The 54,557-nt window shown below is 67.4% G+C and carries 58 protein-coding genes and 1 pseudogene (2 of these 59 only partly in view); 37 read left to right on the top strand and 22 right to left on the bottom strand.

Annotated features, from left to right (window positions below; genetic code table 11):
- From AABF56_RS20675 to AABF56_RS20660, 4 genes and pseudogenes are all read left to right on the top strand, one after another.
- A protein-coding gene (locus AABF56_RS20675; RefSeq protein WP_272807374.1) for a GNAT family N-acetyltransferase crosses the window boundary here: on the top strand, nt 1-25 show its end. 863 nt of this gene lie to the left of the window's left edge; 25 of the gene's 888 nt are visible here — the last part of the coding sequence; the start codon falls outside the window, past its left edge; its stop codon occupies nt 23-25.
- A gap of 332 nt (nt 26-357) precedes the next feature.
- Complete coding sequence (locus tag AABF56_RS20670) at nt 358-975, top strand: LysE family translocator (RefSeq protein ID WP_272807373.1); 618 nt, start codon at nt 358-360, stop codon at nt 973-975.
- Between the two features lie 230 nt (nt 976-1,205).
- A complete protein-coding gene (gene cysK, locus AABF56_RS20665) occupies nt 1,206-2,174 on the top strand; it encodes a cysteine synthase A (protein WP_244767213.1) in 969 nt (322 codons plus the stop codon).
- Between the two features lie 82 nt (nt 2,175-2,256).
- A pseudogene (locus AABF56_RS20660) lies at nt 2,257-2,636 on the top strand (VOC family protein).
- A gap of 114 nt (nt 2,637-2,750) precedes the next feature.
- On the opposite strand, the gene AABF56_RS20655 reads toward AABF56_RS20660, so the two are convergent.
- The 9 genes from AABF56_RS20655 to rsmI form a co-directional block, all read right to left on the bottom strand.
- Complete coding sequence (locus AABF56_RS20655; RefSeq protein ID WP_272807372.1) at nt 2,751-4,283, bottom strand: YifB family Mg chelatase-like AAA ATPase; 1,533 nt, start codon at nt 4,281-4,283, stop codon at nt 2,751-2,753.
- A gap of 265 nt (nt 4,284-4,548) precedes the next feature.
- Entirely contained in the window at nt 4,549-5,493 is a 945-nt protein-coding gene (gene gshB, locus AABF56_RS20650) for a glutathione synthase (RefSeq protein WP_272807371.1), read from the bottom strand.
- Nucleotides 5,494-5,565: 72 nt separating this feature from the next.
- On the bottom strand, nt 5,566-6,558 hold the full coding sequence (locus tag AABF56_RS20645) for an endonuclease/exonuclease/phosphatase family protein (RefSeq protein ID WP_272807370.1): 993 nt from the start codon (nt 6,556-6,558) through the stop codon (nt 5,566-5,568).
- Nucleotides 6,555-7,673 (bottom strand): sn-glycerol-3-phosphate import ATP-binding protein UgpC, encoded by a 1,119-nt coding sequence (locus AABF56_RS20640; RefSeq protein WP_272807369.1) that lies wholly within the window; start codon nt 7,671-7,673, stop codon nt 6,555-6,557. Before AABF56_RS20640 ends, AABF56_RS20645 begins: the two co-directional genes overlap by 4 nt.
- 12 nt (nt 7,674-7,685) lie before the next feature.
- Complete coding sequence (ugpE, locus tag AABF56_RS20635) at nt 7,686-8,528, bottom strand: sn-glycerol-3-phosphate ABC transporter permease UgpE (protein ID WP_272807368.1); 843 nt, start codon at nt 8,526-8,528, stop codon at nt 7,686-7,688.
- A gap of 13 nt (nt 8,529-8,541) precedes the next feature.
- Nucleotides 8,542-9,423, bottom strand: coding sequence for an ABC transporter permease subunit (locus AABF56_RS20630; RefSeq protein ID WP_272807367.1), 882 nt, complete (start codon nt 9,421-9,423; stop codon nt 8,542-8,544).
- Nucleotides 9,424-9,584: 161 nt separating this feature from the next.
- Nucleotides 9,585-10,883, bottom strand: coding sequence for an extracellular solute-binding protein (locus tag AABF56_RS20625; protein WP_272807366.1), 1,299 nt, complete (start codon nt 10,881-10,883; stop codon nt 9,585-9,587).
- Nucleotides 10,884-10,985: 102 nt separating this feature from the next.
- Nucleotides 10,986-11,354, bottom strand: coding sequence for a YraN family protein (locus AABF56_RS20620; protein ID WP_272807365.1), 369 nt, complete (start codon nt 11,352-11,354; stop codon nt 10,986-10,988).
- Nucleotides 11,344-12,270 carry a 16S rRNA (cytidine(1402)-2'-O)-methyltransferase gene (rsmI, locus tag AABF56_RS20615; RefSeq protein ID WP_244767204.1) on the bottom strand — a complete coding sequence of 309 codons (927 nt, stop codon included), beginning with the start codon at nt 12,268-12,270 and terminating at the stop codon, nt 11,344-11,346. Before rsmI ends, AABF56_RS20620 begins: the two co-directional genes overlap by 11 nt.
- Before the next feature lie 234 nt (nt 12,271-12,504).
- Between rsmI and dnaN the strand changes: the two genes are divergently transcribed.
- The 6 genes from dnaN to AABF56_RS20585 all read left to right on the top strand — a co-directional run bounded on the left by dnaN (nt 12,505) and on the right by AABF56_RS20585 (nt 17,142).
- The gene (gene dnaN / locus AABF56_RS20610) at nt 12,505-13,623 is read left to right on the top strand and encodes a DNA polymerase III subunit beta (RefSeq protein ID WP_244767203.1); all 1,119 of its coding nucleotides are present in this window, start codon (nt 12,505-12,507) and stop codon (nt 13,621-13,623) included.
- 219 nt (nt 13,624-13,842) lie between these two features.
- Nucleotides 13,843-14,445, top strand: a complete 603-nt coding sequence (pmtA, locus tag AABF56_RS20605; protein WP_272807364.1) for a phospholipid N-methyltransferase PmtA — start codon at nt 13,843-13,845, stop codon at nt 14,443-14,445.
- A gap of 9 nt (nt 14,446-14,454) precedes the next feature.
- A complete protein-coding gene (locus tag AABF56_RS20600; RefSeq protein ID WP_272807363.1) occupies nt 14,455-15,036 on the top strand; it encodes a histidine phosphatase family protein in 582 nt (193 codons plus the stop codon).
- 2 nt (nt 15,037-15,038) lie between these two features.
- On the top strand, nt 15,039-15,737 hold the full coding sequence (gene pyrF, locus AABF56_RS20595) for an orotidine-5'-phosphate decarboxylase (protein WP_272807362.1): 699 nt from the start codon (nt 15,039-15,041) through the stop codon (nt 15,735-15,737).
- 16 nt (nt 15,738-15,753) lie between these two features.
- The gene (locus tag AABF56_RS20590; protein WP_244767199.1) at nt 15,754-16,041 is read left to right on the top strand and encodes a DUF1330 domain-containing protein; all 288 of its coding nucleotides are present in this window, start codon (nt 15,754-15,756) and stop codon (nt 16,039-16,041) included.
- Between the two features lie 120 nt (nt 16,042-16,161).
- Nucleotides 16,162-17,142, top strand: a complete 981-nt coding sequence (locus tag AABF56_RS20585) for a complex I NDUFA9 subunit family protein (protein WP_244767198.1) — start codon at nt 16,162-16,164, stop codon at nt 17,140-17,142.
- Nucleotides 17,143-17,265: 123 nt separating this feature from the next.
- Here the strand turns inward: AABF56_RS20585 and AABF56_RS20580 are convergent, their stop codons facing one another.
- Both AABF56_RS20580 and AABF56_RS20575 read right to left on the bottom strand, forming a co-directional pair.
- Nucleotides 17,266-17,439 (bottom strand): hypothetical protein, encoded by a 174-nt coding sequence (locus tag AABF56_RS20580; protein ID WP_272807548.1) that lies wholly within the window; start codon nt 17,437-17,439, stop codon nt 17,266-17,268.
- Nucleotides 17,440-17,575: 136 nt separating this feature from the next.
- Nucleotides 17,576-18,382: an undecaprenyl-diphosphate phosphatase gene (locus AABF56_RS20575; RefSeq protein WP_272807361.1), complete on the bottom strand. Its 807-nt coding sequence runs from the start codon at nt 18,380-18,382 to the stop codon at nt 17,576-17,578.
- 230 nt (nt 18,383-18,612) lie between these two features.
- Between AABF56_RS20575 and AABF56_RS20570 the strand changes: the two genes are divergently transcribed.
- The 15 genes from AABF56_RS20570 to AABF56_RS20500 all read left to right on the top strand — a co-directional run bounded on the left by AABF56_RS20570 (nt 18,613) and on the right by AABF56_RS20500 (nt 33,751).
- Nucleotides 18,613-19,305: a glutathione S-transferase family protein gene (locus AABF56_RS20570; RefSeq protein WP_272807360.1), complete on the top strand. Its 693-nt coding sequence runs from the start codon at nt 18,613-18,615 to the stop codon at nt 19,303-19,305.
- 10 nt (nt 19,306-19,315) lie between these two features.
- Nucleotides 19,316-20,461, top strand: a complete 1,146-nt coding sequence (gene queG / locus AABF56_RS20565) for a tRNA epoxyqueuosine(34) reductase QueG (RefSeq protein WP_272807359.1) — start codon at nt 19,316-19,318, stop codon at nt 20,459-20,461.
- Nucleotides 20,458-21,333, top strand: a complete 876-nt coding sequence (locus tag AABF56_RS20560) for an SDR family oxidoreductase (RefSeq protein ID WP_272807358.1) — start codon at nt 20,458-20,460, stop codon at nt 21,331-21,333. Before queG ends, AABF56_RS20560 begins: the two co-directional genes overlap by 4 nt.
- Before the next feature lie 361 nt (nt 21,334-21,694).
- Entirely contained in the window at nt 21,695-22,057 is a 363-nt protein-coding gene (locus AABF56_RS20555) for a septal ring lytic transglycosylase RlpA family protein (protein WP_432346464.1), read from the top strand.
- Nucleotides 22,058-22,132: 75 nt separating this feature from the next.
- A complete protein-coding gene (locus AABF56_RS20550) occupies nt 22,133-23,422 on the top strand; it encodes an RsmB/NOP family class I SAM-dependent RNA methyltransferase (protein ID WP_272807357.1) in 1,290 nt (429 codons plus the stop codon).
- A 211-nt stretch (nt 23,423-23,633) separates the two neighbouring features.
- A complete protein-coding gene (locus tag AABF56_RS20545) occupies nt 23,634-24,911 on the top strand; it encodes an imelysin family protein (protein ID WP_272807356.1) in 1,278 nt (425 codons plus the stop codon).
- A 43-nt stretch (nt 24,912-24,954) separates the two neighbouring features.
- Complete coding sequence (locus AABF56_RS20540; RefSeq protein ID WP_272807355.1) at nt 24,955-26,490, top strand: di-heme oxidoreductase family protein; 1,536 nt, start codon at nt 24,955-24,957, stop codon at nt 26,488-26,490.
- Between the two features lie 206 nt (nt 26,491-26,696).
- On the top strand, nt 26,697-27,833 hold the full coding sequence (locus AABF56_RS20535; protein WP_272807354.1) for an imelysin family protein: 1,137 nt from the start codon (nt 26,697-26,699) through the stop codon (nt 27,831-27,833).
- Nucleotides 27,833-28,936 (top strand): DUF1513 domain-containing protein, encoded by a 1,104-nt coding sequence (locus AABF56_RS20530; protein WP_272807353.1) that lies wholly within the window; start codon nt 27,833-27,835, stop codon nt 28,934-28,936. The genes AABF56_RS20535 and AABF56_RS20530 overlap by 1 nt, the downstream gene beginning before the upstream one ends.
- Before the next feature lie 43 nt (nt 28,937-28,979).
- Nucleotides 28,980-29,435, top strand: a complete 456-nt coding sequence (locus tag AABF56_RS20525) for a TspO/MBR family protein (protein ID WP_272807352.1) — start codon at nt 28,980-28,982, stop codon at nt 29,433-29,435.
- Nucleotides 29,436-29,521: 86 nt separating this feature from the next.
- Nucleotides 29,522-29,971, top strand: a complete 450-nt coding sequence (locus tag AABF56_RS20520) for a PaaI family thioesterase (RefSeq protein ID WP_064332323.1) — start codon at nt 29,522-29,524, stop codon at nt 29,969-29,971.
- Nucleotides 29,968-30,612, top strand: a complete 645-nt coding sequence (locus AABF56_RS20515; protein ID WP_272807351.1) for a 5'-methylthioadenosine/S-adenosylhomocysteine nucleosidase — start codon at nt 29,968-29,970, stop codon at nt 30,610-30,612. The genes AABF56_RS20520 and AABF56_RS20515 overlap by 4 nt, the downstream gene beginning before the upstream one ends.
- A gap of 53 nt (nt 30,613-30,665) precedes the next feature.
- Nucleotides 30,666-32,228: a glutamine-hydrolyzing GMP synthase gene (gene guaA, locus AABF56_RS20510; protein WP_272807350.1), complete on the top strand. Its 1,563-nt coding sequence runs from the start codon at nt 30,666-30,668 to the stop codon at nt 32,226-32,228.
- A 211-nt stretch (nt 32,229-32,439) separates the two neighbouring features.
- Entirely contained in the window at nt 32,440-32,901 is a 462-nt protein-coding gene (locus tag AABF56_RS20505) for a carboxymuconolactone decarboxylase family protein (RefSeq protein ID WP_272807349.1), read from the top strand.
- Complete coding sequence (locus tag AABF56_RS20500; protein WP_272807348.1) at nt 32,891-33,751, top strand: sigma-70 family RNA polymerase sigma factor; 861 nt, start codon at nt 32,891-32,893, stop codon at nt 33,749-33,751. The genes AABF56_RS20505 and AABF56_RS20500 overlap by 11 nt, the downstream gene beginning before the upstream one ends.
- Nucleotides 33,752-33,755: 4 nt before the next feature.
- On the opposite strand, the gene AABF56_RS20495 is transcribed toward AABF56_RS20500, so the two are convergent.
- Complete coding sequence (locus AABF56_RS20495; protein WP_272807347.1) at nt 33,756-34,316, bottom strand: methylated-DNA--[protein]-cysteine S-methyltransferase; 561 nt, start codon at nt 34,314-34,316, stop codon at nt 33,756-33,758.
- 138 nt (nt 34,317-34,454) lie between these two features.
- On the opposite strand from AABF56_RS20495, the gene AABF56_RS20490 reads away from it, so the two are divergent.
- Both AABF56_RS20490 and AABF56_RS20485 read left to right on the top strand, forming a co-directional pair.
- Nucleotides 34,455-35,513 (top strand): succinylglutamate desuccinylase/aspartoacylase domain-containing protein, encoded by a 1,059-nt coding sequence (locus tag AABF56_RS20490; RefSeq protein ID WP_272807346.1) that lies wholly within the window; start codon nt 34,455-34,457, stop codon nt 35,511-35,513.
- Nucleotides 35,514-35,684: 171 nt separating this feature from the next.
- On the top strand, nt 35,685-37,145 hold the full coding sequence (locus AABF56_RS20485; protein WP_272807345.1) for a phospholipase D-like domain-containing protein: 1,461 nt from the start codon (nt 35,685-35,687) through the stop codon (nt 37,143-37,145).
- Here AABF56_RS20485 and AABF56_RS20480 read toward each other — a convergent pair.
- Both AABF56_RS20480 and AABF56_RS20475 read right to left on the bottom strand, forming a co-directional pair.
- Nucleotides 37,117-37,938 (bottom strand): endonuclease/exonuclease/phosphatase family protein, encoded by an 822-nt coding sequence (locus AABF56_RS20480; RefSeq protein WP_272807544.1) that lies wholly within the window; start codon nt 37,936-37,938, stop codon nt 37,117-37,119. The genes AABF56_RS20485 and AABF56_RS20480 overlap by 29 nt on opposite strands.
- Before the next feature lie 113 nt (nt 37,939-38,051).
- Complete coding sequence (locus tag AABF56_RS20475; RefSeq protein ID WP_064332264.1) at nt 38,052-38,531, bottom strand: Lrp/AsnC family transcriptional regulator; 480 nt, start codon at nt 38,529-38,531, stop codon at nt 38,052-38,054.
- A gap of 149 nt (nt 38,532-38,680) precedes the next feature.
- Here AABF56_RS20475 and AABF56_RS20470 point away from each other — a divergent pair, with 149 nt between their 5' ends.
- From AABF56_RS20470 to AABF56_RS20460, 3 genes are all read left to right on the top strand, one after another.
- Nucleotides 38,681-39,850: an amino acid aminotransferase gene (locus AABF56_RS20470; RefSeq protein WP_272807344.1), complete on the top strand. Its 1,170-nt coding sequence runs from the start codon at nt 38,681-38,683 to the stop codon at nt 39,848-39,850.
- 7 nt (nt 39,851-39,857) lie between these two features.
- Nucleotides 39,858-40,478, top strand: a complete 621-nt coding sequence (locus AABF56_RS20465) for a YitT family protein (RefSeq protein ID WP_272807343.1) — start codon at nt 39,858-39,860, stop codon at nt 40,476-40,478.
- 78 nt (nt 40,479-40,556) lie between these two features.
- Nucleotides 40,557-40,901 carry an ArsC family reductase gene (locus tag AABF56_RS20460; protein WP_272807342.1) on the top strand — a complete coding sequence of 115 codons (345 nt, stop codon included), beginning with the start codon at nt 40,557-40,559 and terminating at the stop codon, nt 40,899-40,901.
- Nucleotides 40,902-41,005: 104 nt separating this feature from the next.
- Here AABF56_RS20460 and AABF56_RS20455 read toward each other — a convergent pair whose 3' ends face one another.
- Complete coding sequence (locus AABF56_RS20455) at nt 41,006-41,905, bottom strand: helix-turn-helix domain-containing protein (protein ID WP_272807341.1); 900 nt, start codon at nt 41,903-41,905, stop codon at nt 41,006-41,008.
- 181 nt (nt 41,906-42,086) lie between these two features.
- On the opposite strand from AABF56_RS20455, the gene AABF56_RS20450 reads away from it, so the two are divergent.
- The 7 genes from AABF56_RS20450 (at nt 42,087) to AABF56_RS20420 (ending at nt 49,230) form a co-directional block, all read left to right on the top strand.
- Nucleotides 42,087-43,313 (top strand): amino acid ABC transporter substrate-binding protein, encoded by a 1,227-nt coding sequence (locus tag AABF56_RS20450; protein WP_272807340.1) that lies wholly within the window; start codon nt 42,087-42,089, stop codon nt 43,311-43,313.
- Nucleotides 43,314-43,771: 458 nt separating this feature from the next.
- Nucleotides 43,772-44,644 carry a branched-chain amino acid ABC transporter permease gene (locus AABF56_RS20445; protein WP_245083356.1) on the top strand — a complete coding sequence of 291 codons (873 nt, stop codon included), beginning with the start codon at nt 43,772-43,774 and terminating at the stop codon, nt 44,642-44,644.
- Nucleotides 44,641-45,564: a branched-chain amino acid ABC transporter permease gene (locus tag AABF56_RS20440; protein WP_272807339.1), complete on the top strand. Its 924-nt coding sequence runs from the start codon at nt 44,641-44,643 to the stop codon at nt 45,562-45,564. The genes AABF56_RS20445 and AABF56_RS20440 overlap by 4 nt, the downstream gene beginning before the upstream one ends.
- Nucleotides 45,561-46,289 (top strand): ABC transporter ATP-binding protein, encoded by a 729-nt coding sequence (locus tag AABF56_RS20435; RefSeq protein WP_272807338.1) that lies wholly within the window; start codon nt 45,561-45,563, stop codon nt 46,287-46,289. The genes AABF56_RS20440 and AABF56_RS20435 overlap by 4 nt, the downstream gene beginning before the upstream one ends.
- Complete coding sequence (locus AABF56_RS20430) at nt 46,282-46,995, top strand: ABC transporter ATP-binding protein (protein WP_272807337.1); 714 nt, start codon at nt 46,282-46,284, stop codon at nt 46,993-46,995. The genes AABF56_RS20435 and AABF56_RS20430 overlap by 8 nt, the downstream gene beginning before the upstream one ends.
- 21 nt (nt 46,996-47,016) lie before the next feature.
- A complete protein-coding gene (locus tag AABF56_RS20425; RefSeq protein ID WP_272807336.1) occupies nt 47,017-48,468 on the top strand; it encodes an aldehyde dehydrogenase in 1,452 nt (483 codons plus the stop codon).
- Nucleotides 48,469-48,471: 3 nt separating this feature from the next.
- Entirely contained in the window at nt 48,472-49,230 is a 759-nt protein-coding gene (locus AABF56_RS20420; protein WP_272807335.1) for an SDR family NAD(P)-dependent oxidoreductase, read from the top strand.
- A 69-nt stretch (nt 49,231-49,299) separates the two neighbouring features.
- Here AABF56_RS20420 and AABF56_RS20415 read toward each other — a convergent pair whose 3' ends face one another.
- The 7 genes from AABF56_RS20415 to AABF56_RS20385 form a co-directional block, all read right to left on the bottom strand.
- Nucleotides 49,300-49,476 (bottom strand): hypothetical protein, encoded by a 177-nt coding sequence (locus AABF56_RS20415; RefSeq protein WP_168168893.1) that lies wholly within the window; start codon nt 49,474-49,476, stop codon nt 49,300-49,302.
- A 104-nt stretch (nt 49,477-49,580) separates the two neighbouring features.
- Nucleotides 49,581-50,114 (bottom strand): 2,4'-dihydroxyacetophenone dioxygenase family protein, encoded by a 534-nt coding sequence (locus AABF56_RS20410; protein ID WP_272807334.1) that lies wholly within the window; start codon nt 50,112-50,114, stop codon nt 49,581-49,583.
- Nucleotides 50,115-50,138: 24 nt separating this feature from the next.
- Nucleotides 50,139-51,860, bottom strand: a complete 1,722-nt coding sequence (locus tag AABF56_RS20405) for a thiamine pyrophosphate-requiring protein (protein ID WP_272807333.1) — start codon at nt 51,858-51,860, stop codon at nt 50,139-50,141.
- 207 nt (nt 51,861-52,067) lie between these two features.
- Nucleotides 52,068-52,784, bottom strand: a complete 717-nt coding sequence (locus AABF56_RS20400; RefSeq protein ID WP_272807332.1) for an ABC transporter ATP-binding protein — start codon at nt 52,782-52,784, stop codon at nt 52,068-52,070.
- The gene (locus AABF56_RS20395) at nt 52,765-53,529 is read right to left on the bottom strand and encodes an ABC transporter ATP-binding protein (protein ID WP_272807331.1); all 765 of its coding nucleotides are present in this window, start codon (nt 53,527-53,529) and stop codon (nt 52,765-52,767) included. Before AABF56_RS20395 ends, AABF56_RS20400 begins: the two co-directional genes overlap by 20 nt.
- Nucleotides 53,526-54,521 (bottom strand): branched-chain amino acid ABC transporter permease, encoded by a 996-nt coding sequence (locus tag AABF56_RS20390; protein ID WP_272807330.1) that lies wholly within the window; start codon nt 54,519-54,521, stop codon nt 53,526-53,528. Before AABF56_RS20390 ends, AABF56_RS20395 begins: the two co-directional genes overlap by 4 nt.
- A gap of 11 nt (nt 54,522-54,532) precedes the next feature.
- Nucleotides 54,533-54,557, bottom strand: the final stretch of a protein-coding gene (locus AABF56_RS20385) for a branched-chain amino acid ABC transporter permease (RefSeq protein WP_272807329.1). 839 nt of this gene lie beyond the right edge of the window; the window shows 25 of its 864 coding nt (coding positions 840-864); its start codon lies off the right edge, out of view; it ends in the stop codon at nt 54,533-54,535.

The following is a 54,557-nucleotide window of genomic DNA, read 5'->3' as shown; positions in this document are numbered from 1 at the left end:
GCTGTCGCCGATGGCCGCGTTCTGATCAGCGGCGCCATCATCCGGCGCCGTGTGAACAAGCCGGCGCGGCCGGGCGGTAAACAGGGGCGATGGAGCCGGAGAGGGCGATCCGGGGTCAAGAAGACCGGCAGGAAGCCCCATGAAGAAGAGTTTTCGCGTTCCGTCGTGCGGCAACGCCCGCATATCGAAGGCGCCGCGCGAATCGGGGCGGAGCGCCTGCCTGACGGGCTGGCCGAGATAGCGCGCCGGCAGACCGCAGGACGCGATGCGCGTTCGTCTTGTGCCATTCGAGGCGCGAAACGGCTTCGCACTTTTGCCGGAATTGCGCTAGAAGAGCGCAGTCCCTTGGAGTCCGTCATGACCGTCGCCGTCCTGCTTGCCTATTGCGGTGCCCTGTTCATCGCCGCCATCATTCCCGGTCCCGGCATCACGGCGATCGTCGCGCGGGCGCTCGGCTCGGGTTTCCGGCCCACCTTCTTCATGGGCCTCGGCCTCATCCTCGGCGACATGATCTACCTGACGGCGGTCATCCTCGGCCTTGCCTTCATCGCCCAGACCTTCACCACGACCTTCATGCTGATCAAGATCGCCGGTGCGCTCTATCTCGGCTACATCGCCTGGAAGCTCTGGACGAGCGGCCTCATCCCGCAGGACATCGAGGCGCGCGCCTCGACGAGCATGGCCCTGTCGTTTCTCTCCGGCCTGTTCGTGACGCTCGGCAATCCGAAGACCATGCTGTTCTACGTCGCGCTGGTGCCGACCTTGGTCGATCTCGAGGCGATCGGCCTCGAGGACTACGGCATGCTGCTTGCCGCGACCTTCGTGGTGCTCATCGTCGTGCTCGTACCCTATATCGCGCTCGCCTCGCGCGCCCGGCTTCTCCTCAGGCAGCCGAAGGCGCTGCAGCGGATGAACCGGGTCGCCGCCGGCATTCTCGCCGGCACGGCCGCCTATATCGCGACCCGCGCGGCGTGAGGGACCATCCGGTTTTGCGCCGCTAGCGTTTCCGCTTTTCCGCAAATCCCGAAAACGCTCAATCTGTTTGTTCCCGCGCACGTCCGGGCGCAAAACCGCCGCACCCTTTTGCCGGAATTGCGCTCAGTGCGGGATTATTCCGCTTTCGGCGCTTTTGTCGCGAAATCCGGACTCGTCTCCGGCGCCATTCGCTCCTATCTTTTGCGGAACGAGAACCGAGGGAGCACCCGATGACCGACACCCGCAAACCCGGCCGCGGCCGTATCTACGCCTCCATCACCGAGACGATCGGCGACACGCCCATCGTGCGGCTCGACAAGTTCGCCAGGGAAAAGGGCGTTTCGGCCACCCTTCTTGCAAAACTCGAATTCTTCAACCCGATCGCCTCGGTGAAGGACCGCATCGGCGTGGCGATGATCGAGGCGCTCGAAGCCGACGGGAAGATCACGCCCGGCAGCTCGACGCTGGTCGAGCCGACCTCGGGCAATACGGGCATCGCCCTCGCCTTCGCCGCCGCCGCCAAGGGCTACCGCCTCATCCTCACCATGCCCGAGACCATGTCGATCGAGCGGCGCAAGATGCTGGCGCTGCTCGGCGCCGAACTGGTGCTGACCGAGGGGCCGAAGGGCATGAAGGGCGCGATCGCCAAGGCGGAGGAACTGGCCGCCACCATTCCCGGCGCGATCATCCCCCAGCAGTTCGAAAATCCGGCCAACCCCGAGATCCACCGCCGGACGACGGCCGAGGAGATCTGGAACGACACGGACGGCGCGGTCGACATCCTCGTTTCCGGCATCGGCACCGGCGGCACGATCACCGGCGCCGGCCAGGTGCTGAAGGCGAAGAAGCCCGGCCTCAAGGTCGTCGCCGTCGAGCCGGCCGACAGCCCGGTCCTGTCCGGCGGCAATCCCGGCCCGCACAAGATCCAGGGCATCGGCGCCGGCTTCGCCCCGGCCGTGCTCGACACGGCGATCTATGACGAGATCGTGACCGTGACGAACGACGAGGCCTTCGAAAATGCCCGCCTCGTGGCGCGGCTGGAGGGCGTGCCCGTCGGCATCTCCTCCGGCGCGGCGCTCGCCGCCGCCGCCAAGGTCGGCAGCCGCCCGGAAAATGCCGGCAAGACCATCGTCGTCATCATTCCCTCCTTCGCCGAGCGCTATCTTTCCACCGCGCTCTTCGAAGGCCTCGGCGGCTGACGCCCTCCGGCCCGCTGCGCCATGCGCATGGCGGGCCGTTCCCGGCTCCCTTTCTCATCACCTTTCCCTCGGCGTTTGCGACATTCTTCGCGCGGCCGCATTCTATGACGCGGTTCTTGCGCCGCTCGGCTACGCGCGGGTCTGGTCGGTTATCCGCCCCGGCGAGCCGGGCCAGGCTGTCGGCTACGGCCCGCCCGGCGGCGGCGACAAGCCCTGCCTGAAGGATCACGGCACGGCCGCCACCGCGCCGGGGCCGGGCTTCCACATCGCTTTTGCCGCACCGAGCCGCGGCGCGGTCGATGCCTTCCATCGGGCCGCCCTTGCCGCGGGCGCGACCATGGCCCACCCGGACTGCGCCTCCCCTACGGCCCGACCTACTATGCCGCCTTCATCATCGATCCGGACGAACACCGCATCGAAGCCGTCTGCAAGGACCCCGCGGGACCGCCCGCCGGCAGGTGAACCGTTCGTCCGCGCCCGATCGGCAAGGCTCAGCCATGCCCGCATAGGGCATCGGCATACCAGACCCACGCTCCCACTCTCCTTCGGCGGGACCGCTGCCTTCTTCCCGAAAACTCACGCCGCCGCGGAGAGCCGCTCGCCGGCGATGCGATAGGAAATCGCCTCCGCCAGATGGATGCGGCCGACGACCGGCGCCTCGTCGAGATCGGCGAGCGTGCGGGCGACCTTGAGGATGCGATGGTAGCCGCGCGCGGAAAAATGCATCTTCTCCGCCGCATCGCGCAGGAGCTGGAGACCGCCGGGATCGGGCTCCGCCACCTTTTCGACGAGCGCGGTCGAGGCGCGCGCATTGCTGGTGACGGAAGCCATGCCGAGCCGGGCGAAACGGTCGATCTGCAGGGCACGGGCACGGGCGACGCGGCGGGCGACGGTCTCGCTGGCCTCGGCGGCCATCGGGCGGATGAGGTCCGTCGCGGAGACGGCCGGCACGTCGATGCGGATATCGATGCGATCCATCAGCGGGCCGGAAATGCGGGCCTGGTAGTCGCTCATGCAGCGCGGGCCGCGGGCGCAGGTCCGGCCGGGTTCGCCCGCCATGCCGCAGCGGCAGGGGTTCATCGCCGCAACGAGCTGCATGGCGGCGGGATAGCTCACCCGGTGGTTCGCCCGGGCGATGATGCATTCCCCGGTCTCGAGCGGCTGGCGCAGCGCATCGAGCGCCTGGGGCGAGAATTCCGGCAGCTCGTCGAGGAAGAGCACGCCGTTATGGGCCAGCGAGACCTCGCCCGGCCTTGCCCGCGACCCGCCGCCGACGAGCGCGGCCATGGTGGCGGAATGATGCGGCGCGCGGAAGGGCCGGCGATCCGACAGCCGGCCGCCGGAAAGCTGGCCGGCGATGGAATGGATCATCGAGACCTCCAGCAGCTCCCGCGGCGAGAGCGGCGGCAGGATGGCGGCAAGGCGCGCGGCCAGCATGGACTTTCCCGAGCCCGGCGGGCCGACCATCAGGAGATTATGGTTGCCGGCCGCCGCCACTTCCAGCGCCCGCTTGGCGCTTTCCTGGCCGCGGATATCGGCAAGGTCCGGCAGGTCCGCGGCTGCCGCCCGGATTGCCGGCGCCGGCCGGGACAGGACCTGCGTTCCCTTGAAATGATTGGCGAGCGCAATCAGGCTGCGCGGCGCCAGGATATCGAGGCCGCTGCCGGCCCAGGCGGCTTCCGCGCCGTTTTCCGCCGGACAGATCAGCCCCTTGCCGAGCGCGTTCGCCCCCATGGCGGCGGGCAGCGCCCCGGCGACGGCGGCGATCGTCCCGTCGAGGTTCAGCTCACCGATGACGACATAGTCCTCCAGCGCATCGCCCGGCACGGCGCCGAGCGCCATCATCAGGCCGAGCGCGATGGCAAGGTCGTAGTGGCTGCCTTCCTTCGGCAGGTCCGCCGGGGCGAGATTGACCGTCACGCGCTTCGGCGGCAGCGAAAGGCCGGAGGCATGCAGGGCCGCCTGCACCCGCTCGCGGCTTTCGGCGACCGCCTTGTCCGGCAGGCCGACGATCTGCATGCCCACCTTGCCGGGCGCCACCATGACCTGCACGTCGACGGGCACGCCCTCGATGCCCTGGAATGCGATCGTCCCGACCCGCGCCACCATGATTGCCTCCGCCCGTTCCCGCGGCGCTGCGCCATTCTCGGCGCAAGGCTACCGCGACACGTTTTCGCCGAAAACGTCCCCTGCACCCGCCCCTGGGTTGCATCTGCAAATCTGGCATGGAATCCGGAATGAAACAAGAACAATCATAGAACTTGCGAGAGAATTTTCCGCGCGCCGGTTGCAGCCGGTTGCATTTGCGGAACGAAGGCGGGACGTTCGCGAACGGAACGTCCCGCAAAACCCTTCGAGGCGGGCCGCAAGACGCTCAGCGCTTGCTTTCGATGGCGTCCCACAGCAGGGCGGAGATGTCGGCGCCGCCGAATTTCCTGACTTCCCGGATGCCGGTCGGGGAGGTCACGTTGATCTCGGTCATGTAGTCGCCGATGACGTCGATGCCGACGAAGAGGAAGCCGCGCTCGCGCAGCGCCGGGCCGATGCGGGTGCAGATCTCCTTTTCGCGGGCCGTCAGCTCGGTCGGCTCCGGGCGGCCGCCGGCATGCATGTTGGAGCGGGCGTCGTGTTCGGCAGGCACGCGGTTGATGGCGCCGACCGGCTCGCCGTCGACGAGCAGGATGCGCTTGTCGCCCTTGCGCACGTCCGGCAGGTATTGCTGGGCGATGAAGGGTTCGCGGAACATCTGGCCGAACATTTCGAGCAGCGAGGAAAGGTTGCGGTCGTCCTTGGTGGAATGGAAGACGCCGGCACCGCCATTGCCGTAGAGCGGCTTCAGGATCATGTCGCCCATCTCCTCGCGGAAACGGCGGATTTCGGCGGGATCGCGCGTGATCAGCGTTGCCGGCATGAGGTCGGCGAATTCGGTGACGAAGATCTTCTCCGGCGAGTTGCGCACCCAGGCGGGGTCGTTGACGACAAGCGTCCTGGGGTGGATGCGCTCCAGGAGATGCGTCGAGGTGATGTAGGACATGTCGAAGGGCGGGTCCTGGCGCAGGAGCACCACGTCCATCGTCGAGAGGTCGACGCGCTCGGGCGTGCCGAGCGTATAGTGATCGCCCTTGACGTCGCGCAGTTCCATCGGCTCGACGGCGGCATAGACCTTGCCGTCGCGCAGGCTGAGGCGGTCGGGCGTGTAGTGGAACAGCCTGTAGCCCCGGTTCTGCGCCTCCAGGCTCATGGCGAAGGTGGAATCGCCGGCGATGTTGATGGTCGACACATGGTCCATCTGGACCGCGACGTTCTTGATCTTTGCCATGAAAAGTCCCCTCAGGAATGCCCGACACATTTAGGGTGCGGGCGGCGCGATGGCAACGGGCCTCGCGCGGGGTCAGGCGAAGCCGTCGATCCGGCAGGTGATGAGGTCGTGGTCGGAGAGCGGACGGCCGGAAGGATCGAGCGAGGGCACGATGCGCGTATCGGAAACCGCAAGGCCGCGCGAGAAGAACCAGTCGAGCTTCATGGCCCGTTCCGGCCAGCGCGTGATGAGGCTCGGGCGTGTCGTCATCCTGTCCAGCGGACCGCCATGGCGGGTGAAGCCGCGCTCGGCCGCGCGGGCGAAAAGCCCTTCCGCCTCGAAGTCGCCGCCGGCATGGTTGCCGGTGTTGAGATCACCGCCGATGAGGACGGGGTGGCCGGGGAAGGCCGCATCGAGGGCGTCGATAAGGCCGACCATCTGGCGCTCGCGATAGGCGGCCGTGGTGGCGCTTTCGAAATGGGTGGAGACGAGAACGAGCGGGCCGGCCTCCGTGTTGACGACGGCGCCGACCGCCATGCGCTCGCCGAGGCGCGGCTGGTCGGCCTCGCCCATGAACCAGAGGCGCTCGCCCTCCAGCCGCAGCAGGAAGGCCGCGTGCAGCGGCACGGTGGCCATGAGGCCGTTGCCGTGCAGGCCGCGGCGGTTGAACCGGTCCCTGCAGAATTCCAGCTCCGTATCCGAGCCGAGGCCGAGCTCGATGAACTCGACGCCGTAGAGATAGGCCATGCCGAGATCGCCGGCGACCTCGGCCGTGGTGTGGCGCTGGCGCGTGCGGGCCATGCCGTCGTCCATCTCGGAGAGCAGAACGATCTCGGCACCGGTGGCGCCGAGATGTTCGGCGCTTTCGAGCGGGAAGAGGCAGCGTTCGAGGTTCCAGGCGGCGACGGTGAAGGGAAAGGGCAGCGGTTCGGCGCGTTCGGCCCGGCCGCCCTTCTCCACCGCGTTCATGCAGGCAAGCTGCGCCATGCGGGCATCGTGCGCGGAGATGGATTTTTCGAGATCGGCTATCGCCATGCGCTCCGCCGGAGTAGGGGCGGTCAGTCTGTCGACGGTGGTGCGGATCATGATGCGGCGGCCTCCAGCACCGGCAGGCCGGCGGCAAGGGTTTCCAGGCGGTCTTCGCCCGGCCAGTCGATCCGCCGGCCGCTGGCGCTGTCGAAGAAATGCAGCCGCGACGGCGCGACCGAGAGCGAGACGGTTTCCGGCAGCGGGTTTTCCGAGGAGACAGCGGCGACGAGCGGCTGATCGCCGACAAGGCCGTGCACGAGGCGCTGGGCCCCCAGTTCCTCGACATAATCGACCCGGAAGGGCAGGCTGCCCTCCCCCTCCGGATGGAGGCGCAGGTCCTCGGCGCGCAGGCCGACGGTCACGGCGCCCTGCGTCGGCACCGTGGCGCCGAGATCGATGAGGGCGGGTCCGAGGGCGAGCTTGCCGCCGTGCACTTCGCCCTCCGCGAGATTCATGGCCGGCGAACCGATGAAGCTGGCGACGAAGGTGGTGGCGGGACGGTGGTAGACGTCGAGCGGCCGGCCGATCTGCTCGATCCTGCCGCCGGAGAGCACGACGAGCCGGTCGGCGAGCGTCATCGCCTCCAACTGGTCGTGGGTGACGTAGATCGAGGTCGTGCCGACGCGGCGCTGCAGGCGCTTGATCTCGCCGCGCATGGAGACGCGCAGCTTGGCATCGAGGTTGGAGAGCGGCTCGTCGAAGAGGAAGGCGGAGGGTTTGCGCACGATGGCGCGGCCCATGGCGACGCGCTGGCGCTGGCCGCCCGAGAGGGCACGGGGCTTTCGCTCCAGATAGGGCTGGAGTTCGAGCATACGGGCGGCTTCCGCCACGCGCGCGTCGATCTCGGCCTTCGGCGTGCGGCGGTTCTTCAGGCCATAGGCGAGGTTTTCGTAGACCGTCATGTGCGGATAGAGCGCATAATTCTGGAAGACCATGGCGATGTCGCGGTCGGCCGGGTCGATCTCGTTGACGACGCGCGGGCCGATCGTCACCTCGCCTTCGCTGATCGTCTCCAGCCCCGCGACCATGCGCAGCAGCGTCGATTTTCCGCAGCCGGAGGGGCCGACGAGCACGATGAACTCGCCGTCGGCGATGTCGATCGAGACGGCGCTGACGGCGGTCACGCCGCCATTGTAGATCTTGGATACGTCCTTGATGCTGATCGCTGCCATGGGACGAGCCTCCTATTTGTCGCTTTCCGTAAGACCCTTGATGAACCACCGCTGGAAGATCAGCACGATCATGACCGGCGGCAGCATGGCGAGGATCGCCAGCGCAAAGGCCTCGTTGTAATCGGGAATGTTGGAGCCCACCCAGACGAGCAGGATCTGCTTGATGCCGCGCACCAGCGTGAAGAAGCGCTCGTCCGTCGTCATCAGCGTCGGCCAGAGATACTGGTTCCAGCCATAGACGAACATGATGATGAAGATGGCGGCCATCATGGTGCGCGAGAGCGGCACGAGCACGTCGATGAAGAACTTGAACGGCCCGGCGCCGTCGATGCGCGCGGCCTCCAGCAGCTCCTCCGGCACGGACTTGAAGAACTGGCGGAAGAAGAAGGTGCCGGTGGCCGAGGCCAGCAGCGGCACGATCAGGCCGGTATAGGTGTTCGTCAGCGAGAGCTTGTTCATCACCTCGTAGGAGGGAAGGATGCGCACTTCCAGCGGCAGGAGCAGCGTCGTGAAGATCATCCAGAAGAACAGCGTGCCGAGCCTGAAGCGGAAATAGACGATGGCATAGGCGGCGAGCATCGACAGCACGATCTTGCCGGCCGCGAAACCGATGCCGAGGATCAGCGAGTTCCAGATCATGCGGGCGCCGGTGATCTTGCCGGTGAAGCCGCCTTCCCGCGTCAGCACGGTGTTGTAGGTCTCGGTGAAGTGGCCGCCCCAGGCAAGCGAGAGGCCGTTGCGGTGGATGTCGGCCGCCTCGTGGGTGGAGGTCATGAAGGCGACCACCACGGGGGCGACCATGACGAAGACGCCGAGGAGGAGAACGAGGTGATCGAGGAGACGGATGCGGTTCATGGCGGGCGCCCTCTCAATTGTAGTGCACGCGCCGCTCGATGAAGCGGAACTGGAAGATGGTGAGCACGAAGACGACGATCATCAGGATGACCGACTGGGCCGAGGAACCGCCGAGGTCGTTGCCGCGGAAGCCGTCCATATAGACCTTGTAGACCAGGGTGATCGGGTTGTTGGCCGCCTTGTCCTTCACCATCACGTCGATGACGCCGAACGTGTCGAACAGCGCATAGGTCATGTTGATGACGAGCAGGAAGAAGGCGGTGGGCGCGAGCAGCGGCAGCGTCATCGTCCAGAAGCGCCGCATGCCGGAGCGGCAGTCGATGGCGGCGGCTTCCCGCACGGAGGCCGGAATGCTCTGCAGGCCCGAGAGGATGAAGATGAAATTGTAGGGGATCTGCTTCCACACCGACACGATGATCATGGCGATGGCGGTGTCGTTGTAGTTGAGGCCGACCTTCATGTCCCAGCCGAAAAGGGCGGCGAACTTCACCAGCGGGCCGATATGCTGGTCGAAGAACATCATGCCCATCAGGCCGGCGACCGGCGGGGCGATGGCATAGACCCAGATCAGCAGCGTCTTGTAGGCGGCGCTGCCCTTCAGCACCGCATCCGCCTTGACGGCGAGCAGCATGCCGATGCCGAGCGAGAGGAAGGTGACGAGCGCGGTGAAGACCACGGTGAAGCGGGCGATCGACTGGTACTGCACGGAGCCGAGCGCATCCGAATAGTTCGACAGGCCGACGAAGGTGGCGCCGAAGCCGAAGGGATCCTCGAGATAGAAGGACGACTGGATCGCCTGGACGGACGGCCAGTAGAAGAACACGAAGATGATCGCCATCTGCGGTGCGAGGAAGAGATAGGGCAGATAGGGCGAGGAGAATTGCACGCGCTTCATGGGCGATCCTTCGATGGCGGACACCCCCTCATCCGGCCTGCCGGCCCCCTTCTCCCCGGCGGGGAGAAGGGGAGATGTTGCAGCGTCTGCGGTCCCCCTCTCCCCTTGGGGAGAGGGTCGCCGAGCGAAGCGGAGGCGGGGTGAGGGGGATTCCTACCCTGTCAGCCGGCGGTCTTGGCGAAGCGGGCGAGCAGGTCGTTCGCTTCGGTCTCGATCGTCTTCATGGCGTCTTCGACCGAGGTTTCGCCGGCGAAGATGCGGCCGTATTCGCGCTCCATGATCTCGCGGATCTGCGGGTAGAAACCGAGGCGGTAGCCCTTCGACCAGTCGCCCGACTTGAGCATGAGCTGCTGGATGCCGACTTCGGCGACCGGGGTCTTTTCATAATAGCCTTCGGACTTCGCCAGCTCGTAGGCCGCCTTGGTGATGGCGACGTAGCCGGTGGCCTGGTGATAGAACTTCTGGATTTCCGGCGAGGTCAGGAACTGGAAGAAGTCGGCCGTGCACTTGTTCTCTTCGTCCGGCTTGCCGGACATGGCGAACAGCGCGGCACCGCCGATGAACGAGTTGGTGCCGGCCCCTTCAATGCCCTGCCAGTAGGGCAGGAAGGCCGCGGTGAACGGCTTCTGCGCCGTCTTCTGGAGGCCGCCGAACGAACCGGACGACCCGATCCAGAGGGCGGCCTTGCCATCTTCGAAGAGCTTCTGGTTGTCGTTCCAGCCGGCACCGAAATAGCCGAAATAGCCCTCGTCGGCCCAGGCCTTCAGCTTGGTGAACATCATGACGAGGTTCGGGTCCGTCATGTTGATCTTCGTGTCGGTGACCGAATCGTAGCCGTTGTTGTTCGTCGCGAACTGGATGTTGTTGCGCGAGAAGAAGTTTTCCGTGAACTGCCAGGTGAGCTGCGACTGGACGAGCGGCAGGTAGCCGGCTTCCTTCAGCTTCGGCGCGATCGCCTCGAACTCTTCCCAGGTCTTCGGCGCTTCGACGCCGGCCTTCTCCAGGGCCTCGGTGTTCACGTACATGATCGGGGCGGAGGAGTTGAACGGCATGCCTACGAACTTGCCGTCCGGCGCGGCGTAGAAGTAGCGCACGCCCTCGATGAAGGCTTCGCGGTCGAACGGGTGGCCGGCGCCGGTGATCAGGTCTTCGGCCGGGATGACGGCGCCCGGAGCGTTGATGATCGTCGCCGCGCCGGCGTCGAAGACCTGCAGGATGTTCGGCTGTTCGCCCGAGCGGAAGGCGGCGATGCCGGAAGCAAGCGCTTCCTCGTAGGTGCCCTTGGAAACCGGCGTCAGGGCACAGGCCGACTGGGCGGCGTTGAACTTCTGGGCGACTTCGTTGATGACCTCGCCGTTGCGGCCGGCCATGCCGTGCCACCAGGTGATGTTGGTGGCGGCCATCGAGGCCGAGGCGGAAAACGCGAGTGCGAAACCTGCGAGGGAAAGCGGCTTGAACATGGGTTGCTCCTCTTCACCGGATTTGGTGTGAGGGTGCACTAATGAGCCACCGTGACGGGCGCGTTACGGTTTCATGTCAGTTTCGTTACATTTTCCTTTTGGTCAAAACGCATCCGGCAGATGCCGGGGAAGCCGCCAGGGGCGGACGGCGACAATGTCGTACCGGAGGGAGAGGCGGTGGCCGTCGGGCTGGCGCGAGAGCCAGATTTCGCTTGCCGCGCGGATGCGCCCTTGCGCGGTTCCGGTGACGGCGAAGACGGCGCTGTCGACGTCACGGCGCGCCTTCACCTCGACGCAGACGACGAGGTCGCCGCGCCGCGCGATGATGTCGATCTCGCCGAGCTTCGTGCGGTAGCGGATCGCGCGGATGCGAAAGCCCTTGGCGGCAAGGTAGAGCGCGGCGATGTATTCGGAGACGTGTCCGCGGCGAAAGGCCTTCAGCCGGCCCGTATCCGCCGGCCTATTGCCCATCGCCGCCCTTCAGGTCGATGAGGCGCTGGTAGAGGTCGCGCCGCGGCAGGCCGGTCTGCCGCGCGGCCTCGGTGGCCGCCTTGCCGGCCGGCATGTCCCTGACGAGCGCGGCAAGCAGCCGGTCGACATCTTCCGCCTCGGGCGCGGCCGCCGCACCCGGCGGGCCGATGACGAAGACGATCTCGCCCTTGACGGCGTGGCCGTCGCCATAATGCGCCGACAGCTCCCCGAGCGTTCCGCGGCGGAATTCCTCGAAGGTCTTGGTCAGTTCGCGGCAGACACAGGCCGCCCGCCCCTCCCCCAGCACCTCGGCCGCCGCCGCGACCGTCGCGGCGATGCGATGCGGGGATTCGAAGAACAGCAGCGTCGCCGGCACGCCCGCAAGCTCGGCGAGGCGATCGCGCCGCGCCTTGTCCCTGGACGGCAGGAAGCCGGCGAAGAAGAAGGCCTCGTTGGGCAGGCCGGAGCCGACGAGCGCGGCAAGCGGGGCGGAGGCGCCGGGGATCGGCACGACGCGGTGCCCGGCCGCAATCGCGAGCAGCGCCAGCCGGTATCCGGGATCGGAAACGAGCGGCGTGCCGGCATCGGAGACGAGGGCGACGGATCTGCCTCCCTCCAGCGCGGCGATGAGGCGTGGGCCCGCCTCGTCCGCATTGTGCTCGTGGTAGGCGTAGGGCCGGTTGACGATGCCGTAGCGGTCGAGCAGCACGCGGGTGACGCGCGTGTCCTCGCAGGCGAGCACGTCGGCGCCTGCCAAGGTTTCGAGCGCCCGCAGCGTGATGTCGGAGAGATTGCCGATCGGCGTCGCGACGAGATAGAGCGCCGGCTCCAGCGGCCGGGCGGGGATCACGGCATTGTGCAGGCGGAAAGTCTTCGCGCCTTCGCCCCCGCCGTTTGCCGCACCCTCGTCCCGCATCGCCCGTCACCTTTCCAGCCGCTGGACGGCCGCATGTCTTCATCCTTATGGGCGAGCGGGCAGGCCCTCGCAAGGTCCGGCGGTTGACTATCCTGTGTTCCACGCCGTTAGCACTTGCAAAGTTCCGCATGTTTCTGCCATTTTGCCCGTCCACATCTTCCGGCGCCCGCCGGGATTTCAAGGCAATGCCGCGCCGGACCTCCGGCGTGCTAGCGGTCGAAAGCGGTACAGTTCATGCGCATTACTCTCGAGCGGTCCAATCTTCTGAAGTCGCTGAACCACGTCCATCGCGTGGTCGAACGGCGCAACACGATCCCGATCCTCTCGAACGTGCTGCTGCGCGCGGACGGCGCGAGCCTCGACATGAAGGCGACCGACCTCGACCTCGAGATCACCGAGGCGACGCCCGCCCAGGTCGAGCAGGCCGGCGCGACGACCGTTCCGGCGCACCTGCTCTACGACATCGTGCGCAAGCTCTCGGACGGTTCGGAAGTGCTGCTCGCCACCAGCGCCGACGGCGCCTCGATGACGGTCGCCTCGGGCCGTTCCAAATTCTCGCTGCAATGCCTGCCGCAGTCCGATTTCCCGGATCTCACCGCCGGCAGCTTCTCGCACACGTTCCGCCTCAAGGCGACGGATCTCAAGATGCTGATCGATCGCACCCAGTTCGCGATCTCGACGGAGGAGACCCGCTACTACCTCAACGGCATCTTCATCCACACGATCGAGAGCAAGGGCGAACTGAAGCTCCGGGCCGTCGCCACCGACGGCCATCGCCTGGCCCGCGCCGATGTCGAGGCCCCCTCGGGCTCCGAGGGCATGCCGGGCATCATCATCCCGCGCAAGACGGTCGGCGAGCTGCAGAAGCTGGTCGACAATCCGGACCTGACCGTCACCGTCGAGGTCTCGGACGCGAAGATCCGCTTCACCATCGGCTCCATCGTGCTGACCTCCAAGCTGATCGACGGCACGTTCCCGGATTACCAGCGCGTGATCCCGACAAACAATGACAAGGAACTGAAGATCGACTGCCAGTCCTTCGCCCAGGCCGTCGACCGCGTCTCCACCATTTCCTCCGAGCGCGGCCGCGCCGTGAAGCTGGCGCTCGGCGACGGCCAGCTGACGCTGACCGTCAACAACCCGGATTCGGGCAGCGCTACGGAAGAGCTGCCGGTCGGCTATGACAGCGACCCGCTGGAAATCGGCTTCAACGCGAAATACCTGCTCGACATCACCTCCCAGCTCTCCGGCACGGAGGCCGTCTTCATGCTGGCCGATCCGGGCTCGCCGACGCTGGTGCGCGACCTTGCCGGCGACGACGCGCTCTACGTGCTCATGCCGATGCGCGTATAGACGCCGCCATATCGGGAAACCGCCTTGGAACCCGCCGGTCCTCCGGCGGGTTCTTTTTTAGGAAGCGCTTTCGCGGGCGGGGGAAACTTGCAGGCGGCGGCGCAATCAGACTTGTTTTTGACGCAAACCGCGTCACATATTCGCAGAAGGCCGGGCGAAGCAGGCGGACACGAAGCCCCTTCCCGGCCATGTAGAAGTGCTACCATGAAGGGGGATGGCATGACGTTGCGCGTGAAGGTCAAGGAACGGCTCGGCAAGAAATTTGACGACGAGATCCGGTTCTTCAAGGGCTGGATGAGCAATACGCGGGCCGTCGGTTCGATCATCCCCACCTCTTCGGTCACCGCGCGCCGCATGGCGAGCGTCATCAATCCGGCCTCGGGCCTTCCCGTGCTCGAACTCGGGCCGGGCACCGGCGTCATCACCAAGGCAATCCTCGGGACCGGCCTTGCGCCGGAAAAGCTGACCTCGGTCGAGTTCTCCACGGATTTCTACAATCACCTCGTCGCGCGCTTCCACGGCGTCAACTTCATCAATGGCGATGCCTTCGACCTCGACAGGACGCTCGGCGATCTTCGCGACGCCACCTTCGACAGCGTCATCTCCGCCGTGCCGCTGCTCAATTTCCCGATGCACAGGCGCGTCGCGCTGATCGAGGACCTGCTCTCGCGCGTTCCCGCCGGCCGGCCGGTCGTGCAGATCTCCTATGGCCCGCTCTCCCCCGTCGTCGCCATGCCGGACCGCTACCAGATCAGCCATCTCGACTTCGTCGTGCGCAACATCCCGCCGGCGCAGCTCTGGACCTACCGCCGCACCCATTGAGGGGCGGCCATGTTCGCCCTTTATATCACCCATCCGCAGGTCGCCATCGACCCGGCCGTGCCGGTGCCCGACTGGGGCTTGTCCGAGCGCGGCCGCGAACGGGCCCTGCTCGCCGCCTCGGCCGGCTGGGCGCGGCAGATCGGCCGCTTCGTGGCAAGCACCGAGCGCAAGGCGATCGAGACGGCGGAAATCCTTGCCGCCGGCCGCCTTGCCGTCGAGACCGACCACGCCATGGGCGAGAACGACCGTTCCGCCACCGGCTACCTGCCGCCCGATGCCTTCGAGGCCGCGGCCGACGAATTTTTCGCCCATCCGGAGCGGAGTTTTCGCGGCTGGGAGCGCGCGGTGGATGCGCAGGCGCGTATCGTCGCCGCCGTCGAGCGGGCGCTGGCCGGTCACGACCCGGAAATCCCGATCGCCTTCGTCGGCCATGGCGGCGTCGGCACGCTGCTGAAAGGATACCTCAAGGGCAAGCCCATACGCCGGGACGGCGACCAGCCGGGCGGCGGCGGCAATCTTTTCGCTTTCGGCCTTGCGGACCGCATCGTCGCATGCGACTGGACGCCAATGGAATCTTGGAAAGGGTTTTGACCATGTCCGCGCGCGACCGCCTGATCGTTGGCCTCGATGTACCGACCATCGCGGAGGCGGAAAAGGTGGTCCAGACGCTCGGCGACACCGCCCTCTTCTACAAGATCGGCTACCAGCTGGTCTTTGCCGGCGGCCTGGAATTCGCCCGCGACCTCGCCAGGGATGGCAAGAAGGTCTTCCTCGACATGAAGCTGCTCGACATCGACAACACGGTGGCCAAGGGCGTCGAGAACATCGTCAAGATGGGCATGTCCATGCTGACCCTGCACGCCTATCCGAAGGCCATGGCCGCCGCCGTCGCCGCCGCCAAGGGTTCCGATCTCTGCCTCCTCGGCGTCACGGTGCTCACCTCCATGGACGCCAAGGACGTCATCGACGCCGGCTACGAATACGATCCGCACACGCTGGTGCTGCGCCGCGCCGAACAGGCCCGCATCGCCGGCATGGGCGGCGTCGTCTGCTCCGCCGAGGAAGCCAGGGCCGTGCACAAGATCGTCGGACCCGACATGGCGATCGTCACGCCGGGCATCCGCCCGGCCGGCGCCGATCTCGGCGACCAGAAGCGCGTCATGACCCCGGCCGACGCGCTGAAGGCCGGCTCCAGCCACCTCGTCGTCGCCCGCCCGATCGTTAAGGCAGACGATCCGCTTGCCGCAGCAAGCGCGATCCTCGCCGAAATGGACGGCATACGCGCAGCATAACAAAAGGGAGAGAGACATGCCCAAGGGCTACTGGATCGCACAGGTCGATGTGCGCGACACCGAACGCTACAAGGATTACGTCGCCGCTGCCAAGCCGGCCTTCGAAAAGTACGGCGCGAACTTCATCGCCCGCGGCGGCGCCTTCGCGCAGCTGGAAGGCCGCGTGCGCGCCCGCAACGTGATCATCGAGTTCCCCTCGCTGCAGGCCGCCGTCGATTGCTACAATTCGCCGGAATACCAGGTCGCCGCCGCCATCCGCCAGGAAGTGGCGGACGCGGAAATGGTGGTCGTCGAGGGCCTCTGAGCCGGCCATCCCGGCTCCCGGAAAAACCCGGCACAAGAGACGCTTCGCCGCGCTTCACCTTGCGAACGCTTTGGGCTATGTAGGCGCTACCGACCTACAATGTTCTTCAGGAGCAGCCTCATGACCTTGTCCAACCTTCCGCCGCTCGTCACAGTCTTCGGCGGCTCGGGCTTCGTCGGGCGTCATGTGGTGCGTGCGCTGGCGCGCCGCGGCTACCGCATCCGCGTCGCTGTCCGCCGGCCGGACCTTGCCGGCTTCCTGCAGCCGATCGGCGGCGTCGGCCAGATTTCCTTCGTGCAGGCGAACCTGCGCTACCGCCAGTCCGTCGATCGCGCCGTGGAAGGCGCCGACCACGTCATCAACTGTGTCGGCATCCTCTTCGAGAGCGGCCGCAACAATTTCGACGCCGTGCAGGATTTCGGCGCCCGCGCGGTGGCGGAAGCCGCCCGCGCCGTCGGTGCGAAGCTCACCCACGTCTCCGCCATCGGCGCCGACGAGAAATCCGCATCCTCCTACGCCCGCACCAAGGGTCGCGGCGAAGCGGCGGTGCTGCGCACGGTTCCCGATGCCGTCATCCTGCGACCCTCCATCATCTTCGGCCCGGAAGACGGCTTCTTCAACAAGTTCGCCACCATGGCCCGCTATGCCCCGGCCCTGCCGCTGATCGGCGGCGGCCACACGAAGTTCCAGCCGGTCTACGTGGCCGACGTCGCCGAAGCCGTCGCCCGCTCGGTGGACGGCACGATCGAGCGCGGCCGCATCTACGAGCTCGGCGGTCCGGAAGTGCTCACCTTCCGCCAGTGTCTCGAAACCATGCTGCGCGTGATCGACCGCAAGAACCCGCTCGTCTCGCTGCCCTTCGGCATCGCCTCGCTGATCGGCTCCATCGCCTCGCTCGTGCCCCTTATCAAGCCGCCGCTGACGGCCGACCAGGTCACGCTGCTGCGTGTCGACAATGTGGTCTCCGACGCCGCCCGCAGCGAGGGCCGCACGCTGGAGGCGATCGGCATCGAGCCGGTCCTCGTCGAGGCGATCCTGCCGAGCTACCTCGTGCGCTACCGGCCGCAGGGCCAGTTCACGCGGATCGACCGCGCCGCCTGACCGATTTCCATCCTAAATAACCGGCCGGCACGGGGCGATCCCGCGCCGGCCGGCCCGTGTTTTTCGAAGCGCTTTGGGCAGGCTGTTGCACTTATGCAGCGGTTAAAAAAATCACTGCGGCATTTACGCGCGATTCAGCATGTCGCGATATTGATTGTCTTCGGGCCAGCGAATAAACACCGCCCCCGTCGCGTCGTACTGATGACAGTTCTGCGGCGTATTTTCAGGACTTTGAGAGGCTTCCGGCGCAATGGGCAAGGCAATTGCAATCTTCTTCGGATTTTCGGCTCTGATCATCGTGGCCGGATCCTTTGCCGCGCCGTCGACGGTCTCGGCCGGCAAGCACGGCTGTTCGCCGGCCTACGGCGTCGATCCCTGCACGACCGCCTCGGTCAAGTAAGGGCGGGCCGGCCAGAGCCGGCCGTAACAATCTTCACCCGAAGATCAGAAGGCCGATGAGGCCCAGCGTTCCCACGACGATCCGCCAGATGGCGAACAGCGTGAAGCCGCGGCGCGAGACGAAGTCGAGCAGCGAGCGCACGACGAAGAGACCCGCCACGAAGGCTGCGAGGAAGCCGACGCCGATGACGAGAAGGTCGTCGGACGAGAGCGCGTCGCGGTTCTTGTAGAGATCGAGCGTGAAGGCGCCGACCATGGTCGGCATGGCGAGGAAGAAGGAAAACTCCGCCGCCGAGCGCTTGTCCGTGCCCATCAGCAGGGCGCCGGCGATCGTCGCCCCCGAGCGCGAGGTGCCGGGGATCATGGCCAGGCACTGGCAAAGGCCGATCTTGAAGGCGAGCGACGGCGGGTACTTCATCGCATCCGTATAGCGCGGCTGGAGCGGCAGGCGGTCGATCACGTAGAGGATGACGCCGCCGACGATCAGCACGATGCAGATCAGCATCGGGGTTTCGAAGAGTACCGTCTTGATGAAATCATGCGCCAGCGCGCCGATGACGGCGGCCGGCAGGAAGGCGATGAGCACGCTGGCGACGAAGCGCCGTGCCTCCGGGCTCGACGGCAGCGCAAAGGCGATGCGGAGCAGCTTGGCCGCGTAGACGGAGAGGATGGCGAGGATCGCGCCGAGCTGGATGAGCACGGCGAAGGTGTTGCCTGGCGACTTGAAGCCGAGGAAGTGCCCGGCGAGCAGGATATGGGCGGTGGAGGACACCGGGATGAATTCGGTCAGGCCCTCGATCAAACCGAGAATGAGGGCGCTGACGATGGACTGGTCTGCCATGTAGGTTCCTTGGGAAAGGGGACGAAAGCCACGGAATGAAGCGGGCTTCGAGCCTCCCACAAAACCCCGCCCGGAGGTTTTGTGGGAGGCCCATACGGCAAAAAGCCCGATTCGCTTGTGTTTGTACCACCAAATTTCTATAGGTTCGTCAAATCAGCCATGGTCAAATCAGCCCGCATGCGCGCTCGACCCGGCCACAGCCCCTTCCGCAAGACCAGCAAAGCAGCCTGATGCCCACACTCTATCATCACCCGATGTCCGCCGCGTCCCGCTTCGTCCGCCTGATCCTGGCGGAATACGGGTTCCAGACGGAGCTTGCCGAAGAACAGCCCTGGGAAAACCGGCGTGATTTCCTCGCCCTCAACCCGGCCGGAACGCTGCCCGTCTATGTCGACGACAGCATGCGGGCGCTCTGCGGCGCGAGCATCATCTCCGAATATCTCGACGAGACGCACGGCGTCCTGAAGCGCGACCGCCGGCTGCTCGCCGAAGACCCCTTCCAGCGCGCGGAAATCCGCCGCCTGACGGAATGGTTCCTGCAGAAGATGGAGCAGGACGTGACGCGCCCGCTGGTGCGCGAGCGCATCTTCAAGCTGCAGATGACGCCGGACCAGGGCGGCGGCCCGCCGGACAGCAAGATCCTGCGCAATTCGCGCGCCAATATCCGCCAGCACATGAAGTATCTTTCCTGGCTCGCCGGTTCGCGCACCTATCTTGCCGGCGACCGCCTCAGCTATGCCGACCTTGCCGCCGCGGCCTGTCTTTCGGTGCTCGACTATATGGGCGAGATCAACTGGGCGGACGCGCCGCAGGCCAAGGAATGGTACCAGCGGCTGAAGTCCCGCCCCTCCTTCCGCCCGCTGCTGGCCGAGCGCGTGCGCGGCGTCACCCCGGTCTCGCACTACGCGGACCTCGACTTCTGAGGACGGGGCGATGTCGGGCGACGACAGGATCCGGCGCCGCCTGACCGACTTCCTCAAGGCGGAAGCGGCGGACAAGGGGTTCGACCTCTGTCGCATCACCGCCCCCGATTCCATTCCCGAGGCGCCGCCCCGGCTCGCCGACTTCCTTGCCGCCGGCTATCACGGCACCATGGACTGGATGGCGGAGACCGAGGCACGGCGGGCCGATCCGCGCGTCCTGTGGAGCGCGGTGCGCTCCGTCGTCCTCTTCGGCATGAACTACGGCCCGGCGCACGATCCGCGCGCCGTGCTTTCCATGCCCGACCGGGCAGCGATCTCCGTCTATGCGCAGAACCGCGATTATCACGACCTCATCAAGGGCAGGCTGAAGGAAGTGGCGACGCGCTTTGCCGCCCGCGGCGGGGTGGACGTGAAGGTGTTCGTCGATACGGCGCCGGTCATGGAAAAGCCGCTCGCCGCCGCTGCCGGGCTCGGGTGGCAGGGCAAGCACACCAACCTCGTCAGCCGCACGCACGGCTCCTGGCTCTTCCTCGGCAGCCTCTTCACCACGGCCGACCTTGTCCGCGACGAGCCGGAGCGCGACCATTGCGGCTCCTGCCGCGCCTGCCTCGACGCCTGCCCGACCGACGCCTTTCCAGCGCCCTACAAGCTCGATGCGCGGCGCTGCATCTCCTATCTCACCATCGAGCACAAGGGACCGATCGATCCCGCCATCCGCGAGAAGATCGGCAACCGCATCTATGGCTGCGACGATTGCCTGGCCGCCTGCCCCTGGAACAAGTTCGCCGCCGCGGCCTCGCAGATGAAGCTCATCGCCCGCGAGGAACTGAAGGCGCCGGCGATCGCCGATCTCCTGACCCTCGACGATGCGGGTTTCCGTACGCATTTCTCCGGCTCGCCGGTCAAGCGTATCGGCCGCGACCGCTTCATCCGCAACGTGCTGATCGCCGCCGGCAATTCCGGCGACCGCAGCCTGATCGCGCCCTGCCTCCATCTTGCCGACGACGCGTCCCCCGTGGTGCGCGGCATGGCCGCATGGGCGCTTTCCCGGCTGATGGCGGCTTCCGAATTTACGAAATTTGCGGCAGGAAGGGCGGACGACGCGGACGCGGACGTGCGCGCGGAATATGAAAGAGCAAAGGCAGACTGTCGATGACGCATCTCCTGATCCTCGGCGCCGGCTTCTCCGGCAAGGCCATCGGCCAGACCTTCAGGGCGGCCGGTTTTTCCGTCTCCGGCACGACGCGCTCGGCGGAAAAGGCAGAGGGCCTTCGCGCCCTCGGCATCGCGCCGATCCTCTATGACGGCGGCCCGATCCCCGAGGCCCTTGCGGCCGACATGGCGCGCGCCACCCATGTCGTGCAGTCCATCGCGCCCGGCAAGGAGGGCGACCCGCTGTTCCGCGCCGGCATGCCGCCGATCTCCGCCCTGATGCCGGAGCTCGCCTGGGCCGGCTATCTTTCGACCGTCGGCGTCTACGGCGACCACAAGGGCGGCTGGGTGGACGAGGATACCGCGCTGAACCCGGTTTCCGCCCGCTCCATCGAGCGGGTGGAGGCGGAGAACCGCTGGCTCGACTTCGGCAGGGCCTCGGGCCTGCCCGTCGCCGTGCTGCGCCTTGCCGGCATCTACGGGCCGGGCCGCAATGCGCTGCGCAACATGGAAGAGGGCACCGCGCGCCGCCTCGTCAAGAAGGACCAGGTGTTCAACCGCATCCGCGTCGAGGATATCGGCCGTTCGGCCCTCTTCCTTGCACAGAAGTCCCTCGGCGGCCTCTGGAACATCACCGACAACGAGCCCGGTCCGCCGCAGGACGTGGTGGCGGAAGCCGCCCGGCTGATGGGCCTGCCGGTGCCGCCGGATATTCCTTTCGAGACGGCGGAACTTTCTCCCATGGCCCGGTCTTTCTACGCAGAGAACAAGCGCGTCTCGAACGCCAAGCTGCGTGCTGCCGGCTTCGAACTTCGCTTCCCGGACTATCGCCAGTCGCTCGCCGATCTCCATGCGGCCGGCCGCTGGCGCGGTTGAGGGGCGAGGCCGGCAGGGCTGGCTTTTGCGATTTAATACAACTTTTAATTTACCTGCCTCATTTTTGCCGCCGAATTCATGCGCAGTAACTGCTAATATTGAAAGTTTTTTCCGAGAATTTGCGCGATTGCCGGATGACCATTCCAACTTGCAAGTCGATCCAGTTTAGTGACTGATTCGGAAGATTCTTTTCCGCCATCCGAACGAAGATCAAAAATCCATCGCCGGCGATGGACTGTATATCGCACGGCCTCCCTACAGCAATTGCGGCGGGTTGAGGCACGTTTTTGCCATTTTTGCTTCCTCATAGGGCGATCATCACAGCGGAAATTCGCAACTTTCCCGGAAGGTCATCCGATACATGATGCTCAAGCTCTCCAGCCTCGCACTCGCCTCGCTCGTCACAGCCTCCTCCACCTTCGTTACATTCTCCGATGCTGAGGCCGCCGGTTGCGGTCGTGCCTCCTGGTATGCGCTGCACTCGCGCACCGCCTCCGGCGAGCGCATGAACCCGAACCTCCTGACGGCCGCCCACCGGAGCCTGCGCTTCGGCACCAAGGTGAAGGTCACCAACGCGAACAACGGCAAGAGCGTCGTGGTGCGCATCAACGATCGCGGCCCGTTCATCCGCGGCCGGGTGCTAGACCTCTCCAAGGCTGCCGCCTCCAACATCGGCATGATCCGCTCCGGCCACGCCAAGATCTGTTACGAAGTCATCGGCTGACGAGCGCTATTGTGCGGCTCCCGGCTTGCCCTTCGCGCATTCCGCCGCTACCACGACGCAAAACGGAGATGACGGATGCGATTGGGTGGGCGGCTCTCGGGAGCCATCGAGGTTCTGACGGATATCGAGACGCGGCGGCGCCCCGTCGCCGATGCACTGAAAGACTGGGGCCTCTCCCATCGGTTTGCCGGTTCCGGCGACCGCGCCGCGATCGGCAATATCGTCTATGACGCGCTGCGCATGAAACTGTCGCACGCCTTCCTGATGGACGATGACAGCCCCGCCGCCCTCGGCCATGCCGTGCTCCTGCGCCAATGGGGCCTCGCCCCCGAGGCGCTTGCCGCCGAGTTCGACGGCGACCGGTTTGCCCCGGAGCCCATTTCCGACGAAAAGCTTGCCGCCTTCCGCGCCCGCACTCTCGACGACGCCGCGCTGCATGTGCAGGGCGACATTCCCGAATGGATCCAGCCCGCCTTCGAGGCCAATTTCGGCGAGGCCTGGCTGGCGGAAGCCAAGGCGCTTGCCGGCCGGCCGACGCTGGACCTGCGCGCCAACACGCTGAAGGCCGGCCGCGACAAGGTGCTGAAGGCGCTGGAGCGCAACGCCGCCGTCGCCTCGGCCATCGCCCGCGAGGGCATCCGCATTCCCGCCGGCGAAGGCCCCTCGCGCCTGCCGAACGTCACCGCCGACCTTGCCTTCCAGAAGGGCTGGTTCGAGGTGCAGGACGAAGGCTCGCAGATCGTCGCCGATCTCGTCGTGCCGCAGGAGGGCGAGCAGGTGCTCGACTTCTGCGCCGGCGGCGGCGGCAAGACGCTCGCCATGGCGGCCGCCATGCACAACAAGGGCCAGGTGCACGCCTACGACACCGACCGCAAGCGCCTCGCCCCGATCATCGAGCGGCTGAAGCGTGCCGGCACGCGCAATGTCCAGGTGCACGAGACCATTGCCAGCCTTGCCCCGCTGAACGGCCGTTTCGACCGCGTGCTGGTCGATGCCCCCTGCACGGGCACCGGCACCTGGCGCCGCCGGCCGGACACCAAATGGCGCCTCACCGAAAAGAACCTCGAGGAACGCCTCACCCAGCAGCAGGAAGCGCTTGCCAATGCCAGCGCCTTCGTGCGGCCGGGCGGCTTCCTGCTCTATGTCACCTGCTCGATCCTGCCGCAGGAGAACGAGGAACAGGTGCACGGCTTCTGCGCGGCCAATCCGGAGTTCGAAATCCTGCCCGCGACCGACACCTGGAAAAAGCTGTTCGGCGCGGACAAGCCGCAGCCCTGGTCGCGCGACGGCAAGACCGTCACCCTGACGCCGGCCTCGACCGATACGGACGGCTTCTTCTTCTGCGCCATGGGCCGCAAGGCCTGAGGCGGTTGCGCTCTGTCAAGTGTACCGGAACAGCTTGAAATCGTTCTAAACTATACACTTTGACACAAGTTTTTATTTGGTCCATGACAGTAACGCCTGAATAATCCCGGGCCCGGCGAGATGCCGGACCATCCGGGCGGCGGCCGCCAAGGGAGGCAAGCCGTGACGTCCGGTGTCGGGGGACACATCGAACAGGACACCAGGAGACGTCATGACCACTTCCTTCCTCCGCGCGGCCGCCTTTGCGCTTGCTGCCGCGACATCGGGGCTCGCCATCGGTTCCGCCCATGCGGCCGCCGATCCGGCCGCGATCGTCAAGCACTATGCCGAAATCGCGCATGCCAAATTCTCCGACTCGCTCGACGCAGCAAAAGCGCTCGACGCAGCGGTCGACGCGCTCATCGCCAAGCCGGGCGACGACACGCTGCAGGCCGCGCGCGAGGCGTGGCTGAAGTCCCGCGTGCCCTACCAGCAGACGGAAGCCTATCGCTTCGGCAATCCGCTGGTCGATGACTGGGAAGGCAAGGTCAACGCCTGGCCGCTCGACGAGGGCCTGATCGACTATGTCGATGCCAGCTACGGCACGGAGAGCGACGAGAACGCCCTCTTCGTCGGCAATGTCATCGCCAATCCGAAGCTGGAGATTGGCGGCAAGACGATCGACGCCACCACCATCACGCCGGCCGTCCTGCAGGAGCTGCACGAGGCGGGCGAAGTGGAAGCGAACGTGGCGACCGGCTACCACGCCATCGAATTCCTGCTGTGGGGCCAGGACCTCAACGGCACCGGCAAGGGCGCGGGCAACCGCCAGGCGAGCGACTATGACACGGCCAATTGCACCAACGGCAATTGCGACCGCCGCGCCGCCTACCTGAAGGCCGCATCCTCGCTGCTCGTCACCGATCTGGAAGAGATGGTGACGGCCTGGGCGCCGGATGGCGACGCCGCCAAGAACGTCACCGCCGATCCGAAGGCCGGTATCACCGCCATGCTGACCGGCATGGGCTCGCTCTCCTATGGCGAACTTGCCGGCGAGCGCATGAAGCTCGGCCTCCTGCTGCACGATCCGGAAGAAGAGCACGATTGCTTCTCCGACAACACGCACAACTCGCACTACTACGATGTCGTCGGCATCCAGACCGTCTATACGGGCGAATATACCCGTGCGGACGGCTCGAAGCTCGCCGGCCCGTCGCTCTCCGAGCTGGTCGCGGAAAAGGACGCCGCGCTCGACACGGAGATGAAGGCCAAGCTCGACGCCAGCCACGCCGCCTTCAAGGCGCTGGTGGACCGCGCGGAAGGCGGCGAAGCCTACGACCAGATGATCGGTGAGGGCAACGAAGAGGGCAACAAGGTCGTCCAGGCCGCCGTCGACAGCCTGATCGACCAGACCAGGACGATCGAACGCGTCATCGCCTCGCTCGACCTCGGCACGATCGAGCTTGAAGGCTCCGACAGCCTGGATAATCCTAACGCTGTCTTCCAATGATAGAAGGCGGGCCGCTTCCCCCGGGTGGCGGCCCGATCCATACATGACAGAACGCCCCGCCCGCCCTCTGCTCGCGGCTCTTGCCGCGGTGTCCGTCGCGGCGGGCGTTTTCGTTCTGGGACCTGCCCATTCCACCGGCCGCGGGCGCGATGATCTTTCCGAAAAGGATCGCAAGCGCGTCGCCGCGGTGACGGCGCTAACGACGGATTTTTCCAAGGCCGAAGCCTATGAGGCGATGTCCGGCGGGGCGGCGACCTCGCTTGCATCCGTCAACGTCAACAGCTTCTCCCACTTCTCCGAGAACATCACCTTCGCGGAGGAAGAGACGTTCAAGCTCGGCAATGCGCTCTTCCAGAAACTCTGGGTCTCCTCGCCCTCCTCCACCCAGGCCTCCGACGGGCTGGGGCCGCTCTACAATGCGCGCTCCTGCCAGACCTGCCACATCAAGGACGGCCGCGGCCATCCGCCGGAGGGCGCCGCCGAGGCGACGTCGATGTTCCTGCGCCTCGCCCGCGCGGCAAGGACGCCGGAGGACGAGGCGGCGCTGAAAAGTTTTCGCGAGATGAGCCTGCCGGATCCGATCTACGGCCGCCAGCTTCAGGATCTCGCCATACCCGGCCTCAAGGCCGAGGGCCGCATGGTGATCGACTATACCGAGGAACCGGTGACGCTTGCCGGCGGCGAGGTCGTCACGCTGCGCCGGCCGACATATTCCGTCGCCGATCTCGCCTATGGCGACCTCGATGCGACGACGACGCTCTCGCCGCGCGTCACCCAGCCGATGCTCGGCCTCGGCCTCGTCCAGGCGATCCACGAGGCGGATATTCTCGCCCTTGCCGACCCCGACGATAAGGATGGCGACGGCATCAGCGGCAAGGCGGCCATCGCCATCGATCCGAAGACGGGCAAGGAGGCGCTCGGCCGGTTCGGCTGGAAGGCGCAGTCGGCCACCGTGCGCCAGCAGAGCGCCGACGCCTTCGCCTTCGACATCGGCCTTTCGACGCCGGACGTGCCGCTGCACCAGGGCGACTGCACGCCGGCGCAAAAAGCCTGCCTCGACCGGCCGGACGGCGTGCAGAAGCGGCTCGGCGATGCCGAGGCCCCGCCGCCGGTGATGGACCTCGTCACCTTCTATGCGGAGAACCTTGCCGTGCCGGCGCGGCGCAAGGCGAGTTTCGCCGAAACGCTGAACGGCAAGCGCATCTTCTACGAGACCGGCTGTACACGCTGCCATCAACCGAAATTCGTCACCCGGCGCGATGCCGGCAACAAGGCCCATGCCTTCCAGCTGATCTGGCCCTATTCCGATTTCCTGCTGCACGACATGGGCGAGGGCCTTGCCGACGGGCAGGCGGTCGGCGTGGCGACCGGGCGGGAATGGCGCACGCCGCCGCTCTGGGGCATCGGCCTTACAAAAACCGTCAACGGCCATACGTTCTTCCTGCATGACGGGCGCGCCCGCAACCTCACCGAGGCCATCCTCTGGCACGGCGGGGAGGCTGAGGCGGCACGCGACCGCTTCGCCGCGCTGGAAAAACACGACCGCGACGCCCTTCTGACTTTTTTGGAGAGCCTCTGATGCCCATCCGGCGCCCCTCTTTCCGTCGTTTCGCCGCGCTTTTCGAAAGCATCGCGCCCACTTTTGGGGAGGCTCACCCCCCTCTGCCCTGCCAGGCATCTCCCCCTCAAGGGGGGAGATTGGATGGAACGCTGTCTCGCCTCTCTCTAGCGGTGCGGTTTGAGCAAGGTTCTTGCTTCTTGCCGATCTCCCCCCCTGAGGGGGAGATGCCCGGCAGGGCAGAGGGGGGGCGGCGGCGGCTGCCGACCCTGCTTCTCGCCGCCGGCCTGATGCTCTCCGCCGCCCTGCCGGCGCTGGCGCAGGAGGGCGAGGCGCCCGTGCCGCCCGCGCTGACGGACGAGAGCGTGGTCGGCATCATGACGCGCGCGGTCGACGAGGTGATCCGCCCCGGCTACCGCCGCTTCCAGGCCTCCGCCGGCACGCTCGCCGAAACGACCGCCGCCTTCTGCAAGGCGCCCTCCGAGGGCGGCCGCAAGACGGTCGACGATGCCTTCCGGCAGGCGGTTGCCGACTGGGGGCGCATCGAGATCGTGCGCATCGGCCCGGTCATCGACGACAACCGCTTCGAGCGCATCCTCTTCTACCCCGACCGCAAGAGCACCGGCCTGAAGCAGGTGCAGGCGCTGCTGCAGAAGGCCGACGAAGCGGATACGGACGCCGCGGCCATGGCCGGCAAGAGCGTCGCGATCCAGGGATTTGGCGCGCTCGAATTCGCGCTCTACGGCACCGGCGCGGAAACGCTGATGGCGACGCCGGACAGCTTCCGCTGCCGCTATGCCGCCGCCGTCGCCCGCCATATCGAGACGACGGCCGGTCAGCTCGTCGCGGCCTGGGACGCGCCCGACGGCGTGCAGCGGGACTGGAAACATCCCGGCCCGCAGAACCCGGTCTTCCGCACCGGCAAGGAGGCGATCACCGCGCTCCTCGGCATCCTCGTTCACGGCGCGGAGGCGGTGCGCGACCAGCGCATCGAGACCTTCTACCGCAACGGCGGCACGGCACGCCCGAAATCGGCGGTCTTCTGGCGTTCCGGCAACACCTGGACCTCGATCAACGCCAATATCGAGGGCCTGCAGACGCTGTTCGACACATCGGGCATGGCCGATCTCATCGATCCGAACTTCGTCTCCATCGCCGGCAATGTCGATTTCGTGTTGAAAGCCCTGCGCCGCGTCGCGCCGACCATCGATCCCGATATCGAAAAGGCCGTCTCGAGGCCGGAGGAACAGCAGAAGATCGCCTTCCTCCTCGTCAACACGCGCGACCTCATCCTGCGCCTCAACACCGAATATGGCGGGGCGATCGGGCTCGGCGCCGGCTTCTCCTTCGCGGACGGCGACTGATGCGGGCCGCTGGCACCCGGAGCGCGCTTGTCGACCGCCGCGCCTTCCTGCGCATGGCGGGCGCCGCCTGGGTCGCGGCGCTCGGGACCCGTCCGTCCTTCGCGCTGTCGCAGACCGACGCCGTCTTCGCGTCCGGCTACATGGAGCGCGACGGGAGCTTCGGCATCGCGGTGCTGGCCGAGGACGGCACACTCATAGAGAAGACGCCGCTGCCGGCCCGCAGCCACGGCATGGCCTTTTCGCCCGCGACCGGCCACCTCGTCGCCTTCGCGCGGCGTCCGGGTACCTTCGCGCTGGTCATCGACCGCGGCGGCGGGGCCGCGCCCATGACGATCGCCAGCGCCGAGGACCGGCATTTCTTCGGCCACGGCTGCTTCTCGCCGGATGGAAAAATCCTCTATGCCAGCGAGAACGATTTCGACGCCGGGCGCGGCGTCATTGGCCTCTATGACGCCGGCGACGGCTACCGCCGCATTGGCGAATATTCGACCTACGGCATCGGCACGCACGATCTCTCCGTCAGCGACGACGGCCGCCTGCTGATCGCCGCGAATGGCGGCATCGAGACCCATCCGGATTTCGGCCGCACCAAGCTCAATCTCGACCACATGGAGCCCTCGCTCGCCCTGATCGACGCCGCAACCGGCGCGCTCGTCGAGCGCCATGCGCTGCCGGAGACGCTGCGCCAGCTTTCCACCCGCCATATCGACCTCGACGATAAGGGGCGTATCTGGTTCGCCTGCCAGTACGAGGGGCCGCGCAACGACCTGCCGCCACTCGTCGGCCATTTCGCCAAGGGCGAGGACCTGGCGTTCCTCTCCCTGCCGGAGGAGACCACGATCGGCCTTGCCAACTATGTCGGCGCCATTGCGGTCAACCGGCGCGAGGGTCTTGTCGGCCTCACCTCGCCGAACGGCGGGCGTTTCGTCGTGCTCGAGGCGGCAAGCGGCCGGGTGCTGCGGGAGGAGGCCATCGCCGAGGCCGCCGGCATCGCCGCGGCGCCGCGGGGCTTTGCGGTCTCCTCCTATGACGGCCGCTTTGCCGGCAGCCGGGACGCCGTCGCCTGGGACCAGCACATCGCCGGCCTGATGCCGCGCCGCTGATCCCACCCCTGGACGGCCGCGCGCGCCGCGCTACCTCCCGGGCATGAAAAACAAGCCCCTCGTCTATCTCGCCTTCATCATCCTCGTACTCGGCGGCGGCCTCCTCATCGGAGCCAGCAACATTCCCGACGAATGGTACCGCTCGCTCGCCAAACCTGTCTTCACCCCGCCCGACTGGGTCTTCGCGCCGGCCTGGAGCCTTCTCTACACCATCATCGGCGTGGTCGGCGCCCGGACCTGGCTGACGCTGCGCCGTTCGATGGCGATGCGCCTCTGGTTCGCCCAGCTCGTCTTCAACTTCGCCTGGTCGCCCGCCTTCTTCGGCCTGCGCGACCCGGCATCCGCGATGATCATCATCCTCGGCCTGCTCATCTCCGTCGCCGCCTTCATCATCGCCTCCTGGCGGCAGGATCGCACGGCGGCGCTCCTCTTCGTGCCCTATCTCGCCTGGGTGGCCTTCGCGACGGCGCTGAACGCGGCAATCCTCCTCCTGAACTGAAAGGCGCTTGCAGTGCAGCATGCGCCGTGCAAACGTTCGGCCATCCTTGCCCATCCCGGCGGCGCGCCGGCAGACCTGGTTGCACCATGACCGATTTTCCACCGGCCGATTTCGCCGACCGCATCACCCGAAGCTTTGCCCGGCAGGCGGCGATGCGGCTCATCGGCGCCGAACTGACGCGCATCGAGCACGGCACGGTGGAGATCGAGCTGCCCTTCGACGAGAAGCTGACGCAGCAGCACGGCTTCCTCCATGCCGGCGTCATCTCCGCCGTGCTCGACACGGCCTGCGGCTATGCCGCCTATTCGGTGATCGACGCGGATGCCGCGATCCTCACCATCGAGTTCAAGGTCAACCTGATGTCGCCGGGGCGCGGCGAACGCTTCCTCTTTCGCGGCGAGGTCACCAAGCCGGGCTCCAACATCATCGTCGCCGACGGGCGCGGTTATGCCATCTCGGATGGCCCGGCAAAGCTCATCGCCTCGATGACGGGCACGATGATGGTGGTGCGCGGGCGCGAGGACATCGCCGGATGAGCGTTTCCCTCAAGGCCGTCGGCCTGCACCGCATCCTCTATGTCATGGCCGTCGACGCCGAATACGGCCCCCATCTGAAAGCCCGCATCACGCCCTTCATGACGGGCGTCGGCCCGGTCGAGGCGGCCGTGCAGCTGACGCTCGCGCTCTGCCACCTGGAAAGCGAGGGCAGTCTCCCCGATCTCGTCGTCTCGCTCGGCTCAGCCGGTTCGGCGACATTGGAGCAGACCGGCGTCTACCAGGCGACCTCCGTCTCCTATCGCGACATGGACGCCTCGCCGCTGGGCTTCACCCGCGGCGCGACGCCCTTCCTCGACCTGCCGGTGGAGGTGCCGCTTCCCCTTCGTATTCCCGGCATATCCGAGGCGCGCCTTTCGACCGGCGCCGACGTCGTCTCGGGCGCCGCCTATGCGGGCATCGACGCGGACATGGTGGAGATGGAGACCTTCGCGGAACTGCGCGCCTGCCAGGCCTTCGGCGTCAAGCTCGTCGGCCTGCGCGGCATTTCCGACGGCAAGGCCGAACTCAGCCATATCGGCGACTGGACGGAGTACCTCCATGTCATCGACGAAAAGCTCGCCGAGGCCGTCGACCGGCTGGAGGCGGCCATCGCCGACGGGACCGTCGTGCTGAAGGGCTGAAGATCCGGCATTTCCCCGTTGCGCGGCGGCAGGATTTTCATTAAAGGCTCGCCATGACCCAGACAGCTCATCCCGACAGCGTTCTCATCATCGATTTCGGCAGCCAGGTGACCCAGCTCATCGGGCGGCGCGTGCGCGAGGCAGGCGTCTATTGCGAGATCATCCCCTTCCAGTCGGCGGAAGAGGCCTTCCACCGCATGCAGCCGAAGGCGATCATCTTCTCCGGCGGTCCCGCATCGGTGCTCGACCAGGGCAGCCCGCGCGCACCGCAGGTCGTCTTCGATTCAGGCCTGCCTATCCTCGGCATCTGCTACGGCCAGCAGACGCTCGCCACCCAGCTCGGCGGCACCGTCGAGGGCGGCCACGCCCGTGAATTCGGCCGCGCCGACGTCGAGATCCTGAAGTCGAGCCCGCTGTTCGAGGGCTTCTGGGAGGTCGGCCGGAAATACCCGGTCTGGATGAGCCACGGCGACCGCGTCACCGTCGCGCCCGAGGGTTTCGAGATCATCGGCGTTTCCGAAAACGCCCCCTTCGCCATCTGCGTCAACGAGGCGAAGCGCTACTACACGACGATGTTCCATCCGGAAGTGGTGCACACGCCCGACGGCGCCAAGCTGCTCTCCAACTTCGTGCACAAGATCGCCGGCATCAAGGGCGACTGGTCGATGTCGGCCTACCGCGCGCGCGCCGTCGAGGCGATCCGCGAGCAGGTCGGCGAAAAGCGCGTCATCTGCGCGCTGTCGGGCGGCGTCGACAGCTCCGTCGCGGCCCTCCTCATCCATGAGGCCGTCGGCGCGCAGCTCACCTGCATCCTCGTCGACCACGGCCTGATGCGCAAGAACGAGGCGGCCGACGTCGTCGCCATGTTCCGCGAGCACTACAACCTGCACCTCATCCATGTCGACGCCGTGGACCGTTTCGTCGGCGAGCTGGAAGGCGTTTCCGACCCGGAAACCAAGCGCAAGATCATCGGCCGCCTGTTCATCGAGGTGTTCGAAGACGAGGCATCGAAGCTCGGCGGCGCGGATTTCCTCGCCCAGGGCACGCTCTACCCCGATGTCATCGAAAGCGTCTCCTTCACCGGCGGCCCCTCGGTCACCATCAAGTCACATCACAATGTCGGCGGCCTGCCCGAGCGCATGAACATGAAGCTCGTCGAGCCGCTGCGCGAGCTCTTCAAGGACGAGGTGCGCGTGCTCGGCCGCGAACTCGGCCTGCCGGACAGTTTCATCGGCCGCCATCCCTTCCCGGGACCGGGCCTTGCCATCCGCTGCCCGGGCGGCATCACCCGCGACAAGCTGGAAATCCTGCGCGAGGCCGACGCCATCTATCTCGACGAGATCCGCAAGGCCGGCCTCTACGACAAGATCTGGCAGGCCTTCGCCGTGCTGCTTCCGGTCCAGACGGTCGGCGTCATGGGCGACGGGCGCACCTACGAATTCGTCTGCGCGCTGCGCGCCGTCACCTCCGTCGACGGCATGACCGCCGACTTCTACCACTACGACATGAACTTCCTCGGCCGCGCCGCCACCCGCATCATCAACGAGGTTCGCGGCATCAACCGCGTCGTCTACGACGTGACGTCGAAGCCGCCGGGCACGATCGAGTGGGAGTGAGGGATCGCCGCCCGCGGCGCTGAACCTTCGGCCTGCAGAACGAGATTGAGCACAGCCCCGGCGCCCCGCGTCGGGGCTGTTGCCGTTTGACTTCCCGTCCGGCCGCAGCCAGCATGGACCTGTCTTCGCCTCCCAAAAAAAACCGGGCGGCGGTGTCACAGGCGGCGGCGCCGCCTCGTCATAGCGGTGTGTGAACGAAAAGGAGACTGGAATGTCACCCCGCATGACCGACTATTTCAAACGCGCCGAGCCGGCCTTCAAGGCGATGTTTTCCCTGGAGGCGGCGCTGAAGGCGAGCCCCCTCGACGCGCTGCTCGTGCATCTGGTGAAGGTGCGCGCCTCGCAGATCAATGGCTGCGCCTACTGCATCCACATGCATGTCGGAGAGGCGCTGAAGGACGGCGAGGACCCGACGCGCCTCCACCTTCTTGCCGGATGGCGCGATTCGCCGCTCTATTCGCCGCGTGAACGGGCCGCGCTTGCCTGGACCGAGGCCCTGACGCTGGTGGCCGAGACGCACGCCCCCGACGCGGACTGGGCGGCAGTCGAGGCCGCCTTCACGCCCGACGAGCAGGCATGGCTGACGCTCGCCATCGGCGCGATCAACATCTGGAACCGCGTGCAGGTCGGCTTTCGCGCCGTGCATCCGGTCGATCAGCGCGATGCCGCCTGATCCTTCCACCAGGGCCTTCGAGGCGCAGCGGCCGCGGCTGCTGCGCCTCGCCTACCGGATGCTCGGCACGCATGCGGAGGCCGAGGACATCGTGCAGGAGGCCTGGCTGCGCTGGCACCGCAGCGACCGCGACCGCGTGGCCGCGCCGGCCGCCTGGCTGACCCGCATCGTCTCGCGCCTCTGCCTCGACGCCATGAAATCCGCCCGCTTCCGCCGCGAGACCTATCCCGGCACCTGGCTGCCCGAGCCGCTGATCGAGCCGGCCGACGAGGAGATGCGCGCGGACAACATCACGCTGACGCTGATGGTGGCGCTGGAACGCCTCTCGCCGCTGGAGCGCGCGGCCTTCCTCCTGCACGACGTCTTCAACCAGCCGGTGGACGAGGTGGCGGCGACGCTGCAGCGCAGCCCCGCGGCGATCCGGCAGCTTGCCGCGCGGGCACGCGCGCATGTGCGGATCGACCAGCCGCGCTACGCGATCGCACGGGAAGACAGCCGGGCGATCGTGGAGGCCTTCTTCGAGGCCTGCCGCCTGGGGGATGCGACGGCGCTCGGCTCCATGCTGGCGGAAGACGTGACGCTCCGCTCGGACGGCGGCGGGAAGGTGATGGCCTTTCCCAATGCGATCCACGGGATGGATCGCCTGGTGCGCCTCTATCTCGGGCTTTCGCGCAAGCTCGGCGGGCGCATGGAATTCCTCGGCCATCTCGTGATCGACGGACTGCCGGGATTTCTCAGCCGGGTCGACGGCCACCTGCAGACTTCGGCGCTGGACATTTCCGGCGGACGCATCACGGCGATCTACATCACGCGCAACCCGGAAAAGCTGGCCGGGCTGACCGGCGCCTGACGGCTCAGAACCCGAAGGACTGCTGCGCCGGCGCCGGCGGGGCGAAGGAGACGCCTTCGAGCGCCAGCATCTTCAGTTTCGACGAGGCGCCGCCCGGGGCGGAGAAGCCGCCGACCTTGCCGCCGGCGGCGAGCACACGGTGGCAGGGAATGATGAGTGCCACCGGGTTCTTCGCCATGGCCTGGCCCACCTCGCGCGCGGCCTCCGGGCCGGCGCCGAGTTCGCGGGCGAGCGTGCCATAGGTCGTCGTCTCGCCCCAGTGCACCCGGCGGGCGGCGTCGTAGACCGCCCGAAAGAAATCGCTCTGGCCGGCAAGGTCGAGCGGCACGCCGGTGAAATCCGCCGCCTCGCCGGCAAAGTAGCGCCGCGCGGCGGCAACCGCCGCGGCGACGGCCGGCGGCGGCTCGGCGGCTTCCGCGTCGGGCAGGTGGCGCAGCAGCAGGCGGCGCGTGGTGTCGGCTTCCTCGCCCGGAAGCTGGAAGCGCACGACGCCCGCCGCCGTCCAGGCGATGCCGCAGGGGCCGCCGGCGGTGTCGAAGATCAGGTAGTGGGCCTTGCCGGTCATGGGATCGCTCCTGTTCCCGTTTTGTCACAAGATCGGGCTTCGCCCGGCCGCTTTCAACCCGTTTCCTGCCGGGTCTTGCGCCAGACGGCGCCAATTCGCATAACCGTCCCCAAAAAAGCGAAGCAGCGAGGAGACGACGTGGAACATTCGCAGATCATCATCGGCGGCGATACGGCAGGTATCGAATGGCGAATCCCGGTGTTCCGCTTCAAGGGGACCGACGCCGCGGCGCCTTCCGTCCATATCCAGGCCGCGCTGCATGCCAACGAACTGCCGGGCACCGCGCTCCTGCATTTCCTCCTGGAACGGCTGCGCAAGGCGGAGGACGACGGCGCGATCCGCGGCGACATCACCGTCATCCCGCAGGCCAATCCGATCGGCCTCGCGCAAGCGCATTTCGGCGAGATGGAGGGCCGGTTCGATCTCGGCACGCGGACCAACTTCAACCGCGACTTCCCGCTCGTGGCGCTCGGCGAGCGCGAAACGCTGCTGAAGGATATCGACCGCCGCAGCGCCGTCGACCGGCTGAAGCGCACATTGCTGCACACCGCGCTCGGCGCCGATCTCGTGCTGGACCTGCACTGCGACGACGAATCCCTGCAATATGCCTATATCGACACGGCCTTCTGGCCGGAGGCGGCCGATCTGGCGGCGGCCCTCGACATGGAGGCCGTGTTCCTTTCCGACGGCGAAAGCACCGCCTTCGAGGAGGCCGTCGGCCATGCCTTCAAGCGAAAGGGCGGCGAGACGCTTTCCACCGTCCCCGGCCGCCTCTCGGTGACCGTCGAACTGCGCGGCAAGCGCGACGTCTATCCGGACATGGCGAAGAGGGATGCGGCGGGCCTCTGGCGCTTCCTTGCCGGCCGCGGCGTCGTCGCCGATCCCGCCCATGCGGCAGGGGCCTATTCCGGCCCCGCCGTGCCGCTCGACAATATCGAGATGGTGCGGGCGCCGGAGCCCGGCACCGTGCTCTTCCATCGCGACATCGGCGAGACGGTGAAGGCCGGCGATCTGCTCGCGACGCTGATCACCCGGCCCGGCGCGCCGGACGGCACGCTTGCCGTGACGGCCGGCCATGACGGGCTGATTGCCACCCGCAGCTCCGCCCGTTACGCCCGGCGCGGCGACGACCTGATGAAGATCGCCTGCCACGAGGCGACGGGCAGGAACCGCAAGCCCGGCACGCTGGAGGACTGAGCCGCCCCACGCCGAAAGAAACCTGCGCGGGGCTGGCCTCGCCCCTCGCAATCGCCTTGCCGGAAGCAATATATAGGTGCGAGACCGGCGTGACGCGCGGGCCGCCTCGGGCGGCTTTGCAAAAGCGGCACGCACAAAGACGAGGCCGCCTTGGGATGATCCGCACGCATCATGTTTGAGACGCTCTCCGCCTACTGGCCGCATATCCTCGTCGCCCTGTCGATCCTCCTCGGCGTGCCGGCCGCCATCCATGCCACGATGACCAAGGAAGAGGTGCGCGCGGCGATCGGCTGGGTCGGCGTCATCATGCTGTCGCCGGTCGTCGGGCCGCTCATCTATGCCATCGGCGGGGTCAACCGCATCCGCCGCAAGACGCTGAACCTCAGCCGCGAGGGGCTGCTCGCCGCCGGCTGGCACCACATGGCGGAATACGACGTCTCGAATGCGTATATGCAGGTGGCCTATGGCGGGGCGCTCGCCGCCATGCAGCGCCTCGGCGATACGGTCGGCCGCTGCAAGCTGACCTCCGGCAACCGCATCAGCGTGCTGTCGACCGGTGACGAGGCCTATGCGGCCATGCTGGCCGCCATCGCGGCCGCGGAACGCTCCGTCCTGCTCGAAACCTACATCTTCGACCGCGATGCCGCCGGCGAGCGCTTCGTTGCGGCGCTGTCGGACGCCGTGGCGCGCGGCGTGCAGGTGCGCGTGCTGATCGACGCGGTCGGCGCGCGCTACTCGATCCCCTCGATCGTCTCCGACCTGCAGCGGGCGAACGTGCCGGCGGACGTCTTCAACGGCAACATCGTCATGGGCCTGCGCCTGCCCTATGCGAACCTGCGCACCCACCGGAAGATCCTCGTCGTCGACGGCAGCGTCGCCTTCACCGGCGGGCTGAACATCCGCGCCGGTTTCTGTGCCGAGTTTTCCGGCGAGGCGGCGGCGCTCGACACGCATTTCCGCCTGACCGGCCCCGTGGTCAGCGACCTCTTCCGCATCGCCTACGAGGACTGGCGCTTTTCCGGCGGCGACGAACTGGCGGGCGAGGCCTGGCAGATCGCCCCGCCGCCGGATGCGCCGGAAAGCGGCATGCTTGCCCGCGTCGTGCCGTCGGGCCCGGACAAGAGCCTTGAGACCAACCACCGCATGCTGATGGGGGCGGTCTCCGTCGCCAAGCGGCACATCCGCATCATGTCGCCCTATTTCCTGCCGGACCGCGAGCTGATCAGCGCGATCGTCACGGCGGCGCGGCGCGGCGTGGAGATCGACATCGTCGTTCCCTCCTCCAACAACCTGAAGCTCGTCGACCTCGCCATGACGGCGCAGTTCGACCAGATGCTGAAACACGGCTGCCGCATCTGGCGGGCCTCCGGCGCCTTCAACCATTCCAAGCTCACGGTCATCGACGGCGCCTGGTCCTATATCGGCTCGTCGAACATCGATCCGCGCTCGCTGCGGCTGAATTTCGAGGTGGATATCGAGGTGATCGACGCCGACTTCGCCGATCTGATCGACCAGCGCATCGCCGCCGCGCTGTCCGAGGCCGAGGAGGTCACGCTCGAGGACCTCAGGGCACGTCCCTTCGCCCAGCGCCTCGTCGAGCGCATCACATGGCTCGGCTCACCCTATCTGTAGGCCTGAACGAGCGCTCCCAGACGACCTTGAGGTCGATATGCGCCTTGATCGGCAGGTGATCGGACGCGACGCGGGCAAGCGGCGTGTCGTGCACCTCGACGGAGGTGACGAGATCGTGCGGATGGCCGAGCGCGCGGTCGAGCGCGAGGACCGGAAAGCGGGAGGGAAAGCTCGGCACCGCGCCGGAGGCGGGATCGAAGGTCGGCTGCAGGCGCGAGAGCGAGGACCGGCGGCCGACGCGCCATTCATTGAGATCGCCGACGAGCAGGGTCGGCATCTCCTCTTCTTCCGCGACGGAGGCGAGGATCGCCATGGCCTGCTGCTCGCGCGAGCGCTTCAGGAGGCCGAAATGGGCCGCGACCAGCCGCAGCTTGCCGACCGGCAGGTCGAGCGTCACGACCAGCGCGCCGCGCGGCTCGACGCCCGGCAGCTTCAATTGCCGCACGCCGCCGACGGCGCCCTTGCGGATCATGATCATGTTGCCGTGCCAGCCATGGCCGGTGGAGGAGAGCGCGGTGATCGGCACCGGGACGAGGCCGCAGTCCCGTTCGAGGATATCGAGGTTGAGCAGGCCGGAGCGCTCGCCGAAGCGCTTGTCCGCCTCCTGGATGGCGATGATGTCGGCGTCGATCTCGGCGATCACGTTCGCCGTGCGCTCCGGATCGAAGCGCCGGTCGACGCCCACGCATTTGTGCACGTTGTAGGACGCGATCACGGTATCGCCGGGGCGATTGTTCTCCGGCGGCCGATGGCCGCGGCGGTTGCGGATGGCCGTCAGCAATGCGGCCGGCATCAGCTTGTCGTTCGGCTTCCTGTCCACGTGTCCTTCCTTGTGGCCCCTCCATCATATGGGCGCTTTGCCCGCGTCGGCAACCTTTCACGGCCAAGAAGGTTCCGCGAAAATGGCTAGGGAAGAACGCTCACCTGCATTTTCGGGCTGTCGAGCAGGATGGTCGAGCGCAGCGTCTTGATCTCGCCGATCCGCTCGAACTCGCTCCACAGCAGCCGGCGGTAATCGGCGACGTCCTTCACGGCGATCTTCAGGAGGAAATCGAAATCGCCGGCGACCGTGTGGCATTCCACCACCTCCGGCATGCGCCGCACGAGATCGATGAAGCGCTCGCCGACGCGCGGGGCCGTGCGCTCCAGCGTCACCTCCAGGAAGGCCTGGAAGCCGATGCCGGCGGCGCGCGGATCGACGATCACCGTGTGGCGGATGACGCCGCCCGCCTCCAGCCGCGCCAGCCGGCGCGACAGCGGCGCCGGCGAGAGGCCGACCTTCTCGGCAAGCCGGTTGTTGGAGAGCCCGGCATCCTCGACGAGCAGGCGGATGATGCGCCGATCCGTCTGGTCCAGCGCCACCTCGTCGCCCGGCTTCCTGTCCATGTCCCGCCCCACGCAAAAACCTGCATCAATCTAGCAGCCGCAAGCAAGAAGACAAAAGCTTCTTGCGCCTTGTCCGCAATATCATGGTCGATTTTGCGACGGCTTTGGCCTAAACCGCTTGAGAGACACACCGCACAAGGAACCCGGCCATGTTCGACGCCCTCGCCCGCCAGCCCGACGATCCGTTGCTTGCCCTGATCGGCCTCTTCCGGGCGGACGAGCGCGCCGGCAAGGTGGACCTCGGCGTCGGCGTCTATCGCGACGAGACGGGCGCGACGCCGATCTTCCGCGCGGTGAAGGCGGCGGAACGGCGCCTCGTCGAGACGCAGCCGACCAAGGCCTATGTCGGCCCGGAAGGCGACCCGGTCTTCCTGGAGCGCCTCTGGGCGCTGACGACGGGGGACGCCGGCCGCGGCCGCGCCACCGCCGCGCTGCAGACGCCGGGCGGCTCCGGCGCGCTGCGCCTTGCCGCCGACCTGATGGCGCGCATGGGCACGAAGGGCATCTGGCTCGGCCTGCCGAGCTGGCCGAACCATGCCAGCATCTTCAAGGCGGCGGGCCTGGAGGTCGTCACCTATCCGTTCTTCGACGTCCCTTCGCAGACCGTGCTCTTCGACCGGATGATGGACGCGCTCTCCGGCGCCGCGCCGGGCGATGCCGTGCTGCTGCACGCGAGCTGCCACAACCCGACGGGCGCCGGCCTTTCGGCAGAGCAGTGGCGTGCCGTCTCCGATCTCGTCGCCGCGCGCGGCCTGCTGCCGCTTGTCGACATCGCCTATCAGGGCTACGGCCGCGGCCTCGACGAGGATGCCGCCGGGCTGCGCACGCTGCTGGCCGCCGTGCCGGAAGCGCTGGTCGCCGTCTCCTGCTCGAAGTCCTTCGGCCTTTACCGCGAGCGCACCGGGGCGATCTATGCGGCCTGCGGCAGCGCCGAGACGGCGCTGTCCGTGCGCAGCAACCTCGCCGCCCTCGCCCGCACCAGCTATTCCATGCCGCCGGACCATGGCGCGGCCATCGTGGCGACGATCCTCGGCGACGAGGCCCTGAAGGCGGACTGGATGGCAGAGATCGAGACCATGCGGCTGCGCATCACCGCGATCCGCGAGCGCCTCGCCGCCGGCCTTTCCGGCCGCTGGCAGGTGCTGACGGCCATCCGCGAGCAGGAGGGCATGTTCTCCCTGCTGCCGCTGGAGGAGGCGGACGTGCTGAAGCTGCGCGCCGAGCACGCGATCTACATGCCGACCTCCGGCCGCATCAACATTGCCGGCCTCAAGTCGGCCGAGGTCGATGCCGTCATCGAGAAGTTCCGGAGCCTCTGAGGACACGATGTCTGTCGAAACAGCCGCCCGGCCCGAGCGCCATTCCGCCTACGAGGATGCCATCGCCATCATCGTCGGCACGATGTTCATGGCGCTCGGCGTGGTGATCTACACCAAGGCCGTGCTGCTCGCCGGCAGCACGGCGGGCCTTGCCCTGCTCCTGCAATATGCCAGCGGCATCGGCTTCTGGTGGCTGTTCTTCGCCATCAACCTGCCCTTCTACGTCCTCGCGGTCAGAAAGCTCGGCTGGGCCTTCACCCTGCGTACCTTCGCGGCCGTCACGCTCGTCTCGATCTTTACCCGGCTAACCTCTGAGCTCGTCTCCTTCTCCCATCTCGATCCGCTCTATGCGGCCGTCATGGGCGGGGCGCTGTCCGGCACGGGCCTGCTCATCCTCTTCCGCCACCGCACGGGGCTCGGCGGCATCAACGTGCTGGCGATCTACCTGCAGGACCGTTTCGGCATCCGGGCCGGCTATTTCCAGCTCGCCGTGGACCTTGCCATCCTTGCCGCCGCCGTCTTCGTCATCCCGCTCGACCGCCTCGCGCTCTCCGTGCTCGGCGCCGTCGTCGTCAACATGACGCTCGCCATCAACCATCGCCCGGGCCGCTATCTCGGCGTGACGTGACGCCGGGCGCAAAACCGCTGCGCACTCTTGACGGAATCGCTCTATGAAGGCGGCGACCATCAAACGAAGGAGACAGGCGTGACCGTCATGATCTACGGCATCAAGAACTGCGACACGATGAAGAAGGCCCGGACCTGGCTCGACGCCAGGGGCGTCGCCTACCGTTTCCACGACTACAAGGCCGAAGGCATCGATGCGGCGAGCCTGGCGCGCTTCGTCGACGCGCTCGGCTGGGAGACCGTGCTGAACCGCGCCGGCACCACCTTCCGCGCCCTGCCGGATGCCGACAAGCAGGATCTCGATGCGAGGAAGGCGATCGCGCTGATGCTTGCCCAGCCCTCGATGATCAAGCGCCCGATCCTCGACCGCGACGGCGCCCTGACGGCGGGCTTCAAGCCGGAGATCTACGAAACGCTTTTCTGAGCTTAGAGCGTTTCCACTTTTCCTTGAATCGCGAAAATGCTCTATCTCTTTGTTTTTACGCAATTCCGGACGCAAAACCGCTGCGCACTTTTGCTGGAATTGCTCTACGGCCAGGCGGCATAGGAGGTTTCCGCGCGCACCTGCCGGCTGGCGAGCCCCGCCCGCCGGGCGCGCGGCGAGACGCCGGCCAGCCGCTTGAAGAACCGGCTGAAATAGGCCGCATCGCGAAAGCCGAGCGCTTCGGCGACCTCGGCGATCTGCAGGCTCGACCCGTCGAGCAGCATTTCCGCCTCCATCATCAGCCGCGCATGGATCAGCTCCATCGGCGAACGCCCCGTGGCGCGCCGCACCGCCGTGTTCAGCCGGTCCGGCGTCACGCCCAGCACGGCGGCATAGTGGGCGAGCGGCCATTGCTCGCGCATGTGCAGTTCCACGAGATGCAGGAAGCTGCGCACGGTGGCGCGCGGCGAAGGCTTCGGCTTCTCCGTCGCCGGATTGGCGCGGCGCCAGATGGCGATCAGCAGGAGGGCGAGGTGATGACGCACCACCTCCTGCATGCCCGCCGCGTTCTCGCGCAGTTCCGCCTCGATCGTCTCCACCGTCTGGAGCATCTTTCTCGCATCCGCCAGCGCCAGCTTGGCGCCGAGGATCGGCCGGGCGATGGCATCGCGCACGTCGGCGAAGATCGCGCCCGTCGGCATGGCGGGGCCGAGCGCCAGCTCCGGGATCGCCAGCGCCGCCCCCTCCGCGCCGGCATCGAAGAGCACCGTGCCACGCTCGCCGGCCGGCGCCCAGACGATGGAGGGGCCGGAAAGTCCGAGATCCGCCGGCCCGAGCGACACCCGCCCGCTGCCGGACAGGAGGAGAAAGACGCGGTTGCGCCCGCCGCGGAAGGTCCAGCCGGATTGCGACAGCGCCCCGCGGAAGAGCCGCGCCTCCGTCGGCAGCGGCGGCGTAGCGGCCGCGGCGCGATGCTGCGGCGCGAGGGCGTCCTGAAAGGGCATGGCGAGATCTCCTTGCCGTGAAAAGTACAAGTATCTCTTGTAAAAGTCTATTCCGCCCTGCCCCGCCTGCGGCTAACCTTTCATCCGTCAAGCAGCGACAGAAGGCCCGGAGGAGAACGTGGCCGCTGCCCGCCTTGGCGCGACGCCTGCCGAAGAGCAGGCCTTTTGGGAGGAATCGACGATGAAATCTCTGCAACGCAGGCACGTCCTGCGCGTGATGGCGGCTGCCTCGGCCCTCTTGGCGACGGGCATCGCACCGGGTGCGCTTGCCCAGGACCGCACCTCGGTGAAGATCGGCTATGCCATTTCCAAGACCGGCCCCAATGCCGGCGGCGCCGGCATCACGACGCTGCCGAACTACCAGCTCTGGGTCAAGGACGTGAACGATGCCGGCGGGCTGGAACTGCCCGACGGCACGAAGCTGCCGATCGAGGTGATCGAATACGACGACCGGTCCGCTTCCGAGGAACTGGTGCGCGCCGTCGAGCGCCTGGCGACGCAGGACGAGGCCGACTTCATCCTCGCGCCCTGGGGCACGGGCTTCAACCTTGCGGCCGCGCCGCTCTTCGACCGCTACGGCTACCCGCAGCTCGCCGTCTCCTCCGTCACCGACAAGGCGCCGGATTTCGTCAAGCGCTGGAAGAGGAGCTTCTGGATGCTCGGCGGCGGCCATGACTATGCGGGCGCGCTCGCCGGCCTCATCAAAAAGGCCGCCGCCGACGGCACGCTCAACAACAAGGTCGCCATGGTCTCGGTCGCCGACGGCTTCGGCATCGACCTCGTGACCGCCGCGCGGCCGGCCTTCGCGGACGCCGGCATCGAGCTCGTCTACGACAAGACCTACCCGGTCGGCACGTCGGACTTCACGCCGATGATCAACGAGGCGAAGGCGAGCGGCGCCGACAGCTTCGTCGCCTTCTCCTATCCGCCGGATACCTTCGCGCTGACCCAGCAGTCTCAGGTCGCCGATTTCAATCCGAAGCTGCTCTATCTCGGCGTCGGCACGGGCTTTCCGGTCTATGGCAAGAACAATGGCGACAACGCCACCGGCATCATGAGCCTCGGCGGTATCGACCCGGCGAACGAGGCGAACGCCGCCTATCGCAAGCGCCACGAGGAAGTGACCGGGCAGGGTCCCGACTATTGGGGCAGCGTCATCACCTATGCCTCGCTGCAGATGCTGCAGGAGGCGATCAAGCGCAAGGGCCTCGACCGCGAGGCCGTTTCCGCGGAACTGTCGACCGGCACCTTCCAGACCGTGCTCGGCGAGACGAAGATGGAAGACAACCAGCTTCGCACGCTCTGGTGGACCGGCCAGTGGCAGAACGGCCAGTTCGTCGGCATCGCGCCCGCGGACCGCGCCGGCGCCAGCCAGCCGATCCTGCCGCGGCCGGCGTGGAAGAAGTAGCCGTACGCCTCGCGAGGGGATCGAAGGGCGCTCCGGCGGACCAAAATGTGCCCCTCACCCTGCCCCTCTCCCCGCAAGCGGCAGGCGAATTGCATATGGAATGAGGCGACGCGTCTTTCCCCTTCTCCCCCGCGGGGAGAAGGTCGCGGCAGCGGGATGAGGGGGTGGCGCAGACGTCAGACGATGTGCAAGCCCCCTCATCCGGCCCTTCGGGCCACCTTCTCCCCGCAGGGGAGAAGGGGAAAGCAGCAGCGTGCTGTCATATGCAATTCGCCTGCCGCAAGCGGGGAGAGGGGACTTGCCTCACGAGCGGGAATTGCTCGGGAAAACCGACGCGGCATATCTCCTTCTCCCCGTTCACGGGGAGAAGGTGGCCGGCAGGCCGGATGAGGGGCATTCTGTCATCGACTGAAAACGGCGCGGTGCATGCCACCGGCCGACAAATGTAAGGAGCGGCCATGCTCGTCACGGCCTTGTTGTCCGGGCTCGTGCTCGGCGGAACCTATGCGCTGGTCGCGATGGGGCTGACGCTCCAGTACGGCATCGCGCGCATCATGAATCTTGCCTATGGCGAGACGATCATCGCGGCGGCCTTCCTCGCCTATGTGCTGTTCAGCGGCCTCGGCATCAATCCGGTGCTCGGCCTTCTTGCCGCCGTGCCGCTCGGCTTTGTCTTCGGCTATCTCGTCTACGGCCTGATGATGCGCCCGCTGGTGCGCCGCGCCAAGAGCCGGGAGACGCTGGAGATCGACTCCATCCTCGCCACCTTCGGCCTGCTCTTCGTCATCCAGGGCGTCATGCTCGTCTTCTTCGGCAGCAACTATACGAGCTACAGCTATCTCAACATCGGCGTCAGCGTGCTCGGCACCACGATCGCGGCCAACCGCCTCCTCGCCTTCGCGCTCGCCATCGTCCTCGGCGGCGGGCTGTACCTGCTGCTTACCCGCACCCTCTGGGGCACGGCGCTGCGCGCCGTCGCCGTCTCGCCGACCTCCGCGCCGCTCGTCGGCATCGATGTCGAGCGCGCGGCCCGCACGGCCTTCGCCATCGGCGGGGCGCTGGCGGCCGCCGGCGGCGTCGTCATCTCCATGTACCAGACCTTCACCGCCACGGCCGGCGTCGTCTTCACCATGAAGGCGCTGATCGTCGTCATCATGGGCGGCGTCGGCAACATTCTCGGCGCGCTCTTCTCCGGCCTGCTGCTCGGCCTCGTCGAGACCTTCGTGGCGACCTATGTCGATCCCGGCCTGACGCTCGCCGCCACCTACCTCATCTTCCTCGCCATCCTGCTCTGGCGCCCCGCCGGCCTCTTCGGGAGGAGCGCGCGATGACGGCACGCACGCTTCTCGGCCTCCTCGTCGCCGGCCTCGTTCTCGCCGCGCTCGCCGCCCTGCCCCTCTTCGCCGGGCCCTATGCGGTGACGCTGATGATCGGCATGACCGGCTATGTGGTGCTCGCCACCGCCTGGGGCCTGTTCTCCGGCCCGACGCGCTATGTCTCGCTCGCCACCGTCGCCTTCTTCGGCATCGGCGCCTATACGGTCGGCGTCCTCAGCGAGACGCTGCCCTATCCGCTCGTCCTCCTCGTCGCGGCACTGATCGGCCTTGCCGTGGCGCTGGTCGTCGGGCTCTCGACGCTCCGGCTTGCCGGCGTCTATTTCGTGATCTTCACCTTCGGGCTTGCCGAACTCATCCGCCAGCTCGTCACCTGGTACGAGGTCAACGTGACGGGGACGCTCGGACGTTACATCTTCCTGCCCGTGACGCCGGAGGGCATCTACTGGCAGCTGCTGGCGCTCGCCGCCGCCACCTTCCTCTTTTCCTGGGGCGTCGGCCGCACGCGCTGGGGCCTCGCGCTGAAGGTCATCGGCGACGACGAGGTGGTGGCGAGCCATTGCGGCATCGACATCACCCGGCTCAAGCTCGCGCTCTTTGCCGTCAGCGCCGTGATCATCACGCTCGTCGGGGCCATCCAGGCGCCGCGCTGGACCTATATCGAGCCGAGCATCGTCTTCAACCCGACCATCTCCTTCCTGACGCTGATCATGGCGCTGCTCGGCGGGGCGGACCGGCTGTGGGGCCCGCTGCTCGGCGCCATCCCGCTCTTCCTGCTCTTCGAGTGGCTTTCCGCCAACTTCCCGAACCACTATCCGATCATCCTCGGCCTCGTCTTCATCGCCATCGTCTTCCTTCTGCCGAAGGGCGTGCTGGCGGCCGTCGAAAGCCGGCTAAGGAAAGGCGGTGCGCGATGAGCGAGCTTCTTGCGCTGAGCGGCCTCACCAAGCGCTTCGGGGGGCTCACCGCCGTCAATGCCGTCTCCTTCTCGCTGGAGCGCGGCGAGGTCGTCGGCCTGCTCGGCCCGAACGGCTCCGGCAAGACGACGGTGCTCAACATGATCTCCGGCTTCCTGCCGCCGACCGGCGGGCGGATCGCCCTCAACGGCGAGGCGATTTCCGGCCTCGGCCCCAATCGCATCGCCAGGAAAGGCGTCGCCCGCACCTTCCAGCTCGTGCGCGCCCTTCCCTCGCTGACGGTCGGCGAAAACGTCGTCACCGCGCTTGCCTTCGGCCGCCGGACGCTCTGGGGCAAGGCCGCCCACGAGGTAGCCCAGACCCACCTTGCCGCCGTCGGCCTTGCCGGGCGCGCCGACCAGCCGGCCGGCGCGCTCACCTATATCGACCAGAAGCGCATGGAGCTTGCCCGGGCGCTCGCCGCCGAGCCGGAGCTGCTTCTGCTCGACGAATGGCTCGCCGGCCTCAACCCGACGGAGCTTCGCACCGGCATCGACCTCATCCTGTCGCTCAAGGAGCGCGGCATCACCGTGCTCCTCGTCGAGCATGTCATGGACGCGATCCGGGCGCTCTGCGGGCGCGCCATCGTCATGAATGCCGGACGCAAGATCGCCGACGGCCCGACCGCCGAGACGCTGCGGGACCCGGAGGTCGTGCGCGCCTATCTCGGAGACGGTCATGCTTGAGATCCGCGACCTTTCCCTCCACTACGGCCCGCACCTCGCCCTCGACCGGATCTCCGTCACCGTCGGCAAGGGCGAGACCGTCGTCATGCTCGGCGCCAACGGCGCGGGCAAGTCTTCCCTGCTGAAGGCCGCCGCCGGCCTCGTCCGGCCCGATCCCGGCGCCGATATCCGCTTTGCCGGCGGCGACATTGCCGGCCGGCCCGCCCATCTCGTGCTCGAGGCCGGCATCGCGCTGGTGCCGGAGGGCCGCGGCGTCTTCGGCGACCTGACGGTGGAGGAGAACCTTGCCCTCGGCGCCTATGCCCGGCGCGCCCGCGCCCATGGCAAGGCGAGCCGCGAGCTGGTCTACGGCCTCTTCCCGAAACTCGCGGACCGGCGGCGGCAATTCGTCAACACCATGTCGGGCGGCGAGCAGCAGATGGTGGCGATCGGCCGCGCACTGATGTCGAAGCCCGACCTCTTGATGCTCGACGAGCCGAGCCTCGGCCTTGCCCCCGTCGTCGTCGGCGAGCTCTTCGCCGCGCTCGGCCGGGTGCGCGAGAGCGGGCTGGCGCTCCTGATCGTCGAGCAGAACGTCAAGATGAGCCTTTCGATCGCCGACCGCGGCTACCTCCTGGAGGCAGGCCGCATCGTCGGCGAGGATACCGCAGCAGGACTGATGAACGACGACGCGGTGAAGCGCGCGTTCCTCGGCGCAACCGTCTGAATGTCAAGCAGGGAGCAAACCATGTCCGTCCTTGGACTGAAGATCAACAACCTCGACCAGGCCGCCTCCGACGGGCGCACCTTCACCCGCATCAACCCGATTTCCGGCGAGGTCGCCTCGGAGGTCGCCGCCGCCTCGCTGGAGGATGCGCGCCAGGCCGTCAATGCCGCGGCGAAGGCCTTTCCCGCCTGGGCGGCGACCGGCCCCGGCCAGCGCCGCAAGCTGCTTCTTGCCGCCGCCGACAAGCTGCAGGCGAGAACGGCCGATTTCGTCGCCGCCATGGCCGCCGAGACGGGCGCGACGGCCGGCTGGGCGATGTTCAATGTGGGCCTTGCCGCCGACATGCTGCGCGAGGCCGCATCGCTGACGACGCAGATCACCGGCGAGATCATCCCCTCCAACCGCCCCGGCTCGCTCGCCATGGGCGTGCGCCAGCCGGCCGGCGTGGTCCTTTCCATGGCGCCGTGGAACGCGCCGGTCATCCTCGGCGTGCGCTCGCTCGCCACCCCGCTTGCCTGCGGCAACACGGTCGTCATGAAGACCTCGGAGATCTGCCCGCGCACCCACCGGCTGATCGTCGATGCGCTGCACGAGGCCGGCCTGCCGGAAGGCGTGCTCAACGCCGTCTCCAATGCGCCGGAGGATGCCGCCGCCATCGTCGAGGCGATGATCGCCCATCCCGCCGTGCGCCGCGTCAACTTCACCGGCTCCACCCGCGTCGGCCGCATCATTGCCGAGACCGCCGGGCGCTACCTGAAGCCGGCGCTGCTGGAACTCGGCGGCAAGGCGCCCTTCGTGGTGCTCGACGATGCCGATATCGACGCGGCCGTCGCCGCCGCGGCCTTCGGCGCGTATATGAACCAGGGCCAGATCTGCATGTCGACCGAGCGCATCGTCGTCGACGAGACGGTCTCCGACCGTTTCGTCGCTGCGCTCGCCGAGAAGGCGGCAACCCTCGTTGCCGGCGACCCGCGCGAGGGCAACACGCCGCTCGGCTCCGTCGTCGATGCCCATGCGGCCCAGCGGCTGGAACAGCTCATCCGCGATGCCGTGGGCAAGGGCGCGGTGCTTGCCGCCGGCGGCAGCGTGCGGGGCACGATCGTCGACGCCACCCTGCTCGACCGGGTGACGCCCGCCATGCGCATCTACAGCGAGGAGAGCTTCGGCCCGGTCGTCAGCGTCATCCGCGTCGGCTCGATCGACGAGGCGGTGCGGGTTGCCAACGACACGGAATACGGCCTTTCCGCCGCCGTCTTCGGCCGGGACGTCAACCGCGCCATGCAGGTTGCCCGCCGCATCGAATCCGGCATCTGCCACATCAACGGCCCGACCGTGCACGACGAGGCGCAGATGCCCTTCGGCGGCGTCAAGGAATCCGGCTACGGACGTTTCGGCGGCAGGGCCGGCATCGCCGAATTCACCGAACTGCGCTGGATCACCGTGCAGGACGGCGCCATCCATTATCCGATCTGAGCCATGGCGCTTCTCGACAGCAAGACCGCCATCGTGACGGGCGGGGCCGGCAGCATCGGCCTTGCCACCGCCCGGCTTTTCCTCGACGAGGGCGCCAATGTCGTCCTCGTCGACCGTGATCGCGCGGGGCTCGAAAGGGCCGCCGCCGGCCTGCCGCGGGAGCGCGTGGCGCTCGCGGCGGCGGATGTCACCGACAGCCTTTCGACGAAGGCCTATGTCAAGCTCGCCGTCGAGCGCTTCGGCGGCATCGACGTCCTGTTCTCCAATGCCGGCGTCTTCGGCACCGTCGCCCCGGTCGCCGATTATCCGCTGGACATCTTCGACATGGTGCAGGCGGTCCATGTGCGCGGCGCCTTCCTTGCCGCCAAGCATGCCGTGCCGCACATGCGCAGCGGCGGCAGCATCGTCATCACCTCCAGCGTGGCGGCGACGCGGGGCGATCCCGGCGTTTATGCCTATATCACTGCCAAGCACGCCCAGACCGGCCTGATGCGCTGCCTTGCCAAGGAGCTCGCCCCGCGCGGCATCCGCGTCAACACGGTCAACCCCGGCCCCGTCGACAACGGTTTCCAGCTTGCCGTGGAACAGGGTCTCGGCGCCGCGACCGGCATGGACGGCACGGCTTTCTTCAACGCGCTCATCCCCATGGGCCGTCATGCCAGCCCCGCGGAGATCGCCCGCTCCGTGCTCTATCTCGCCTCGGACAAGTCGAGCTTCGTCACCGGGACGATGCTGATGGTCGACGGCGGCATGAGCATCTGAAGCCGGAACGGCAGAAGACCCGGATGCAGGGGACATCCGGGCCTTCGGGGAGGTCAGCGGGAAAAGCGCTTACTTGCAGACCTTGATCGTCTTGAAGATCACATTGCCGTAGTAGTCGTAGGCCTTGACCTTCTTGATGAAGCAGTGCGGCTTGTAGCCGTAGCTGTAGTAGCCGGCCTGCGAGGGGGCGGCGAAGGAGATGGCGGCAACGGCGGCGATGGCGGCGGAAACGATGATCTTGCGCATGGGGTCTCTCCTGATCTCTCTTTGGGGATGAGCCTCTCTCATCCGGTGATCAGAAGATCGCATAGCGCCCCGCCGCCCGCTGTTCCGCAGGAAACAAGCAAGAACTAACGGAACAGCCGCTCCACATAATCCCGCCCGAGCCCGACCTTCTCGTAGTGGTCGCGACAGAGAGCGATGTAGTTGTGCACATCGAAGAAACCGTCCGGCTCGCCCTTGTCGTCGAGCCAGATGAGCGGGCCCTTGACCTGGAAGAACACCTTCATCGGCTGCTCGTGCTCGTAGGCGACGAGCGTGTGGCCCTCGCCGGGCGTCTCGTAGACGAAATCGCCGGCCGTCGCCGTCCAGTCGTGCTCCAGATAGCCCCACTTGCCGGAGATCGTGTAGGCGAAGACCTCGTGCGGGTGGTAGTGGCGGTTCACCAGCCCTGCCTTCTTCGCCATGAGGATGTCGCACCACTTGTTCTGCGTCGGGGAGATCCACAGCGGACGGGAGGAGACGGTCTCGGTGAAGGGCACGTAGTAGCGCTCGTCGTCGGTCGGCGCGTTCTGAAGATAGACTTCCGGCAGGGCATCCGGCTGGAACACCTTGTCGATCGGCTTCAGGTCCTTCCAGAATTCGTTCGTGGCAAGCTCGGGCATGGCTTCTCCTCCTCGTGTGATGGTTCAGGCGCGGACCGCGATGTCGAGCAGCGCGAGCGTCCGCTTCGTCTCGATATGGTCGATCGCCTCGGCAAGCGCGCCGGCAAGGGCCGCGCCGTCGGTGACGCGCCTTGCATGGGCCCGGCTCGCCTCGGCGACCTTCACGAAATCCGGCACAGGCGAGAGCGCGGTCAGCGGCATGCGGTTGGTCTTCGCCGCATAGCCGTCCGGATAGAGGCCGAGCACCGACTGGCGCACCGCGCCCCATTCGGCATTGTTGACGATGAGGACGAGGATCGGCAGTTCCAGCGCCTCGGCGATCTGGTGGCAGGCGACGGGATTGGCGAACATGTAGGAGCCGTCGCCCATGGTGGCGACGACGAGCCGCCCGCGCCGCGCCAGCTGCATGCCGAGCGCGGCGGGAAAGCACCAGCCGAGCCCGCCGGAATGCGGCTCCTGATACCAGGCCTGGTGACGGGAGAGCGTCATCGGCGAAAGCGGGCAGCCGAGTTCGGAGAGCACGGTGGCATCCCGGCCCGCCAGCGCCTCGGAAAGCGTCAGGCTGACGAAATCCTTCGTCATCGGCGTGCCGCCCCCGCGCCGGGCCGCATCGAGCACGGCGGTGCGGGCTTTCCCGTTGCGTTCCGCCACTGCGGCGGCGCGGCTTTCCACCCGGGCGCGATGGGCGGGCAGCAGCGGGTCCATCGCCGCCTTCAGGGCAATGAGACCGGCATCGACATCGCCGGCCAGCGTCACGTCGGAGCGGAAGTAGCGCACCGGCTGGCGCTGGTAGAGCGGGTCCTGGGCGAGCTGGATGACCTTGCAGCCGGGCCGCAGCGCATGGGCATCCGGCGACCAGGGCGCCAGCGCATCGAGAACCAGCACCACGTCGGCCGCCTCCAGCAACGGCCCCGGATCGGCCTGCGCGGCCATCGGATGATCCGTCGCCATGGCAAGCTGCACGGCCCAGTACTGGCAGACGGGAATGCCCCATTCGCCTGCAAGCGCCGCAAGGGCGGCAAAACCCTCGGCCGAGCCGGCGCCGCGCTGCGCGAAGACCACCGGGTTCGCCGCCGCCGCCAGGAGGCGCGCGGCCTCCGCCACCGCTTCGGCCGGCGGCGCGGCGACGGCCGGCATCATCGTTGCGGGCGCTTCCAGCCCCTTCGTCGGACAGGACTGGCAGAGCACCTCGCGCGGCAGGCTCATATAGACCGGCCCGCGCGGCGTGGAACAGGCGATCGCATGCGCCCGGTCGACCATCTGCGGGATGTGCTCGGGAAAGCGCAGCTCGTCGTCCCACTTGCAGGCCTCGCGCACCAGCGCCGCCTGGTCGCGCATCTCCTGCCCCCAGCCGATCGGCACGGTGCGCGACCCCTTTCGTCCGCGCTCGGTGACCGGCGTGCGGCCGGAGAAGAGCAGGACCGGGACATGCTCCATCGCGGCGTTGATCGCGCCGATGGCGCAATTGGCAAGGCCGACATTGGTATGCGCCATCACCGCCTGGGCGCGGCCCGTCGCCAGATAATAACCGTGCGCCATGCCCATCGCCGCCGATTCGTGCGGCATGACGAGCGCCTGCGGCAGGGCGATTCCCTTCGCCTCCGCCTCGGCCAGGCCCTCGATGATCGGCGGGAAATCCGTGCCGGAATTGGCGAAGATATAGTCGATGCCGACCGCCTTCAGCCGGGCGAGCAGCGCACCGCCCGCCGTCATCGCCGGCGCCCCGGCAAGATCGTCTTCGCCCATCGGAACCTCCCCCGTCGTGCGGCAGCCTGCCCGCGGCCGCCGGTCTCCTCGAACCGGACGGCACAGGCCTCAGACCGCACTGTGACAGGCGGGACGGTGATGTAAAATGAAATGCCGGCCGCAACACATAACGAAAGCCGTATGAATTGCGCTTGGAGTTACGGAATTCCGGCCGCAAAACCGCTGCGCACTTTTGCTGGAATTCCTCTAGTGCAGCCCGCCGACGCCGAGCAGGGTTTCGACCGTGTGCCGGTCGGCGGAGAGCGCCGCCGGGGTGCCTGTCCAGGCGATGCGGCCGCGCTCCAGGATGATCACGTCGTCGGCGAAGTCGAGCGCGCTCTGGATGCGCTGCTCGACGATGAGGATGGTCATTTCGCCGGAGGCCGCGAGCGTGCCGAACGCCGCCATCAGCTCCTCGCAGATGACCGGGGCAAGGCCCTCCAGCGGCTCGTCGAGCAGGAGCACGGAGGGCTGGCCGAGGATGGTACGCGCCGTCGTCAGCATCTGCTGTTCGCCGCCGGAAAGCTGCGAGCCGAGGTTCCTGCGCCGCTCCTTGAGCCGCGGGAACATCTGGTAGGCGTCCTCGATGGCCCCGCGCGGACGGCCCTTCAGCCCGACGAAGAGGTTCTCCTCCACCGTCAGCGTCGGGAAGACGTCGCGCGACTGCGGCACATAGCCGAGACCCTTCAGGGCGCGGGCGGAGCTGCCGATGCCCTCGATCGCCTCGCCGCCGAGGCGGATCGCGCCGCCATAGCGCTTCGTCTGGCCGGCGAGCGTGGCGAAGAGCGTGGATTTTCCCATGCCGTTGCGGCCGAGCACGGCGAGCCTGCGGCCGGCATCGGCGGCGAAGGAGATGTCCTCCAGCACCCGCGTCGGGCCGTAGCCGGCGGAAAGGCCGGATATTTCAAGCGACGCTGCGGGCATCGGCATAACTCCCGAGATAGGCCTGGCGGACGCGGGCATCCTTCGTCACCGCGTCCGGCGATCCGTCGAAGATGATCTCGCCCGCCGCCAGCACGACGACGCGCCTTGCGAAGCGGAAGACGAGGTCCATGTCGTGCTCGATCATCAGCACGGCGAGGTCCGCCGGCAGGTCGGCGATCGCCTGCTCGATGCGCGCCGTATCGCTCTGCGGCACGCCGGCGGCGGGCTCGTCGAGCAGCAGGACCCGGGGCTTGAGCGCAAGGGCAAGCGCGAGCTCCAGGAGGCGTTGCTGGCCATAGGCGATCTCGCTGACGCGGTGGCGGGCAAGCTGGGCGATGCCGAGCCGGGCAAGAAGCGCATGGACCTCGTCCATCACGTCCGGCATGGCGCGGTGGCTGGCGAACATGCGGCCGGTCCGGCCCTCGCGCTGCAGGATGGCGAGCGCGACATGCTCCTCCGGCGTCATCTCGGAGAAGAGCCGCGTCACCTGGAAGGACCGCACGAGGCCGCGGCGCACGCGCTCCGTCGGCCCGAGGCGGGTGACATCCTCGCCGCCGAGCGCGACGGAGCCGGAATTCGGCAGGAGGTTGCCGGTGACGAGGTTGACGAAGGTCGTCTTGCCGGCACCGTTCGGGCCGATCAGCGCGACCCGGTCGCCCGGCGCCATCGAAAGGGAGACGTCGTTGGTGACGGCAAGGCCGCCGAAGGTCCGTTTCAGGTTGCGGACGTCGAAGATCGCGCTCATCGGTCCTTCCTCCCGCGGCGTTCGAGAAGGGCGGCGAGCGAGCCGTAGAGCCCCTTCGGCGCGAAGAGCACCACGGCGATCAGCAGCGCGCCGACGATGGTGAGCCAGTGGAACGGGTTGGCCGCCGAGACGACATCCTCGAACCACAGGAAGGAAAGCGTGCCGATCAGCGCGCCATAGAGCGAACCGGTGCCGCCGAGCACGAGCATGACGAGGGCTTCGGCCGAGAGCGTGAAGGACAGGCTGTCGAGGCCGACGACCTGGGTCGAGATGGCGTTGAGCGCCCCGCCCGCCCCGGCGACGGCGCCCGATATGGCATACATGCGGATCAGCGTGCCGTGCACCGAGGCGCCCATGGCGCGCACGCGCAGCGGATCCTGCTTGATGCCGCGGCAGAGCATGCCGAAGGGCGAGCGCACGATCTGGCGCAGGACGACGAAGGCGGCAATGAGCAGCACGATGCCGAAGACATAGGCCGTGCGGCCCCACAGGTCGAACGGATAGAGGCCGAAGACGGGATCCGGCATGATGCCGGCAAGGCCGTCGCTGCCGCCGGTCCAGCCGGACGCCTTGTTCGCCGCCTCATGGGCGAGGTGAATGATGGCGATGGAGAGCACGAGCTGCGGCAGGCCATGCGCCCGAAGCACGACGGCGCCGGAGACGAGGCCGGCGAGCGCGCCCGCGACCACGCCGACGGCCAGCATGGCGATCGGATCGGTGATGCCGAAATGGGCCGCCGCGATGCCCGCCCCATAGGCCCCCGCGCCGAACAGCGCGGCATGGCCGAGCGTCGCCACGCCGCAATAGCCGGTGACGAGGTCGAGCGAGAGGACCAGCAGCGCGATCGCCGTGATGCGCGTCAGCAGCGCGAGGTTGTTCGGGAAGAGGAGATAGCCGAGGACGGCGACCGCGAGGATGACGAGGACGCCGACCGCGTCGCGCGTCAGGCGGGCGCGGCGGTCCCGGGCGGTGGAGAGGGTTCCGGTGTTCATGGTGAGCGCCATCACTTCGCCCTTCCGGCAAGGCCG

The organism is Shinella sp. WSC3-e (assembly GCF_945994535.1).
GTDB classification, from domain to species: domain Bacteria; phylum Pseudomonadota; class Alphaproteobacteria; order Rhizobiales; family Rhizobiaceae; genus Shinella; species Shinella yambaruensis.
Note: the sequence above shows the minus strand (reverse complement) of the source record. Positions and strands in the feature narration are given on the sequence as shown.

Excerpts from the sequence above, each read along its gene's own strand:
- AABF56_RS20670 (WP_272807373.1), top strand. The coding sequence starts at position 358 with ATGACCGTCGCCGTCCTGCTTGCCTATTGCGGTGCCCTGTTCATCGCC.
- cysK (WP_244767213.1), top strand. The coding sequence starts at position 1,206 with ATGACCGACACCCGCAAACCCGGCCGCGGCCGTATCTACGCCTCCATC.
- AABF56_RS20655 (WP_272807372.1), bottom strand. The coding sequence starts at position 4,283 with ATGGTGGCGCGGGTCGGGACGATCGCATTCCAGGGCATCGAGGGCGTG.
- gshB (WP_272807371.1), bottom strand. The coding sequence starts at position 5,493 with ATGGCAAAGATCAAGAACGTCGCGGTCCAGATGGACCATGTGTCGACC.
- AABF56_RS20645 (WP_272807370.1), bottom strand. The coding sequence starts at position 6,558 with ATGATCCGCACCACCGTCGACAGACTGACCGCCCCTACTCCGGCGGAG.
- AABF56_RS20640 (WP_272807369.1), bottom strand. The coding sequence starts at position 7,673 with ATGGCAGCGATCAGCATCAAGGACGTATCCAAGATCTACAATGGCGGC.
- ugpE (WP_272807368.1), bottom strand. The coding sequence starts at position 8,528 with ATGAACCGCATCCGTCTCCTCGATCACCTCGTTCTCCTCCTCGGCGTC.
- AABF56_RS20630 (WP_272807367.1), bottom strand. The coding sequence starts at position 9,423 with ATGAAGCGCGTGCAATTCTCCTCGCCCTATCTGCCCTATCTCTTCCTC.
- AABF56_RS20625 (WP_272807366.1), bottom strand. The coding sequence starts at position 10,883 with ATGTTCAAGCCGCTTTCCCTCGCAGGTTTCGCACTCGCGTTTTCCGCC.
- AABF56_RS20620 (WP_272807365.1), bottom strand. The coding sequence starts at position 11,354 with ATGGGCAATAGGCCGGCGGATACGGGCCGGCTGAAGGCCTTTCGCCGC.
- rsmI (WP_244767204.1), bottom strand. The coding sequence starts at position 12,270 with ATGCGGGACGAGGGTGCGGCAAACGGCGGGGGCGAAGGCGCGAAGACT.
- dnaN (WP_244767203.1), top strand. The coding sequence starts at position 12,505 with ATGCGCATTACTCTCGAGCGGTCCAATCTTCTGAAGTCGCTGAACCAC.
- pmtA (WP_272807364.1), top strand. The coding sequence starts at position 13,843 with ATGACGTTGCGCGTGAAGGTCAAGGAACGGCTCGGCAAGAAATTTGAC.
- AABF56_RS20600 (WP_272807363.1), top strand. The coding sequence starts at position 14,455 with ATGTTCGCCCTTTATATCACCCATCCGCAGGTCGCCATCGACCCGGCC.
- pyrF (WP_272807362.1), top strand. The coding sequence starts at position 15,039 with ATGTCCGCGCGCGACCGCCTGATCGTTGGCCTCGATGTACCGACCATC.
- AABF56_RS20590 (WP_244767199.1), top strand. The coding sequence starts at position 15,754 with ATGCCCAAGGGCTACTGGATCGCACAGGTCGATGTGCGCGACACCGAA.
- AABF56_RS20585 (WP_244767198.1), top strand. The coding sequence starts at position 16,162 with ATGACCTTGTCCAACCTTCCGCCGCTCGTCACAGTCTTCGGCGGCTCG.
- AABF56_RS20580 (WP_272807548.1), bottom strand. The coding sequence starts at position 17,439 with ATGATCAGAGCCGAAAATCCGAAGAAGATTGCAATTGCCTTGCCCATT.
- AABF56_RS20575 (WP_272807361.1), bottom strand. The coding sequence starts at position 18,382 with ATGGCAGACCAGTCCATCGTCAGCGCCCTCATTCTCGGTTTGATCGAG.
- AABF56_RS20570 (WP_272807360.1), top strand. The coding sequence starts at position 18,613 with ATGCCCACACTCTATCATCACCCGATGTCCGCCGCGTCCCGCTTCGTC.
- queG (WP_272807359.1), top strand. The coding sequence starts at position 19,316 with ATGTCGGGCGACGACAGGATCCGGCGCCGCCTGACCGACTTCCTCAAG.
- AABF56_RS20560 (WP_272807358.1), top strand. The coding sequence starts at position 20,458 with ATGACGCATCTCCTGATCCTCGGCGCCGGCTTCTCCGGCAAGGCCATC.
- AABF56_RS20555 (WP_432346464.1), top strand. The coding sequence starts at position 21,695 with ATGATGCTCAAGCTCTCCAGCCTCGCACTCGCCTCGCTCGTCACAGCC.
- AABF56_RS20550 (WP_272807357.1), top strand. The coding sequence starts at position 22,133 with ATGCGATTGGGTGGGCGGCTCTCGGGAGCCATCGAGGTTCTGACGGAT.
- AABF56_RS20545 (WP_272807356.1), top strand. The coding sequence starts at position 23,634 with ATGACCACTTCCTTCCTCCGCGCGGCCGCCTTTGCGCTTGCTGCCGCG.
- AABF56_RS20540 (WP_272807355.1), top strand. The coding sequence starts at position 24,955 with ATGACAGAACGCCCCGCCCGCCCTCTGCTCGCGGCTCTTGCCGCGGTG.
- AABF56_RS20535 (WP_272807354.1), top strand. The coding sequence starts at position 26,697 with ATGCCCGGCAGGGCAGAGGGGGGGCGGCGGCGGCTGCCGACCCTGCTT.
- AABF56_RS20530 (WP_272807353.1), top strand. The coding sequence starts at position 27,833 with ATGCGGGCCGCTGGCACCCGGAGCGCGCTTGTCGACCGCCGCGCCTTC.
- AABF56_RS20525 (WP_272807352.1), top strand. The coding sequence starts at position 28,980 with ATGAAAAACAAGCCCCTCGTCTATCTCGCCTTCATCATCCTCGTACTC.
- AABF56_RS20520 (WP_064332323.1), top strand. The coding sequence starts at position 29,522 with ATGACCGATTTTCCACCGGCCGATTTCGCCGACCGCATCACCCGAAGC.
- AABF56_RS20515 (WP_272807351.1), top strand. The coding sequence starts at position 29,968 with ATGAGCGTTTCCCTCAAGGCCGTCGGCCTGCACCGCATCCTCTATGTC.
- guaA (WP_272807350.1), top strand. The coding sequence starts at position 30,666 with ATGACCCAGACAGCTCATCCCGACAGCGTTCTCATCATCGATTTCGGC.
- AABF56_RS20505 (WP_272807349.1), top strand. The coding sequence starts at position 32,440 with ATGTCACCCCGCATGACCGACTATTTCAAACGCGCCGAGCCGGCCTTC.
- AABF56_RS20500 (WP_272807348.1), top strand. The coding sequence starts at position 32,891 with ATGCCGCCTGATCCTTCCACCAGGGCCTTCGAGGCGCAGCGGCCGCGG.
- AABF56_RS20495 (WP_272807347.1), bottom strand. The coding sequence starts at position 34,316 with ATGACCGGCAAGGCCCACTACCTGATCTTCGACACCGCCGGCGGCCCC.
- AABF56_RS20485 (WP_272807345.1), top strand. The coding sequence starts at position 35,685 with ATGTTTGAGACGCTCTCCGCCTACTGGCCGCATATCCTCGTCGCCCTG.
- AABF56_RS20480 (WP_272807544.1), bottom strand. The coding sequence starts at position 37,938 with ATGCCGGCCGCATTGCTGACGGCCATCCGCAACCGCCGCGGCCATCGG.
- AABF56_RS20475 (WP_064332264.1), bottom strand. The coding sequence starts at position 38,531 with ATGGACAGGAAGCCGGGCGACGAGGTGGCGCTGGACCAGACGGATCGG.
- AABF56_RS20470 (WP_272807344.1), top strand. The coding sequence starts at position 38,681 with ATGTTCGACGCCCTCGCCCGCCAGCCCGACGATCCGTTGCTTGCCCTG.
- AABF56_RS20465 (WP_272807343.1), top strand. The coding sequence starts at position 39,858 with ATGTCTGTCGAAACAGCCGCCCGGCCCGAGCGCCATTCCGCCTACGAG.
- AABF56_RS20455 (WP_272807341.1), bottom strand. The coding sequence starts at position 41,905 with ATGCCCTTTCAGGACGCCCTCGCGCCGCAGCATCGCGCCGCGGCCGCT.
- AABF56_RS20450 (WP_272807340.1), top strand. The coding sequence starts at position 42,087 with ATGAAATCTCTGCAACGCAGGCACGTCCTGCGCGTGATGGCGGCTGCC.
- AABF56_RS20445 (WP_245083356.1), top strand. The coding sequence starts at position 43,772 with ATGCTCGTCACGGCCTTGTTGTCCGGGCTCGTGCTCGGCGGAACCTAT.
- AABF56_RS20440 (WP_272807339.1), top strand. The coding sequence starts at position 44,641 with ATGACGGCACGCACGCTTCTCGGCCTCCTCGTCGCCGGCCTCGTTCTC.
- AABF56_RS20435 (WP_272807338.1), top strand. The coding sequence starts at position 45,561 with ATGAGCGAGCTTCTTGCGCTGAGCGGCCTCACCAAGCGCTTCGGGGGG.
- AABF56_RS20430 (WP_272807337.1), top strand. The coding sequence starts at position 46,282 with ATGCTTGAGATCCGCGACCTTTCCCTCCACTACGGCCCGCACCTCGCC.
- AABF56_RS20425 (WP_272807336.1), top strand. The coding sequence starts at position 47,017 with ATGTCCGTCCTTGGACTGAAGATCAACAACCTCGACCAGGCCGCCTCC.
- AABF56_RS20420 (WP_272807335.1), top strand. The coding sequence starts at position 48,472 with ATGGCGCTTCTCGACAGCAAGACCGCCATCGTGACGGGCGGGGCCGGC.
- AABF56_RS20415 (WP_168168893.1), bottom strand. The coding sequence starts at position 49,476 with ATGCGCAAGATCATCGTTTCCGCCGCCATCGCCGCCGTTGCCGCCATC.
- AABF56_RS20410 (WP_272807334.1), bottom strand. The coding sequence starts at position 50,114 with ATGCCCGAGCTTGCCACGAACGAATTCTGGAAGGACCTGAAGCCGATC.
- AABF56_RS20405 (WP_272807333.1), bottom strand. The coding sequence starts at position 51,860 with ATGGGCGAAGACGATCTTGCCGGGGCGCCGGCGATGACGGCGGGCGGT.
- AABF56_RS20400 (WP_272807332.1), bottom strand. The coding sequence starts at position 52,784 with ATGCCCGCAGCGTCGCTTGAAATATCCGGCCTTTCCGCCGGCTACGGC.
- AABF56_RS20395 (WP_272807331.1), bottom strand. The coding sequence starts at position 53,529 with ATGAGCGCGATCTTCGACGTCCGCAACCTGAAACGGACCTTCGGCGGC.
- AABF56_RS20390 (WP_272807330.1), bottom strand. The coding sequence starts at position 54,521 with ATGAACACCGGAACCCTCTCCACCGCCCGGGACCGCCGCGCCCGCCTG.